This is a genomic window from Methylobacterium sp. E-065 (assembly GCF_022829605.1).
Lineage (GTDB): Bacteria > Pseudomonadota > Alphaproteobacteria > Rhizobiales > Beijerinckiaceae > Methylobacterium.
Map to the genome: position 1 here is coordinate 1 of NZ_JAKSYD010000074.1, position 56,152 is coordinate 56,152.

Genomic DNA, 56,152 nt, shown 5'->3' on the forward strand with positions numbered 1-56,152 from the left:
GCCACCGGCTCGGCGCCGAGGAGCGGCAGCACCGCGTCGCGCACGCACCAATGCGATGTGGCGCGATACCCCCGCAGCAGGCCGGCGGCGCCGAGGATCAGCGATCCGGTGCAGACGCTCGTCACCCAAGCGGCCCGTTCGCCACGATCCCGCAGTAAGGCGAGCAGCCGGGCGTCGCGCATCTGCGCGGGCGTTCCGTCGCCGCCCGGCACGAACAGGACGTCGAGGTCCCGCGGGCAGGTCTCTGAGGTGTGGGTCGCCAACAGCGACAGGCCGGTATCCCTCGCCACCGGGCCGGCGGACTAGGCGGGAAATGGACGGCGTCCGGGCGCCAACCCCGCGGGCAGGTCCTGGGGGCCGACGAGATCGAGCGCGGTGAGGCCCGGGAACAGGAGCATCGCGATCCGGACCGGCCGATCGTCCGGGATCGGCGCCGGAGCGTCGTCGGCTCGGGTTAGGAGCGGCCAAGCGGCAGCCGCCGCAGCCGCGGCGGCGATGAGGTCCCGGCGGTGCAGGCCCGCCGGCCCGGTCACGAAAGGCGCGTCACAGCGGCCAAGCCGCGTCGCGATAGGCGCTGTCCCAGAACATCCATTCGAGGCGCGTGGCCTGGGTGAAGGCGTGGTGCATGCGTGCCCGCTGGCCGGCAGTGACGTCCTCCGCCGCCCGGTCGGTGGCGGCGATCATCGCAGCGACGGCCTCGGCGAAATCCGCGCCCGCATAGGTGTCGATCCAGGCGCGATAGGGGTTGTCGGGTTGGGCGCGGGCGAAGATGTCGTCGCCGACTTCCTTGTAGATCCAGAAGCAGGGCAGCAGGGCAGCGCAGACCACCGGGAACGGCTCGGCATACGCAGTGGCGAGCAGGTAGTTCACGTAATGGTCGCAGGCCGGCGTCAGCGGAGTGGCCGCGAAGGTCTCGGGCCCGATGCCGTAATCGCGAAAGAAGCCGCCGTGCAGGGCGCGCTCCACCACGATGGCCTCCTGGGCGGCGGCCGAAAACTGCACGATCCCGTCCGGATCCGGTGCCTTCGCGGCGGCGAGGCTCAGCGCTCGGCCGAAACCCACAAGGTAATGCGCATCTTGCACGATGTAGTGGCGGAACCTGTCCTGCCGCAGCGTGCCGGCGGCGAGTTCCGCGTTGAACGGCATCGACCGGATCGTCTCGTAGGCGACGGCGTTGCGCGCCCAGGCCTCCCCGGAGAACGGCCCCGGTCCGGAATGCTCGACCATGTCAGCAGCGGCCATGTCAGCCCTGCCGCTGAGCGTGCGTGACGGCGACGTGGATCAGCTCGGCCAGTGTTCGCACGCCGAGCTTCTGGCGCATCTGCGAGCAGGCATTCGTGACGGTTTTGTAGCTCACCGACAGGTCGGTGGCGATCGCGCCGTAGGACCGCCCCTGGGCGAGGCGCGCCAGGATCTGCTGCTCGCGCGGGGTCAGCTGCGATTCCGGCGTGCGCCGGGCGTCCGCCCGCAGCATCGCGACTTCGGTGGCCAGCCGCCGGTCGAGATAGACCTCGCCGATCCGCACCTTGCCGAAGGCCTCGAACAGCTCGGCCGAGGCGTGATCCTTCAGGACGTAGCCGAGCGCCCCGGCCTCCAGGGCGCGGGCGACGATCACCGGATCGTTGTGCATGCTGAACACGAGGATCCGCGTCTGCGGCGCCACCGCGCGGATCCGGCGGATCAGGCCGAGACCGGCCATGCCGCTGCCCTGGAAGGTCAGGTCGCAGATCACCACCGGCGGCCGGAGCCGGTGGAAGATCCGGTAGCCGGCGACCACCGAAGTCGCCTCCGCGATGGTCTCGACGCCGGCATCCTCCAGCACGCGGCGACAGCCCTGCAGGACGATCGGGTGATCGTCGATGACGAGAACCGGCAGGCGCGTGGCGGCGATGTCGATCTGGGAGGCGATGGCGTTCATGCGCTCTGCGCGTTGTTCTCGTCGCCCCGGTCCGGCGGGACCGGGATCATGATCCGGACGATTGCGCCGGGGCCGGCATTGTCAAGGGCGAAGGTGCCGCCCAGGGCCTCGACGCGCTCGCGCATCCCCGAAAGACCCAGCCCGGTGCCGGGCTCGGCCGGGGCGCCAGGGCCTGGAAGCCCGGTGCCGTTGTCGCGGATCGTCACCGTCAGGTGGCTCCCGGTTTCCGTGGCCTCCGCCTCGACCCGGGTGGCGGCGCCATGCCGCACGGCGTTGGTGGCGCTCTCCTGCACGCAGCGGAACACGGTGAGATCCACGAGGTCGCCGTAGCCGCGCGCCAACCCATCGAACCGGCCGACGAAGTCGAGGCCGGGATGGCGCTGGGCGAAGCCGCGCAGGAGCAGATCGAGGCAGGTGGCGAGCGGCGCCTGCCCGAGACCGTGCGGCCGCAGACGGTTCAGCAACTCCCTGTTGACGGTCTGGACCTGCCCGACGATGGCGCTGATCTCGGCCGCCCGCGCGGTAAGCTTCTCACGGCTCGGTTCGGTCGGACCCGAGGCGATCCGGGCGATCGAGGCGGCATTCGCCTCCAGCGCGAACAGGCACGGGCCGAACTCGTCGTGGAGTTCCAGGGCGGTGCGGCGGCGCTCGTCGTCCTGCGCGGTTAGCAATTGCCGGTTGAGGCGCCCGTTGGCGGCGCGAACCTCGCCCAAAGCCGCCGCCACCTTGTTGAACCGCTCGGCGATGACCGCGAGTTCCTGGGCGCCGGGGGGCGCGAGGCGGGCGGTGTAATCGTGGTGCTCCAGCTGGGTCAGGCCGACGCCGAGCCGCCGCAGCGGCGCCAGGATGCGGCCGAGAGCGACGTAGAGCGCCATCAGCATGGCGACGTTGATCGCCGCCGTGGTCAGCGAGAGCGCCCGCGCGTAGCCCCAGATCTCGTCGATCTCGTCGAGGGGCTGGGTGGTGATCTGCGCCGAGCCGAGTTGCTGCCCCTTCGCCGTGATCGGAAGGGTGTGGCGCTCGATCGGCGGCATGATCAGGTCGGCGAACCAGCCCGGTGCTTCCCGTACGGTCCGATGGGTCGGGACCGCGCTGCCGACGCGCGCACCGGCATCGTCGAGGACCGCGACGCGGACGTGCCGCAGCACCTTGAAGCGCAGGTCGAGGGTCTGGAGCAGGCTTTCGGGTGGGGTCGTCTCGGAGAGGCGGATCGTGTCGGCGACCAGCGATTCCACGGTCGCGAGCGAGGCCCGGGTCTCCACCCGCACCGCCGTCCGGGCGTTGAGCACGATCACGCCACACGAGATCAGGGCCGCCAGGGCGTCGATGAACAGCACCACGGCGATGAGCCGCGCCCGGGTCGACCACGTCGACCAGGGCCAGCGCCCGGCCCGGCTTGCGGCAGCGGCGGCCATCGGGAGATTTGTCGGTCGTGCATCCACGCCGAGACCCATAGCGGGCACGCGGGCGAAGTCCATGCGGCGGCGGTCGATCCGGGCGTCTTCAATGTGCCGGTCGATCACGGATCGTTAAGCCGTAGCTGCATATCTTGTGGATAGACGTGGATCGACTGGCCCCGCCCAGAATTCGGACCGACATCTTTGCGCCGTATTGCGGCTCCTCTACTGGCAGCCGAGTTGAACCGCCTCCGGCTCGCCGGAGGAAGGCGATCGGTCATGGGGGGGCTGGTCGCGCGCGTCGTGCCTCGTGTCAGAGACCCCGGACCATGATCGACCTCGCTCTGGACCCCTCAGACACCCGAGACAATCGGAATCCGGCAGCGCCACCGCGCCGTGCGCTCGACCTGCGCATCGTCCTGTTCGGGCTGGCCGGGATCGGCGTGCTCGGCGGCTTCGGGGTCGCCGCCTCGACGCTGATGGCCGGGCTCGCATCGCCCCCCCCGATGAAGTTCACCGCCGCGCCAGGTCGGGCCCAGGACTGGCCCGACCTGAAGGACGGGCTTCCGGCCCTTGCCGGAACCGTCGCGTCGGCGCCCCCTGAAGCGAAGCCGGCCGAACCGGTCGCTCAGGCCCCGCGCATGGCATCCTTGCCCGACACGTCTACCCCTGCGGCAGCGCCCAGCAAGGCGCCGGTTGCGCCCCCCGCCAAAGCCGCCGACGCATCCGTTCCCCCGACCCGGCGCATCCCGACCCCGACACCGGTCTCGCCGCTCGCCGCGAGCCGTCAGGTCGTGCCGCTTCCGCCGAGCCGCACGGCTGCGCTCCAGACGCCGCGCGCATCCGAGACGGTACGCGCCCGCGTGCTGACCGAGCCGGCCCCGAAGCCGGTCGCGGCGTCCGCACCGGCGGAGAAGGCCGCGAAACCGACGCCCAAGGTCGTCGCCACGAAGCCGACACCGCCGACGAAGACCGCCGAGAAGGCCAAGCGTACGGCTCCCACCGCCGTTGCACAGGCGGAGCCCGCGGAAGCGGAAGAAACGGAAGTGCTCGGGATCAAGCTGCCGTCGCTGGCGCCTGCCGGACGCAAGCTGAAGGAAAGCGTCGACGCCATCGGCGACGCGGTGAAGAGCGTATTCTGAACGGCCGGACAGCCCGCGCGCGCTCCCTAAAAATTCACTGCGGGCGACGAAGTCCACACAATGGCGCCGACACGCTCTCCTCCTCCTTGCGGGGAGGAGTTGGAGGTGGGGGTGGCGCAGGAGGCACCATTGCGCCTCATCCTGAACCACCCCTACCCCTGGCCCCTCCCCAAAAGGGGGAGGGAAAAGCGCTTTCTCTTGAGAGCCTTGAGCCTGGAGCGAGATGTGTGAACCCACAAGCCCGCGCCAGCGAGCGCTTCGGCCTCAGCCGCGGCCCGTATTGCGGCCTGGCTTGTGCTCGGGACGCGGGCCGGACTGTTCGGCCTTGCGCTGATGCTTGCCGGCACGGGGGCTGGCGTAGCCCTTCGGGCCGCTGGGACCAGCCGAACGGCCCTGACGCTCGGTCGGTGCGGCATCCCCCGCGATCGCCTCGATCTGGATCTCCGGTGAGCCATTCCGGGCGAAGGCTTCGGCGAAGCGTGCCGCCGCGTTGCCGCGCACCTCGAACTTGGTCTCGCGATCGAAGATCCGGATCGCCCCGATCTCCTGGCGGTCGATGCCGCCCCGGCGGGTCAGCATCGGCAGCAGGCGGCGCGGATCGGCATTGTCGCGGCGGCCGAGGTTGAGCCGGAACCAGACCGCAGGCCCCATGGAGGCGATCCGCTCAGGGTCCATCGGATCGTAGGGCGGACGCTCGCCCCGGGGGGCCCGACCCTCACCGGGGTCGCTGACCTCCTCGGGAGCCGGCAGGCGGGTGCGGTAGACGCGGGCCAGCAACGCCGCCAGTTCCTCCGGGCTCTTGCCGGCGAGCAGCGTCTCGGCCAGCGCGATGTCCTCCTCGGCGGGGGGCTCGGCGAAGAGCGGGTCTTCGAGCATGCGCTCGCCGTCGAGACGCCGGATCTCGTCGGCCGAGGGCGGCCCCGACCATTCGGGGCTCACCTTGGCCATGGCGAACATCTGCTCGGCCCGGCGCCGCCGGGAATTCGGGATCAACAGCACCGAGGTGCCCTTGCGCCCGGCGCGGCCGGTGCGGCCGCTGCGGTGCTGCAGAACTTCGGCGTCGTGCGGCAGATCCGCGTGGATCACGAGGCTGAGCGACGGCAGGTCGATGCCGCGCGCGGCGACGTCGGTGGCAACGCAGACCCGGGCGCGACCGTCGCGCAGGGCCTGGAGCGCCGCGTTGCGCTCGCCCTGGCCGAGTTCGCCCGAGAGCGCCACCACCGAGAAGCCGCGCTCGGTCAGGTTCGCCTGGAGATGGCGAACGGCGTTGCGGGTGTTGCAGAACACGATCGCGGTCGCGGCATCCGCCTCGCGCAGGAGGTTGAGCACCACGTGCTCGGTCTCCCGCGGCATGATCCGCACGGCCCGGTAGGCGATGTCGGCGTGGCCCCGGGTCTCGCTCTTGATCGCGAGCCGCAGGGCGCCGCGCTGGTAGCGCTCGGCCAGCGTTTCGATCGCCTTCGGCAGCGTCGCGGAGAACAGGTAGGTCGCCCGCTCCGGCGGGGTCGCCGAAAGGATGAACTCGATATCCTCCCGGAAGCCGAGATCGAGCATCTCGTCGGCCTCGTCCAGGACCACGGCGCGCAGAGCGGTCGGATCGAGGTTGCGCCGCTCCAGATGATCGCGCAGGCGCCCCGGCGTGCCGACCACGATGTGGGTGCCGTCGGCGAGCATCCGGCTCTCCCGCCGGGGATCCATCCCGCCCACGCAGGCGGTGATCCGGCCACCGGCCGGGCCGTAGAGCCACAAGAGTTCGCGTTGCACCTGGAGCGCGAGCTCCCGGGTCGGAGCGATCACCAGGGCGAGCGGGGCCGCCGCAGGCGGGAGGGCCTCGGCGTCGCCCATGAGCATGCCGGCCATGGCGAGGCCGTACGCCACGGTCTTGCCGGAGCCGGTCTGAGCCGAGACGAGGAGGTCGCGTGCGCCGGCTGCCGCCTCCAGCACCGCGGCCTGGACCGGGGTGGGATCGGCGTAGCCGCGTTCGGATAGGGCCCGCGCGAGGGGGGCGGGCAAGGTCGGGAAAGGCAAGTTTTAGAAACTCTCAACGGCCGCGCCGCACTCGGCTGCGCGCCATCGCGCGGCGAAGAGTTCTGGCACCGGACTTTATTCGGGTCGCCTTAAGGTAACGCCAACCGGGCGCGCTGACCACTCCCGCCGCAGCATGGGGCGGTTGCACCGGCTCAATCCAGGGTGCGAAGGTCGGTTTGGCTGAAATCCTGGCCTACAAAGAGCAGCGGGCAATCCTGTTCCTTCGCGAGGTGATACGCGAAGCAGTCGCCGAAGTTCAGGCCGGCCGGTTGAGACCCTTTCCCCCAGCGCCGATCGATTCCGGCGATGCGGCGCGCCGCGGCGGCGGTCACCGGCACGATCTCGATGGCGAGCGCTTCGATGAGGGTGCTCATCTCGTCGTTGATGTTCCGACGGGCAGAGACGATCAGGGCCTCGGCCAACGTGGCCGCCGACATGAGAAGCCGCTCTTCGCGCTGGATGATGGCACTACACCGCTCCGCCTCCGGTTCTCTCAGGAGAATCGCCATCAGCGCCGATGTATCGATGACGATCATCCTGGCAGGCCGTCGTCGCCGTAAAGGCATTCCTGGCTCCAGGCTGCACCGGGCCCCGGTACGAGCTTGACGGCAGCGGCAGCTTGCAGGGCCGCGATGATGTCGCCGCGTGCCGCGAGATCAGGCTTCGGCACGATGGTGGTGAGGCGAACCACAGGCTGGCCGTGCCGGGTCAGAATCACTTCGTCGCCGGCCTCTGCGCGCCGGACCAAGTCGGTGAGTTGTGCCTTGGCGTCGGTCACGGATACCCGCATCGCATCCTCCCGGATCGCCTCTGGTCGCGTCATGCAAATGGACTATGACATGGTCTAACATTGGAAGCCGCAGCGTCAATGCGGCAGGTCAGGAGAGCGGCACGGACATGATCGGACTCCTGCGGGTGGCGGTGGCCTGGGCGACGGTTCTCGCCTTCGCGTGGTTCGGCAAGGGCTGGCTTGCCGACCTGTCGCAGCCGCTCGTCGCCGGAGCGCTGTTCGCGTGGCTGCTGGCGGTGATCGTCTGGGCGGCCTTCGGCGTCGTGCACGAGGCGGAGGCGATCGCCCACCGGCTGGGCGAGCCGCTCGGCACCCTGGTGCTGACGCTCGCCATCGTGATCATCGAGGTGGCGCTGATCTCGGCCGTGATGCTCTCGGCGAAGGACGCACCGACGCTCGGCCGCGACACGATGTTCGCCGTGCTGATGATCGTGCTGAACGGCGTGGTCGGGCTCGGGCTGCTGGTCGGCGGCCTGCGCCATCACCAGCAGCGCTACAACCTGCAGGGGGCATCCGCCTTCATGGCGGTGATCATCCCGCTCACCACGATCGCACTCGTCATCCCCAACTTCACCAGCTCGACCAGCGACGGCACGCTGACGACCCTCCAGGCCGTGGCCTTCTCGGTGTTCACCCTGGCGCTCTATGGGGTGTTCCTGTTGATCCAGACCGGCCGGCACAGCGAGTTCTTCATCGACGCGGAGGCCCGGGATGCGGAGCCACCGGCCGACGCCGCCTCCGAGTCGGGCGGCAGCATCGCCAAGTCGATCGGCCTGCTTCTGGCCAACGTCGTGCCGATCGTGATCCTGGCCAAGAGCCTCGCGGTGATCCTCGACCATGGGATCGCGGCGCTGGGTGCCCCCTCGGCGCTCGGCGGCGTGCTGATCGCCGCCATCGTGTTCACCCCGGAGGGAATCTCGGCGCTCAAGGCGGTGGCCCGCAACGAGTTGCAGCGGGCGATCAATCTGTGCCTGGGCGCGGCGACCTCCACGGTCGGCCTGACCGTGCCGGCGGTCCTGGCCATCGGGCTGCTCACCGGCCAGACCGTGGTGCTCGGCCTCAAGCCCACCGAGATGACCCTGCTCGCCGTGACGCTGATCCTCAGCGCCCAGACGTTTTCCGGCACCCGCACCACGGTGCTGGAGGGCGCGGTGCACCTCGTGCTGTTCTTCGTCTACCTTGTGCTGATCTTCAGCCCGTGATCGACGGCCTCACGCCCCGAACCGCTCGGTGCGGATGATTCCCGGTGCTACGCCGGCCGCCACGATCAGGTCGGAGGCCGCCGCGACGAAGCGGTTCGAGCCGCAGAGGAACACCTTCCCGGGCGGCCCGGTCCGGCGCAGCGCTTCTGCGACGAGGGCGGCATCGATGCGCTTGCCCCCCGGTTCCCGGGTCGTCGCGAGGTGGAGCGAGACGCCGGGATCCTCGGCCGCCAGCCGCTCCAGCTCAGGGAGCGCGATCGCGTCGGCCCGGGTCCGGACCGAGTAGATCAAAGCCGCCGGAATCGCCCGCCAGCCCTGCGCCCGCCGCCGCAGCATCGCCAGCAGGGGAACCACGCCGGATCCACCGCCGCCGAGGAGCAACGGGCCGCCATCGGGACCGTCCCAGGAGAACGAGCCGCCGATCGGCCCACGCAGCTCGACCTGATCGCCCACCTGGGCGATTTCGGTGAACCAGCCCGAGACCTCGCCGTCCGGCAGGCCCTCGATCATCAGTTCCAGGGTGCTGCTGCCATCCGGCGCCGAGGCGATCGAGTAGCTGCGCTGGGCCTGATACCCGTCCTCGGCGGTGAGCCGGACGTCGACATGCTGGCCGGCGCGATAGGTGTCCGCCAGCGGACAGCGCAGCCGGACGCTCGTCACGTGGGGCGTGACCGGCGCGATCGCCGTGATCGCGGCCCGGTGCCAGCGGAAGACGATCGCCTCAGTCACCGGTGTAGCGCTGCTCACGCCAGGGATCCCCGTACATGTGATAGCCGCGCAGCTCCCAGAAGCCGGCGGTGTCGGTCTTGGTGAAGCGCAGGCCCTTCACCCATTTGGCGCTCTTCCAGAAGTAGAGATGCGGCACGAACAGCCGCGCCGGGCCGCCGTGATCCGGGTGGATCGGCTGGCCGGCGTAGCGCGTCGCCACCAGGGCCTGCCCGCCGACGAGATCGGCCACCGGCACATTGGTGGTGTAGTCGTCATAGGATTCCGCCAGCAGGAACGGCGTCGGCGCCGCGATCCCGGCGTCCGTCAGCAGGTCGTCGAAGCTCACGCCCTCCCAGGCGGTGTCGAACTTCGTCCATTTGGTGACGCAGTGGATGTCCCCGTTCCACGTAGTCCGGGGCAGCGCCTCGAACGCCTCCCAGCTCCACGTCTTGATCGGGCGAGAGCCGTCGCGCAGCGTGAACTGCCACGTGGCGCGATCGACCGTCGGGTTCGGGCCGATCTGCAGGATCGGAAAGTCGTCAGTCAGATACTGGCCCGGCGGCAGGCGTGCACCGGTCTCGGGCGGCTGCCTGCGCCCGACGAAACCCCGTGTCACCATGCCGGCCTCCGTTGCGCACCCGATCGAGCGGGTGTGGTGCGGCGGAACACCCCACGTCAAGCCGGCCGGTCCGGCCGTGTGCGGCCGAACAAACGCCCCAAAGCTCAGGCGTGCTAGCCGGACTGTGCCGATGTTCGGCACGAATCGCCTGCTTCCAGGGGGATGTCATGAAGTACCTACTCGCGACGAGCCTCGTCGTCGGGAGCCTCGCCACGCTGGCGCCGGCCGCTCAGGCCCGCGACGGCATCGGGGCCGGCGGCGCGGCTGCGCTCGGCGTGCTCGGCGGCCTCGCGGTCGGCGGCGCCATCGCGTCGTCCAACAACGGCTATTACCCGGGCCGCCCGGTCTACCGCGCCCCGCCGCCGGTCTACGTCGAAGAAGATTACGGCCCGGTCTGCCATTTCGAGCGCCGCCGGACGGTCGATCCCTACGGCGACGTCTACATCCGCCGCGTCCGCGTCTGCGAGTAAGTGGCCTCCGGCGCGGGCTCGACGGCCCGCCCCGGCTTCAGCCGCTCGGCACAGGCGATGCCGCCGAGCACCAGCGCCAGGGCGATCCCTTCCGTCGCCCCGAACGGCTCGCCGACCAGCAGGACGGCGAGGATCGCGCCGAAGATCGGCACGAGGTTGACGAACAAGCCGGCCCGGTTCGGGCCGATCAACTCGACCCCGCGCATGAAGAACAGCTGCGCGAGGAGCGAGGGCCCGAGGCCAACGAAGGCCACCATCGCCCATCCCTCCGGGCCCGGCCAGACGGCGTGCCCCGTTGCCCATTCCACCGCCAGCGGCGGCAGCGAGGTCAGCAGGGCGGCGACCGCCATGGCGGCGAAGAAGGCCAGCCCCGGGACCTTCGGCCGGGTCGGCAGGAAGATCGTGTAGCCCGCGTAGAGCAGACAGGCGCCGAACACGAGCACGTCGCCGCGGTTGAAGGCGAGGTGCGTGAGCACGGCCAGGTCGCCATGGGTCGCGGCCAAGCCTGCGCCGATCAGGGTGAGAACCACGCCCGCCATCTGACCGGCCGTGACCGGGACCCGGTAGGCCACGCGGTTCAGGAGGATCACCAGCACCGGGATCGCCCCCTGGAACAGGGCGAGGTTGATCGCCCCGGTATAGGCGCCGGCGGCGTAGAACAGGCAATTGAAGGCCGTATAGCCGAGGCCGCCCATCAGCAGGATGCGCAGCCAGTGCGGGCGAAGCAGGGGCCAAGCCGCGGCGAGCTTGCGCCCCGCGAAGGGCACCAGCACCGTACAGGCCACGGCCCAGCGCAACGTCGTGATGACCTGGGGCGAGATATGCCCGGGCGCCCAGCGGCTCGTGACGGCGTTGCCGGCCCAGAGCAGCGCCGTGAGTGTGAGCAGGCCGTAAGCGGGTGCGGCCGCGTGGGCCGCCCGCTCCGAACTCAACGGCGGCGGAACTGGCCGCCACGCACCTGCGGCCGCGGGCCGGAGGAGCGCTCGTCCTTGTGGCGGAACACGAGGCGGCCCTTCTCGAGATCGTAGGGCGACATCTCGACGGTCACCCGGTCACCCGCCAGTGTCTTGATGCGGTTTTTCTTCATCTTGCCGGCCGTGTAAGCCACGATCTCGTGGCCCTGGTCGAGCTGCACGCGGTAGCGCGCATCCGGCAGGATCTCGACGACGAGACCGTCGAACTGCATCAATTCTTCTTTTGCCATGCACCTTCTCCAGTCGGACCGTCCGGCAGCAGGCGTTCCGGCAATACGTCTCGGTTTATGATCGAGCTCGGGAAACGCCGCAGGGCGCGGATCCGATCCGACGGACCGCCCGCGCCAGCTCAGCAGCACACTCGCATGTAGTCGCCGCGGGAACCGGCCGCAAGTCGCGGCGCGGCCTAAGGGATCCGTCATCGACATGATTTGCCGGCTTTCACGGCTCGGCGGTGTCGTGTCCGGCATAGTCGAGGCGGCCATCCGGCATCCGCCGCCACACACGCAGGGTGACGGCGCCGCCGGTCCGATCGCCCCTCGCGTCAAAACCGACCGACCCGAGGATCGTGCGGGCGGGTGGGCCGCTACGCAGGGCCTCAGCCACCTTGCGAACATCCGCGATCCGGCCGGTCTTCGGATCGGCCGCACGGGCACGGTCGACCGCCTGATAGAGCAGTTCCACCGCCGCGTAGGCGCCGGCCGCCACGCTGTCCGCATCCGGGCCGCGCGGGACCGGCTTGCCGCTTCGGGGATCGGGTAATCGCGGCGGATCGGGCGCGAGCGTCATGACGGTGCCCTCGCCAGCCGTGCCGGCCATCGTCGTGAAGCCGGGATCGAGGATCCCGTCGCTCGCCACCAGGGTGGCACCGAGCCCGGCCTGCCGCATCGCATGCAACAGGGTCGCGGCCTCGGGGGCGAGCCCGCCGAAATAGACCGCCTCGACCCGCGCCGCCTTCAGCCGGGCGACGAGATCCGCGAGATCGCGGGTACCGCGGGGGAAACTGTCGAACAGCACCTCCGGCGCACCGGCCTCCTTCAGCTGCGCCGCCACCGCGTCGGCGAGGCCACGGCCGAAGGTCGAGCGATCGTTGAGGATGCCGACCCAGCGACCGGCGAAGGTTTTGGCGAGGTAAGCCCCGGCGGCCCGGCCCTGCTGCGCGTCGCTGGGACCCAGCCGGAATGTGTTCCAGAAGCCGCGGCCGGTGAGCGGCGAATAGCTCGCGCCCGTCGTGACCAGCACGGCGCCGGCATCCTCGTAGACGGGCGAGGCGGCGGCGACCGCGCCGGATTCGAACGGCCCGACCACGAGACGCACCCCGTCGGCCATGAATTTCCGGGCTACGGAGACGGCCTGCCGGGCGTCCCCGGCATCGTCGGTGGGCACCAGCACCAGCCGGGGGCGCCCGCCGGCTGCCCGGTTGATGTCGGCCACCGCCTGCTCGGCCCCCTGCCGGAGGCCCTGGCCGAAGGCGGCGTCCGGGCCTGAGAGCGGCGCCGAGAGGCCGATCCGCACCGGCGCCTGCGCGGTGGCCGGCGTCGCGGCCGTGGCGATGAGGCCGGCGAGGGCCAAGGCGAGGTGTCGGATCATGGCGGCACCCTACGGCCCGGCACAGGGTTTCCGGAAGAGGCGCTTCCACGTACGGACGAGCCTGTCCGGCCGGCAATGGGCCATGCACCCTGTGAGCGTATCGGCATACAGATTCGCACGGAAGCGCTGGCGGGCGGGCGCGATGTGCGGAATAAGGGCGTCACCCCGGCTTGACGCCGGGCCTGCTGGCGCGCCGACGCGCCGCCGACCAAGACCCTCTGGGACGATTGACGATCATGACCTCGCTGTTCGCCGGCATCCAGGACGCGCCGCTCGATCCGATCATGCGCCTGTTCGAGGCCTTCAACGCCGACCCGAGCCTGAAGAAGCTCAACCTCGTGGTCGGCGTCTACACCGATGCGGACGGCAAGGTGCCACGCCTGCGCGCCGTGCAGACCGCCGAAAAGCGCTGGATCGAGAAGGGCCTGCCGAAGACCTACCGGCCGATCGAGGGCACCAAGCCGTTCCGCGACGCGGTCCAGGAGCTGCTCTTCGGCAAGGGCGCGCCGATCCTGTCGCAGAACCGCACCGCGACGCTCCAGAGCATCGGCGGCACTGGCGCGCTGAAGACCGGCGCGGACGTGCTGGCCAAGCTCTATCCGAACGCCCAGGTGGCGGTCAGCAACCCGAGCTGGGAGAACCACAAGGCCCTGTTCACCCAGGCCGGCTTCACCGTGGTCGATTACCCCTATTTCTCGGCCGAGACCGGCGGCGCCGACTATCCGGCCATGAAGGCCTATCTCCAGGATCTGGCGAAGGGCTCGATCGTGGTGCTGCACGCCTGCTGCCACAACCCGACCGGGGCCGATCTCAGCCTCGATGAGTGGCGCGACCTCGTGCCCCTGATGGCCGAGCGCGGCCTGATCCCGTTCCTCGACATCGCCTACCAGGGCTTCGGCAACGGCCTCGACGCCGATGCCGAGCCGGTGCGCCTGTTCGCCGAATCGGGTCAGGAGTTCCTGGTCGCCTCCTCGTTCTCGAAGTCGTTCTCGCTCTACGGCGAGCGCGTCGGCGCGCTCACCATCGTGGCCGAGAACCCGGCCGCGCGGGCCAAGGCCGAGTCCTTCGCCAAGCGGCTGGTGCGGGCGAGCTACTCGAACCCGCACACCCACGGCGCGGCGATCGTCGAGATCGTGCTGACCGATCCCGAGCTGCGGGCTGACTGGGAACGCGAACTCGGCGAGATGCGCGACCGGATCCGCACCATGCGCGAGCGGATGGCCGACAGCCTGCAGCAGCGCCACCCCGAGCGCGGCTTCGACGCGATCAAGACGCAGAAGGGCATGTTCTCCTACACGGGCCTGAGCCCCGCCGAGGCCACCCGCCTGCGCGAGGAGCACGAGGTTTACGCTCTGGAGACCGGCCGGATCTGCGTGGCCGCGGTCAACACCCATAACATCGACCACGTCATCGATGCGATCGACGCGGTGGTGAAGGGCTGACCCTGTGGCGGCCCCCAAGCGCGTCTGCCGGTTCAACGTCTGGATCAACCCGGTCTTCGACGAACTGCTGAGGGCCGAGCCCGATATCGACCTGCAGGTCGGCGATCTGCAGGGACCGGAGGACGCGCTGCTGGCGCTTTTGCGCGAGGCCCACGTCTTCCACGTCTCGCCCGCACGTGACGAGCTGCCGCGCCGGTGGCACGTCACCGACGCGCTGCTGGCCGAGTGCCCGAACCTGCTGGCCGTTTCGTCGGGCGGCGCGGGCTTCGACACGGTCGACGCCGCCGCCTGCACCCGGGCCGGCGTCGCGGTGGTCAATCAGGCCGGCGGCAACGCCCGGTCGGTGGCGGAGCTGGCGATCGGCCTGATGCTCGCGGTCTCGCGCAAGATCTGTATTTCCGACCGTCTGCTCCGGACCGCGCGGGGCTTCTCGCGGGAATCGCTGATGGGCCACGAGATCGGCGGCTCGACGCTGGGGCTCGTCGGGATCGGGCATACCGGCCGCGCGGTGGCCAAGCTCGCCCGCGGCTTCGACATGCGGGTCCTGGCCTACGATCCGCTCCTGTCGGCTGACGAGATCCGGGCCCGCGGGGCGGAGCCGGTGGAGCGGGCGCAGTTGCTCGCCGAGTCCGACATCGTGTCCCTGCATTGCCCGCTCGACGAGACGACCCGCGGCAGCTTCGATGCCGAGACATTCGCGGCCATGAAGCCGGGGGCGCTGTTCATCACCACCGCCCGCGGCGGCATCCACGACGAGGCTGCGCTCGCGGAGGCGCTGGCTTCCGGACAACTGGCCGGCGCAGGCCTGGACGTCTGGGCACCGGAGCCGCCGACGCTGGGCTCGGCGCTGCTCCAGCTCGACACGGTGGTGGCGACCTACCACACGGCCGGCGTCACGCATGAGGCGCGCCGCAATGTCGCTGCCTGGGGCGCCGAGCAGATCATCGGCATCCTGAATGGCGAGACCCCACCAAGGCTGGTCAACCCGGAGGTGTGGCCGGCGGTGCTGGAGCGGCGGGCGCGGCTGCTGGGCTGAGCTCCAGGCGGCAACCGCTATAAGGCGCTGATCCACCCCTCCACCTCATCTGAGGTGCCCGCGTCAGCGGGCCTCGAAGGAGGGCTTCACGGATCGCAGTGCTATCTGGAGGGCTCCTTCGAGGCCTCCGCTGCGCTCCGGCGCCTCAGGATGCGGGTGAAATTCGGATTTCCCAGATCTGGCGGCCCGCTATGGCGCAGCCCCCATCCACCCAAACCCCGCCTCGGTCCCGGCCGCAGGGTGATACTCGCAGCCGACGAAGCCAGCATATCCGACCTCTTCCAGCGCCGCGAAGATCGGGTCGAACGCGATCGTGCCGGTCCCGGGCTCGTGCCGGCCGGGATCGTCGGCGATCTGGACGTGGGCGATGAGCGGCGCGTGGGCGCGAATCAAAGCCGCCGGATCGTGGCCTAGACAGACGCAGTGATAAGCGTCGAACAGCAGCTTGACGTTGTCGCGCCCGATCGCCCGGATTGCATCCACCGCCACCAGCGGATCGTCGATCACGTAATTGGCGATCGAGCCTGGGCCGATCGGCTCGACGATCACCGTCATGCCGCGTGCCTTGGCGGCATCGGCCGCGAAGGCGAGGTTTTCAAGATACGTGTCCCAGAGCTTCGCCTGCTCGACCCCCGCGGGTCGGACGCCCGCCATTGGGTGGACCATGCGGCAGCCGAGTTGTTCGACGTAATCCAACGTCGGCGCGATCGTGGAGCGGTAATACTCCACCTTGTCGGGTAGGGCCGCGAACCCCTTCTCGCCCTTGGAGGCGTTGCCCGCCGGGAAGCCGGTCTGAACCAGCGGGACGCCAGCCCGCTCCAACCAGCCCGCCACCTCCCGGGCCGGCGTCGCGAACAGATTCGGATGCTCCACAGCCCGGAACCCGGCCTTCGCGGCAGCCGCGAAGCGTTCGGCGAGCGGCAGCTCCGTGAACAGGAAGCCGCAATGGCCGCTGAGGCGGTTCTTGAAAGCACCGAGCTTCATGGGTCAGGCGCTCCGGCCGGTCTCGAGCATAGCGCGCATCCGGTCCACCGCGGCGTGGGGCGCGGTCAGGACCGGGACGGACACCGCCTTCCGCACCGCCTCGGCGGCCCGGGAGGTGGAGAAATGCGCCAGCATGATCGCGTCGCAATCGTCCAGTTCCGGTGCACGCTCGGCGATCAGGCGATTGTGGGTCTCGGCATCGCCGGCCCGCAGGCGCGCCATGGCGTCGTCCACCAAGATGGTCCGCAACGTGGCCGGGCGCGCCGACTGGCCCACGAACTCCTCGAACTCGTCGGTCATCGTGCCGATGGACGGGCCGAAGGTCGCCAGCATGCCGATGCGCTCGCCCTGCGCGATCGCGGCGCGGAACATCGCCTCGTTGGGCTTGAGCACCGGCACCGGCACCGTCTCGATCAGCCGGTCGATCGCCGGCCCGAAGGCCGAGCAGGTGATCAGGATGCCGTCCGCGCCCATGTCGTGGCCATAGCGACCGAACCGCACGAAGCGCTCGATCATGCCCTCCGAGATGGCGCCGGGCTCCTTCGCCCGGTCGGCCGACAGGCCGTCGTCGAGGAGGTTCACCGCCTCGGCCTCGGGCCACTTCTCGGCGAAGGCGGCCTGGATCGGCGCCATGGCGACCGGCGTCGCGTGCAGGAGGACGATGCGGGGCGCCATTGGATCTTCCAGGTTGAAGGCAGGGGCGATCGACGCGTTGTAAGCGATTTCAGAACGGTGGCACAATAGCGCCGGTCACCCCGCACCGCGCCGGGGCGGCGCCGTGCTGGCGCGCAGGATCAGCTCAGCGTCGATCTCCGTGAGCCGCACCACCGGGCGTCCCTGGATCCGGGCGATCAGGTGGTCGCCGGCGGCATGGCCGATCTCGACGGAGTGGATGCGGATCGTCGTCAGCGGCGGGTCGAGGAAGGGCGCGAAATCGGAATCGTTGTGGCCGATCACCGACAGATCGCCCGGCACCGAGATCCCGCGGGCACGGGCCTCGATCATCGCTCCAAAGGCGATCTGATCCGTGCCGCAGATGATCGCGGTGGGGGGCGGTCCACCCGCCAGCATCTGGCGGAACCCGTCGCGGCCGCCGCCGATCCCGTAGGAGATCTCGATGTCGTGCTCGGGCGCCAGCCGCAGCCCGCGGGCGGCGAGCGCCTGGGCGATGCCGGTCACCCGGGCGCCGCCGCGGTCGTTGTCCTTGCGGAGCCCCGAGATTACCCCGATCCGGCGATGGCCGAGATCCATCAGGTAATTGGCCGCCCGCGCTGCGGAGGCAGCGTTGTCGAACCCCACGCAGGGGTGCTCGCGCGACAGACTGAAGGTCTGCACCATCGGGATGCCCGAGCGGGCGATCCGAGCATGGAGATCCGGGTGGTGGATGTCGCCTACCAGCATCAGCCCATCGATGCCCCGTTCCAGCAGGAAGGTCGCCTCGCGCAGCTCGTCCTCCAGGTCGTAGCCGGCATTGGCGGCGATGAGCGTGTAGTCGGCCTGCCGCAGCCGGTCCTGCACGCTCGACAGCACGCGCACGAACGCTTCGTTCTCGATGTTGGGCACGACCGCGCCGACTGCCATGAAGCGACGGGTCGAGAGCGCCCGGGCGGCGCCGTTGGCGACGAAGCCGAGATCCTGCGCGGCGCGCATCACGGCCTCGCGCTTGTCGGCCCGGACCCCGGCAGAACCGTTCAGCACGCGGGAGACCGTCGCGGTGGAGACGCCGGCGCGGTGGGCCACGTCCCGCGCCACCGGGCTGCGCCCCGGCGGTTCAAGGATGTCGTCCGGCAGATCCAGCACCGATTTCTTCTCCCCCCTGCTCGGGCTCGTCCAGCATTATATTGACACTCCTGCGCGCGGCTGGCTATCTGAAAGCGCTTTCAAAAACCGCTCCACGCGGCGGCCCTGAGGGAGGACCCATGGCGACGCTCGACCACCCGGCCTCCACAACGGGAGTGCCTGAGCGCGAGGCGGCGACCGTCGGCGGGGCCGACGCCGGCGCGCCGGGGATCGCCGCACCACAGGCAATCGTTACCAGCCTCAAGCGCAGCGACGCGGTCACGCCCTACCGGTTCCGCGACCTGCTGGCGCTCGACGATTTCGAGCGGCACGCCAAGCGGCTCCTGCCGCCGATGATCTTCCAGTACGTCTCCGGCGGGGTCGAGACCGGATCGGCGCTGGCGCAGAGCCGCGGCGCCTATGCTGACTACGCTCTCGTACCCCGGCTGATGCGGGACACCTCGGCGCGCGACACCGCCACAACGCTGTTCGGCCACACCTACGCGGCGCCGTTCGGGATCGGCCCGCTCGGCGGGGCCGCCTTCATCGCCTACCGGGGCGACCTCGCGCTTGCCGAGGCGGCGCGGCGGATGAACCTGCCGATGTGCCTCAGCGCCTCCTCGCTGATCAAGCTGGAGGACGTCTTCGCCCAAAACCCGCAGGCCTGGTTCCAGGGCTACCTGCCGGGCGACCAGACTCGGATCGATCGCCTGCTCGATCGGGTCGCCGCCACCGGCTACCGGACCTTCGTGGTCACCGCCGACACGCCGACGCTGGGCAACCGCGAGCACAACACCCGCAGCGGCTTCTCCATGCCGATCAAGGTCACGCCCAAGGTCGCGTGGCAGAGCGCGACCCACCCGCGCTGGCTGATCGGCACTGTCGCCCGGACCTTTCTCAAGCACGGCGCACCGCATTTCGAGAACACGGAGGCCGAGCGCGGGCCGCCGATGATGTCGCAGGGCGCGGTGCGCAACACCATCGCGCGGGACCAGCTTTCCTGGAAGAATCTGGAGGCGATCCGCAAGCGCTGGACCGGCAACCTCCTCGTGAAGGGGCTGCTTGCGCCCGAGGATGTCGAGATCGCCCGGGAATGCGGCGCCGACGGCGTGATCCTCTCCACCCATGGCGGGCGCCAGCTCGACTACGCCGTGGCGCCCCTGGACGTGCTGCCGGAGATCGCGGCCAAGAAGGGCGGACTGAAGATCATCGTCGACAGCGGCATCCGCCGGGGCACCGACGTGATGAAGGCTTTGGCGCTCGGTGCCGACTTCGTCCTGCTCGGCCGGCCCTTCATGTTCGGCGCGGCGCTCGGCGGCGCGGCGGGCGTCGAGCACGCCATGCGGATCCTCAAGGAGGAGCTCAACCGCGACATGGCGCTGATCGGGATCAACCGCCTGTCCGAACTCAATCCCGATTTCCTGCGCCGCGTCCCGCGTCGGACCTGATCCGGAAACCGCCATGCCCGACGCCCCCCTCGGACTCGCCTTCGTCGGCTGCTTCACCACCGAGCGGCGCCGGGCGCGCGGCCAGGGCATCGATGTCTACCGGACCGGGGACGGGCTTGATGGCTGGGCGTATCTTGGCCGGGTCGAAGGCCTGACCAATCCGTCCTTCCTCGTCGCTGACCCTCGGCGCGCCGTGCTCTACACGGTGCAGGGTGACGGCGCGGACGCGAGCGCCTTCGCGGCTGCCCCGGACGGCACCCTGCGGCCCCTCGGCAGTGCCGCGACGGACGGCACCAACAGCGTGCATCAGGCTCTCGACCCGACCGGGCGCTTCCTGATCGTCGCCAACTACGCCAGCGGCTCCGTCGCCCTGTTGCCGGTGCGCGACGACGGCGGTCTGGAGCCGGCTTGCCACGTCCTGCCGTTGCCGGGCGATCCGGGTCCGCACCGAACCGAGCAGGCCTGTGCCCACCCGCACCACGTGGTCCTGGCGCCGGACGGGCGGCACGTGCTCGTGCCCGACAAGGGGCTCGACCGCGTCTTCGTCTTGGCGATCGACGGCGAGCGGCTGGCAATCGTGTCGGAGACCGCGATGCGGCCCGGCGCCGGGCCGCGCCACATCGCATTCCACCCGCGGGCGCCCCTCGCCTTCCTGATCAACGAGCTGGAGTCGAGCATCGCGACCTGCCGCTGGGACGCGGAGGCTGGAACGCTCACGCCGCTGCATCTCACTCCGACCCTGCCGCCGGACTTCTTTGGCGCCAGCACGGCCGCGGCCATCGTGGTCACGCCGGACGGACGGTTCGTCTACGCCTCGAACCGTGGCCAGGACGGCATCGCGCGCTTTCGCGTGGATGCCGAGGCCGGGCGGCTCGATCCCGCCGTCTGGACCCCTTCGGGCGGCCGCGACCCGCGCTTCATGACCCTGGCGCCGGACGGACGACACCTCCTCGTGGCCAACGAGCAGGGCGACAGCCTCGTGGAATTCGCCATCGATGCCGTCAGCGGGGACCTGACCAAGACGGGCACGCGCCCGAGCCTCAGTCCCTGCACGATCGCGTTTTTGTAGGAGGTCCAAGTCTTTGTCCGCAGTCATGATTCCAGCGGACCGCATCCTACGACCCATACCAATCCCACCCGCAACCTCATCCTGAGGTGGAGGGCGGGAATGACCAAGATCAACAAACGACAATAAAAATGACGAAAATCCCGGAGGAAACCCCATGTTTGCCAAGCGCTACAGGTTCCTGATCGCGTTCCTGCTGTTCATAGCCGGGATCATCAACTACATGGACCGCGCCGCGCTCGGCGTGGCGGCGCCGTTCGTCAAGCAGGATCTCAACCTGTCGCCCGCCGAACTCGGGGTGATCTTCTCGACCTTCTTCTTCGGCTACGCCCTGTTCGCCTTCGTGGGTGGCCAGCTCGCCGATCGCTACGGCCCGCGCAGCGTCTACAGCTGGGCCGCCGCCGCCTGGTCGGTCCTGTGCATGCTGACCGGCGCGGTGACCGGCTTCGCCCAGATGTTCGCGGTCCGCGCCCTGTTCGGCTTCGCCGAGGGGCCGATGAACTCCACCACGAACCGTACCCTCACCACGTGGTTCCCCCGCGAGGAGACCGCCCGGACCATCGGCTTCACCTTCTCGGGCCAGACGGTCGGCAGCGCCATCGCGGCGCCCGTGGTCGGCCTGCTGGCGATCCAGTACGGCTGGCGGGTCGCCTTCGTGGCGATCGGCGCGGTCGGCCTGCTCTGGGTCGTGGCGTGGCGCCTCCTGATGACCGATCGGCCGCAGGACAATCCCCGCGTCGGCACGGAGGAGGTCGCGCTGATCGAGCGCAGTCGCGCGGTCACGCACCTCGCGCCGTCGGACCACGCCCGCTCGCTGAGGGAATACCTGTTCCTGCCCAGCACCCTGTCGCTGGGTCTCGGCATGTTCGCGGTGAACTACACCCTCTACATCTTCCTCTCGTGGCTCCCGAGCTACCTGACCGATGCCCTGCACATGCCGGTGCAGCAGATGGCGCTCGTCGCCTCGATTCCCTGGGCCTGCGGCTTCGTCGGCTATGTCGGCGGCGGCATCGTCGCCGACCACCTCTACAAGCGCATGGGCGACAAGCTCGCCGCCCGGAAGATCACCACGATCGTGCCGCTCGCCATCGCGGGTGTCGCGCTGATCGCCGTCAACGCTGCGCCGAATGCCGCGGTGGCGGTCGCGCTCATCGCGCTGGCCGTGCTGATGCTGACGAGTTCCGTGCAATCCTGCTGGGCGACGATCCACGAGCTGGTGCCCGAGGCCCGTGTGGGCGGGGTGAGCGGCTTCATCCACCTCCTGAGCAACATCTCAGGGATCATCGGACCGACCGCCACAGGCCTCGCCGTGCAGTATCTCGGCGGCTACGCCAGCGCCTTCGTGATCGCGGCCCTGATCGCGGCCGCGGGCGTCGTCGCGATGGCGATCTTCGTGCGGCGGCCCCGCCTGCCTGAGCCGGCCGCCTCCCTCGACGTGGCCAAGGCCGTTTGACCCCGGAGCATCCATGAGCGCCGAGACCCTCCCGCAAAGACCCGTCCTGCTGACCGGCGCGTCGGGCGCCCTCGGGCGCGTGCTGACCCGCGCGCTCGGAAAGGCCGGCTGGACGCTCCGGCTCACCGATCGCGTCCCCTTCCCCGATCCGCTGCCGGACGGCGCCCGCTTCCAGCGCGCCGACCTCGAGGACGGCCCCGCGATCCTGCGGCTGGCCGAGGGCTGCGGCACGATCCTGCATTTCGGCGGGATCTCGGTGGAGCACCCGTTCGAGACGGTGATCGGCCCCAACATCCGCGGCCTCTACCACGCCTACGAGGCGGCCCGGCGAGAGGGCGCTCGGATGGTGTTCGCGTCCTCGAACCACGCCATCGGGTTCCACGAGCGGTCCGAGGTTCTGGACGAGACCTGCGCCCTGAAGCCGGACGGCTATTACGGCCTGTCCAAAGCCTACGGCGAGCTGATGGGCGGCCTGTACCGCGACAAGCACGGGGTCGAGAGCGTCTTCCTGCGGATCGGCTCGTGCTTTCCGGAGCCCACAGACGCGCGGATGCTGGCGACGTGGCTGTCCTATGGTGACATGACCCGGCTGGTCATGCGCGCGACCCTGGCGCCGACGCTCGGCCCCGACGGTACGGTCGTGATCTGGGGCGCCTCGAACAACAGCCGCATGACGTGGTGGGGTCGGGACGGGCGCGACACCATTGGCTGGGCGCCGCAGGACAGCGCCGATCCCTACACGCAAGCCCTGGAAGGCAAGACCAGCGGTGATCCGGTTGTGGAGCGCTACCAGGGCGGCGGGTTCACGGGGCTCGATTATTTCCGGGGCGATTTGGGGAAATCCTAATCCCTACTCAACCCGCGCTCCCTCCCTCATAGGTCTACCAGAGCCACACATCCCACCTTGAGTCTAACCCTTGGAAAAAGAGCGCTTTTCCCCTCCCCCTTGTGGGAAGGGGTCATGGGTGGGGGTAGTACAGAAGGCACCGCCGCGCTCAATCCTGCACCACCCCCACCTCCAACTCCTCCCCGCAAGGGGGAGGAGAGAGCCTCACGGCTGACGACGTTTGAGCACCGCAGCCCACGGGGGGATGCGCGGAAGGGCTTTCGAGTTCGACTTGGCGGATCGCCGGATCGACCGGCTCTCCAAAAAAAGATGGATCACGACATGACCGACGATCACGCCGCAACCCGCCTGAAATGCGCCCTGGTGGTGCGCGGCGCCTTCGACGCGCATGTCATCCCGGCCTTCGAGGCGGCAGGCGGCCGGGCGGCGATCCACTGGGCGCCGACCGCCGTCATCATGAAGGTGCTGGAAGCGGGCGAGACCGCCGACGCCGTGCTGGTCCTGTCGGACGCCATGGACCGCCTGATCGCGGACGGCCGTGTCGAACCGGAAACGCGGGTCGATGCGGTGCGCTCGCGCTACGGCCTTGCCGTGAAGGCCGGGACGCCCCATCCGGACATTTCCACCGTCGAGGCCCTGAAGCGCACCCTCACAGCAGCGCGCTCGGTGGCCTATTCGCGCACCGGCGCCAGCGGGATCTACTTCGCCGGCCTGCTGCCGCGGCTCGGGCTCGCAGACGCCGTGAACGCCAAGGCCACCATCATCCCGCAGGGCTTCACGGCAGAGAAGCTGGTTTCGGGCGAGGCCGACATCGCGGTCCAGCAGATCAGCGAATTGATGGTTGTGCCGGGGATCGAGGTGGTCGGGCCCTTCCCCGATCCGGTGCAGGAGGTGACGACCTTCGCGGCGGCGATCCTGCGGGGCGCGACCGACCGGGCGGGCGCCGCCCGCTTCCTCGCCGGGCTGACAACGCCGGAGGCCACCGCGGCCTACCGGGCGAGCGGGCTGGAGCCGGCCTTCTGAGCGGGAGGAGGAGGGACCCCCTTTTGACGACGGGCGCGGCGACCTTCCACGCTTCGCGACCGCAAAAAAGTCCTTATGCTCGTGCTGTCCGGGCGCTCTTCCATCCCGTCGGACCGGATCGCGCCCTCCATGCTGAAGACCGCCTTCGTTGCCGCCCGCGACCGCCAGCGGCTGTCGGAGATCGCGACGATCCTGATCGGCTTCGGCGTCACCCGCGTCGTGGACCGCCTCGGCCTGCGCTATCTGCCCCTGCTGCCCCGCCGACGGCCCCGGGTCGACGTGACCCGCCTGTCGGAGCCGGAGCGGCTGCGTCGGGCGATCGAGGCGCTCGGCCCCACCTTCATCAAGTTCGGGCAGGTTCTGGCGAGCCGGCCCGACCTCCTGTCGCCGGCCTGGACCGAGGAGCTGCAGAAGCTTCACAGCCAGGTCGTGCCGGTCTCCTGGGAACAGATCGGGCCGCAGCTCGAACAGGACCTCGGCGCACCGCCCCAGGAGGTGTTCGCCGAGTTCGACACGAACCCGATCGCCTCGGCGTCGATCGCCCAGGTCTACCGGGCGCGGCTGCACACGGGCGAGGACGTCATCGTCAAGGTGCTCCGCCCGAACCTGCGCAAGATCATCGAGGCGGATCTGCGCCTGATGGCCCACGGCGCCCGCATCGTGGAGAACGAGTGGCCCGACATGGCCCGCTACCAGCCGCGGGAGCAGATGCGCCACCTCGCCGACGGGTTGAACGGCGAGCTCGACCTGCTCAACGAAGCGCGCAACTGCGAATTGCTGGCGCAGATCTTCGAGGACCGCGACGACATCGTCTTCCCGAAGATCCACTGGGAGCACTGCTCCGAGCGGGTGCTGGTGCAGGACTTCATCCACGGCATCCCGCCGAACGACGACGCGGCGCTCCGCGCGGCCGGCCTCGACAAGAAGCTGCTTGCCCAGAAGGGCACCGACGCCTTCCTGCAGATGGCGCTGATCGAGGGGCACTTCCACGCCGATCCGCACCCCGGCAACATGCTGGCGCTGCCGGGCAACAAGATCGGCTTCATCGATTTCGGGATCATCGGCCGCCTGTCGCAGCGCCGCCGGTCGCAGCTGCTGGTGCTGATCGGCGCGATGCTCAAGCAGGATTCCGACGGCCTGATGGCCGTACTGCTCGACTGGACCGGCACCAGCAACCCCGACCTGACCCGTCTCCAGGTCTCGGCCCAGTCCTTCGTGGAGAGTCACTCCTCGATCCCGCTGAACCTCGGGCTGGTGCTGACCGACTTCATGAACATGGCCCGCGAGAACGACCTCGCCATGCCGACCGATCTCGCCATCCTGTTCAAGGGGCTGGTGACCGCCGACGGCGTGATGCGCCACCTCGATCCCGATTTCGATCTGTTCGCGGCGGCTGGCCCCACGGTCAAGGCGAGCATGCAGACGCAGTTCTCGCTCTCTGCCCTCAAGCAGAAGGCCGAGGCGCTCGGCGTCGGCCTGTACGGGGCGGCCTCCGAGCTGCCGACCCTGATTCACCTGATGCTGGTGCGCCTCAAGCAGGGCCGCGTCACGGTCGAGATCGAGGTGAAGGGCCTCGACAAGCTCACCCGCGGCATTGAGCGCGCGGCCGCCCGGGTGGCGGTGGCCCTGGTGGTGGCGGCCTTCGCGACCCAGCTCGCGCCGCGGCTCATCGACCTCGGCACGCCGGTCTTCGTCTCGATCGGCTTGATAATCTTCGTGCTCGGGATCGGCTGGCTCGTGCTGCTGATGCGCAAGAAGTAGCCGACTTCGTTACGGAGGCCGAGCGCGACATAAGTTTTCGCCCCCCAGTTAATACACGTTTCGATTGATTATCCGGGCCGCCATGGTAGCGTGAGGCATCCAACGATTCGCTCGGCGGCGGGCAGGGATCCGGCATCAGAAGCGGCTCAAGCCGTCGATGCCCCCTCCCGATATCGTGTCGCCGCATCTGCGCGTCGGTGGACCTGCTGCGTCGCGCAGAGGCGCGCCGCCGGGTGGACCAGGGGGGCGAACGATGGAAGCAATCATCGTGTTGCCGCGGATCAACGGGGCTGAGCGGCGCCTCGACATGCTCGAGGCGGAGAATGCCCGCCTGCGCGATCTGTTGGCGCAGGCGAGCGCGCTGGCCGATCGGGAGCGGCAGCGCAGCCGCCGCCTCGGTCGAATCATCGAGGCCGCGAGCCGCGTCGAGGCCAGCCGGGTCGCCGCCGAGCGGCCGCGGGCCGCAGCGCCGGAGGCCCGGGCGCCGCTGGCCGGGCTCAAGCCCTCGGCCCAGCCATTCGCCTTCAACGACTACCTCGAACTGCTCGATCACGACGGGTACCTGATCACCGCCTCGGCCGACGGCCCGGCCCTGTCCGGCGTTCAGGACGAGGCGGACGCGATCGGCCGCTCCTGGATCGAGGTATGGACGCGCCAGGAGGATCGCGAGGCCGCAGCCGGGGCCCTCGACCGGGCACGCCTCGGCCGGCCGAGCCGTTTCCAGGCGCGGATCGAAACCGTTCAAGCGATCCGGTGGTGGGACGTGGCCGTGACGCCGATCGGCGCGACGCCCGGCAGCCCCGAGCGGATCCTCACGGTGTCGCGCGACATCAGCGAGTTGAAGCTCGCGGAGGCGCATCAGACGCTGCTGATGCAGGAACTCGCGCACCGGATGAAGAACACGATGGCCATGGTCCAGGCGGTCGCGGCGCAGACCATGCGCAACGCGGTCTCGCTGGAAGCCGCCGGCGAGGCGCTGGCGGCGCGCCTGCTGGCGCTTGCGAAGGCTCACGACGTCCTGCTCCAGGGCTCGTTCGCCCGAGCGTCCCTGGTCGGTCTGGTCGCCGGGGCGATTTCGCTGCACGACGACGGCCTGACCGATCGGTTCCGGGTCGAGGGCGCCGACCTGACCCTGGGACCGCGCCACGGCCTGACGCTGGCGCTGATGCTGCACGAACTCGGGACCAACGCCGCCAAGTACGGCGCCCTCTCGGTTGCCGGCGGCAAGGTCGGCATCACCTGGACGGTGATCGACGCGGAGGGCGGCTCGCGCCTGCGCTTCCGCTGGGAAGAGAGGGGCGGCCCGCCCGTGACGCCGCCGACCCGCAGCGGGTTCGGCACGCGCCTCATCGCCCGCAGCCTCGTCCACGGCTTCGGCGGATCGGCGCAGCTGACCTATCCGCCGGAAGGGGCGGTGCTGACGTTCGAGGCGCCGCTCGAAGCGGTCATCGCCGGCTGACCGTCGCCATGCGTGACGGCGGCCAGGTCCTGCAGGGCCGGGATCGTCCGATCGCGCAGCATCCGCACGGCGGCCAGGGGCTCCGTCAGGTCGTGTCCCGCGGCGGCATTCTCCTCGACCGCCCGGCAGGCCTGGGAAAGCGGATCGCAGCCCAGCATGCCCGACATCGACACGAGCGTGTGTGCCTCGCGCCCGTAATCGGCCGCAGAGCGGTCCCCCTCCGCGAAGGCGGTGGCGAGGCTGAGGCGGAAGCGGTCGACGATGCGGCCGAGCTTCTCCGGTCCGATCACCGCGCTAAGCTCGTCGAGCGCTTGTCGATTCACGAGCGCCTGGGACACGGTCCGTCTCCGTCGGAGCCTGCTGGTGGCGGTCCCGAGCGCATGACGATCGGCAACAGCCCTTAACAAACCGTCCGTACAGCGGGGTCGCTCCGCTGCCTCGCAGTCCTGCTGCACACCTTAGGGCATCTTCGCGGGAATCGGAACTGGCGCGATGCTCTGGACCTCTAGCCTTGTATTATCGCTCCTTGGGCCGGGCGCCGGCATTTGCGAACGATACTCTCGGTGCATGCTGCGAGGCGCACGCTTGCACCGGGTCGCGACCGCCCTGACGGAGCAGATTCCGTTGTTGGCAACCAATTTTTTGGGTGTACGAAAATTCGTGGATATCGAGTTCGACCCAGTCAAGGACCGTGCCAACGTCATCAAGCACGGCATATCCCTGCTGGCGGCGGAGGAGTTCGATTGGGATACGGCGTTGGAGCGTGAAGACGATCGCTTCGATGATGGAGAGGTCCGGTTCGTCGCCCTCGGCATGATCCGGAACCGTCTGCACGTGCTGATTTTCACTGAAGGCTCCCAGGCGGATGTGATCCGGCCCATCAGCTTGCGTCTGGCGGAGAAGCACGAGGTGAGGTTCTATCATGGCCACGTTTGATCCCGAGCGTCACGACGATAATCCGCCGCTGGACGCGGCCTTCATGGCCAGGATTGTGCCGGCCCGGCGCGGGCGGCCGAAAGGGGAATCGCCGAAGGTGGCGGTCAAAATCCGCCTGGATGCCAAGACTGTGGAATACCTGCGCGGAAGTGGCCCCGGGTGGCAGACCCGCGTGAATGCGCTGCTCGGTAAGCTGGTGGCGACCGGTCAGATCTAGACTATTCTCTGCCGGGGACGATACCGGTTCGGCGCAAGAGAGCGCGGCAAGGCGGGGACTCGAAGCCGTGTTCGACCGAGCGCCGCCGTGACGGCCTACAGCTTGCGCGCCCGGCTCCTCGCCCTGTGGATCCTGCTCCTCGCCTCGGCGATCGCGACCGCCTACCTGATGTTCGGCGTCTACGCCCAATCGACCGGCGTCCAGGTGGCCCGGGCGGACATCACCGTCGGACGGGCCTGCCGCGAGATCATCGATCGGTACGCCGCCCGGGTCGGCCTGCGGGGCGACATCGCCGAGTCCGACCTCGCCGGCGTGGTCGAAGCCGCGCTTGCCGGCACACCGGGGATCGAGGGCGGGATCTGGAGCGCCCAGGACGGGTCGATCGCCTACGCCTATCCGACCTACGAGGGGAGCGGTCCGAAGACCGATCTCCCGGTCGCCGAGCGCGACACGATCGCCACCCTGAACGCCCAGGCCCTGCGCGTCGGCCATGCCGTGTCGCTGAACCGGCCAAGCCGCACACAGGTGCTGCTGCTCCAGGCCTGCCCCCTGCGTGGACCGGAGCCCGGGCTGACGGCCTGGGCCATGGGGCGCGCCCACGTCAACGACGGCCCGACCTACACGCGCTTCCTCGCCGGGCTCGGGTTCCTGACCGCCACGGTCCTGGGCTCGGCGGCCTTTCTCGGTTGGTTCCTCTATGGATTCTCCGACCGGATCGCCCGGCTCGAGGCCGCCCTTTCGGCGCCGCGACCGGACGGCGAAGACCTGCCGCGCCTCGATCACACCGGCGAGCGGGAGTTCGACCGCCTGGTCGAGGCCCTCAACGCGGCGGGCGGACGGCTGCGGGACGCGCGCGGCCGGGTCGTGGCCGCCGAGCGCCTGGCCGCCGTCGGCCGGCTCGCGGCGAGCATCGCCCACGAGATCCGCAACCCGATCGCCGCGATGCGGCTGAAGGCCGAGAACGCCCTGGTCAGCGGCGATCCGGACCGGGCGACAGCGGCCCTACGCACGGTGCTCGGCCAGATCGCGCGCGTCGACACGCTGCTGCGCGACCTCCTCAACCTGACGCAGGCGCGCCCGCTGAACCGGGCGCCGACCGCGGTGGCGCCGCTGCTCGTGGAGTGCGCCGGCCTGCACGAGGATCTCGCGAGCGCGCGCGCCGTGCGAATCGTGATCGCGGCGACCGGACTGCCCGAGGGGGACCATCCGCATATCGACCGTGCCCAGATCGCGCGCGCCCTCGACAACCTGCTCCTGAACGCCCTCCAGAACACGCCGCCCGGTGGTCGAGTCGACCTCGGCGCCGAACGGGCCGCGGTCGATGGCGCCCTCCGCCTGCGGCTGCGGGTCAGCGATACCGGCCCCGGCATCGATCCGACGATCCGCGACAACCTGTTCGAGCCCTTCGCCACGGGTCGCGCGGACGGGACCGGCCTCGGGCTCGCGATCGTGCGCGAGATCGCGCTGGCCCATCGCGGCGAGGTCAGGCTGGACGAGAACGCGTCGGAGACCACCTTCCTGCTGGATCTGCCATGGCAACCATCCTGATCGTCGACGACGACCCGGCCCTGCGCGAGGGGCTCGCCGAGACCGTGGCCGACCTCGGACACAGGCCGCTACCGGCGGCGTCCGGCTCGGAGGCGCTGGCACGGCTGCAGGCGGGCCCGGTGGATGCTGTGCTCCTCGACCTGCGCATGCCCGGCGACCTCGACGGCATGTCGGTGCTGGAGCGGATCTGCGCGCTGCCGGACCGGCCGCCCGTGACCGTGCTGACGGCGTTCGCCAGCCCGGCCAACACCATCGAGGCGATGCGCCTGGGCGCGCATGACCACCTGACCAAGCCGATCGGCCGCGCCGACCTCGCGTCCGTCCTCGACGCGATGCTCAAGACGGTCCGGCCGGCGGGCGCCGTCCCGGATGCCGCGGCTGGCCATCCGGGCCTCGTCGGCTCCAGCGAAGGCATGCGGCGGGTCCAGAAAATGATCGGCCTCGTGGCCGACACCGCCTCGACAGTGCTGATCCAGGGCGAGACCGGCACCGGCAAGGAAGAGGTTGCGCGGGCGCTCCACGCCTTCTCCCGGCGGCGGGCGCGCCCCTTCGTCCCGGTGAACTGCGCGGCGATCCCGGGGGACCAGCTGGAGAGCGAGCTGTTCGGGCATGTCCGGGGGGCGTTCGGCGGGGCGACCGGGGACCGGGCCGGCGCCTTCCACCTGGCCGAGGGTGGCACGCTGTTCCTCGATGAAATCGGCGACATGCCGGCCGCCATGCAGGCCAAGATCCTGCGGGTCATTCAGGACTGCGTGGTGACGCCGCTGGGCGGCCGCTCGGCGCGGGTCGATGCCCGCCTCCTGGCCGCCACCCATCGCGACCTCCCGGCGCTCGTCGCCGAGGGCCGGTTCCGCGCCGATCTCTACTACCGCCTCAACGTGGTGCCGCTCGCCCTGCCGCCCCTTCGCGAGCGCCTCGCCGACATCGTGCCGCTGGCCGAGCATTTCCTCGCCCGTTCGAGCAAGCGCCTCGACCGGGGCGCCGCCTCCCGCCTGCTGGCCCACGACTGGCCGGGCAACGTCCGAGAGCTGCGCAACGTCGTCGAGCGCGCGGCGGTGCTGGTCCGCGGCGGCGTGATCGCGGCCGCGGACCTTGACTTACCATCAGACCGGCCCGAACGGCGGAACGGAGATTCTCCGCCGGCCGATTGGCTGTCCGGCGATCTGCCGAGCGCCGTCGCCCGCCTCGAGCGGGCGATGATCGTGGCCGCCCTGCGCGAGACAGACGGCAACCGGGCGGGCGCCGCCCGCCGGCTGGGGATCCAGCGCCAGCTCCTCTACGCCAAGATCGAGCGTTACGGCCTCGGCGCACCGGGCCTCGATCTGTCGGCGGATCCGACATGCGATGTCGGGAATCCTGACGCTTCCAGCAGCCTCGGCCCCGAATAACCCGTTCATCCCGAAGGCAATCGTCCGCGATGCGGTCACGATCACCTTTGTGACGGAACCGAACATCCGCGCGGGCGTCGAGCACCGCGAGCGATGGGCTGTCCGGATCCCGGCGGGCCCTTTGGTGTGATCAGGGCGGATCGGGATGAGCAGAATCGGGACGACCGCGACGTGCGCCGACGCGGAGACCCGCACCGCCTCGACCAAGGCCCTGCGCGGCCTCGATGCGCTCAACTTCTTTCTGGCCGACGTGCGCGACGGGCTCGGCCCCTACCTCGCCATCTACCTGATCGCCGTGCGCGGACCGGACCAGGGCTGGAACGAGGCGACCACCGGTCTCGTCATGACCATCGCGGGTATCCTCGGCCTCGTGGCGCAGACGCCCGCGGGCGCCTTCATCGACGCAACCAACCACAAGCGCGCCGTGGTGATCGGCGGCGCCATTGCGGTGACGGCGAGCTGCCTGGTCCTGCCGTTCATCTCCAACTTCTACGTGGTGACGGCGACCCAATCGATCGCGCATGTCGCCGGCACGATCTTCCCGCCGGCTCTGGCCGCCATCACCCTCGGCCTCGTCGGCCCGAAGATGTTCGCCAAGCGGATCGGCCGCAATGAGGGCTTCAACCATGCCGGCAACGCGGTCTCGGCCGCGGTGGCGGGGGGGCTGGCTTACTTCTTCGGGCCGATCGTCGTGTTTTGGCTCATGGGCATCCTGGCCGCCTGTTCGATCGGCGCCATGCTGATGGTGCCGGCCGACGCCATCGACGACGATCTCGCCCGGGGCATGACCGAGGAAGAGGAAGCCGGGCAGGAAAAACCCTCCGGCCTCGCCACCCTGCTCCAGAACAAGGCCCTGCTCCTGTTCGCGGTGCTGTGCGCGATCTTCCACCTCTCCAACGCCGCCATGCTGACCTCGGTCGGCCAGCTTCTGACGCACCTGTCGGGCAAGGATCACGCGACCTCGCTGATCGCCATCTGCATCGTGGCGGCGCAATGCGTGATGGTGCCGGTGGCGATCTTCGTGGGCGCCAAAGCCGACGTGATCGGCCGCAAGCCGATCTTCCTGGCGGCCTTCGGGGTGCTGGCCCTGCGCGGCGTACTCTATACCCTATCGGACAACCCGTTCTGGCTGGTGGGCGTCCAGCTCCTCGACGGGATCGGCGCGGGCATCTTCGGCGCGCTGTTCCCGATCGTGGTGTCCGATCTGACCCGGGGCGACGGTCGCTTCAACACCGCCCAGGGGGCCGTTGCCACCGCTCAGGGCATCGGCGCCTCGCTCAGCGCCACGCTGGCCGGCGTGATCATCGTGTCGGCCGGTTATTCCACGGCCTTCCTGGCGCTCGCCGCCATCGCGGCCCTGGGCTTCGTGCTGTACCTCGCGCTGATGCCCGAGACCCGCGACGCGGTCGCCGCCGGCAACGAGCCCGAGAGCGGCGGCACGCTCCCGCCGGTCGTTCCCGCGAACGCCTGAGCGGCTGCTTCTCGGGACGACCCCCCGACTCGCTCACACGATGTTGGCTCTGCACCGCCGCTTTCCCGGGCACATGCAGCGCCAAGGAATGCGGCCTGGGAATCAACGAAAGACTGCGCGAAGCGTCGATCCGGATCGATCGGGGCCGCTTGCGCGACGCTTTGCGTGCTGGTTTCCGGATCAGATCCCGCTGTGACTCCGCCCGTCCGGCAAAGGACGGCGCATCCCGAAACCGGTTAGCGCCCTACCCGCCCCGTGCGTCACGAAGCGACAGCGAGGTCCGGTGCAACCGCGAACGCCTGGGTCGCTTCCGGCGGCGCCTTGCGCGAGATGTAGTAGATGTCGACGGCGCGCCAGAAGGCACCCTGCTCCTCTTCTGAGCGACGGGAGAGAGAGCCTTGGAGGATTGCCATCGCGGCCCGGGCGGGCTCGCTCCGCTCCAGTTCGTCGAGCAGGCCGGCGAGATGCTGCATGGGGCGAACCTCCGTTCGGAGAACGACAAGTTCTAACGCTCGAGCTTGCGTAACGATCCAGGCCGGCGTGATCCGCGACGGCCCGCACGATCCTTGCCTGACGAGGCCGCGCGGCTACCATCGCCGCGTCGAGTCCGACTCGTCATCGTTTCAGAGCTAGAGGATCACCGCATGTTTTCCTGCCGAAGCGGCGCGGCCCATTCCCTGCGCGGAGCGGTCTTCGCGCTGGCCCTGGCCAGCCTGTGCGGGGCGAGCCCGCTGAGCGCGCGCGAGATGCCCGAGTCCGGGACGGCCGCCGCGACCCGGAAGCCGAACGTCGTGATCCTCGCCACCGGCGGCACCATCGCGGGCGCCGGCGCGGATGCCGCCAACAGCGCGACCTACACCGCCGCCAAGGTGCCGGTCGACAAGCTGATCGCGGCCGTGCCGCAGATCAGCACCGTCGCCAATGTCCGCGGCGAGCAGGTCTTCCAGATTGCCTCCGAGAGCTTCACGGATGCTCAGCTCGTCCAGCTCGGCAAGCGCGTCTCGCAGCTCCTCAAGCAGGACGACGTCGACGGCGTGGTCGTCACCCACGGCACCGACACCCTGGAAGAGACGGCCTTTTTCCTCGATCTGGTCGTGAAGAGCGACAAGCCGATCGTGGTCGTCGGCTCGATGCGGCCGGGCACGGCGATCTCGGCCGACGGCGCCCTCAACCTCCTCGACGCCGTGACCGTGGCGGGCAGCAAGGAGGCGATCGGCAAGGGCGTCACCGTGACGATGAACGACACCATCCAGTCCGGCCGCGATGTCACCAAGCGGACCAATGTCGTGCCCAGCGCCTTCTTCAGCCAGTGGGGGCCGCTCGGCATGGTCATCGAGGGCAAGACATACTTCTTCCGCTCGCTCTCAAAGCGGCACAATTCCAGCTCCGAGTTCGACATCGACCAGATCGACAGCCTGCCGCTGGTCGGCATCGTCTACGGTTCGGGCAACATGATTCCGGGTGTCTACGACGCGGAGGTCCAGGCGGGCGCGAAGGCGATCGTCAATGCCGGCACCGGCAACGGCTCGGTGGCGGGCTACCTCGTCGACAAGCTCAAGGACATCCGCTCCAAAGGCACGCTCATCATCCGCTCGTCGCGCGTGCCGGACGGGCTCGTGCTGCGCAACGCCGAGCAGCCGGACGACACGTACGACTGGGTGGTCGCCAACGACCTGAACCCCGCCAAGGCCAAGATCCTGGCGGCCGTGGCGCTCACCAAGACGAGCGACACGAAGGAGCTGCAGCGGATCTTCTGGGAATATTGAGGCTCTTCAAGGTGAAGAGCCCCTGCTGAAAAGGCGGAGGCTCCGCGAGTTCCCTCCCCCCTCTGCGGGGGAGGGTGGGCCCTGCGTCAGCAGGGGTCGGGTCGGGACGAAGTCCCGCGAGGGGGGAACCCGGCTTCCGGAAGCAGCGAGACCTTCAAGACGAGTTGGACCCATCCTGCACCGTCGCTCCCCTCTTGCGGGACTTCGCCCGACCCGACCCCCTTCGGGGGCCATCCTCCCCCGCAGTGGGGGGAGGGAGAGCACTTGGCCGCTGGGTTACATCCCACGGCACACAGCTTAAGTACCGGCAACCGACGCGGCCGTGGCGCCGAGTCCGAATCACAGCCTCGACCCCGCCCGTCGGCCCCGAGCCTGGAGAAACCAGCATGACCGAGCTTCATCCCGAGGTCGCGGCGGTCACCGAGCGCGTCGTCACGCGCTCCCGCGAGACCCGACGCGCCTATCTCGACCTGATCGCCCGCGAGCGCGAGGCGGGCGTCCGGCGCGGCAAGCTCGCCTGCGGCAACCTGGCCCACGGCTTCGCGGCGGCTGGCGAGGACAAGGCGGCGATCCGCGACGAGCGGACCACGATGAACATCGGCATCGTCACCGCCTACAACGACATGCTCTCGGCCCATCAGCCGTACGGGCGCTATCCGGAGCAGATCAAGCTGTTCGCCCGCGAGCGCGGCGCGACCGCTCAGGTGGCAGGTGGCACCCCGGCCATGTGTGATGGGGTTACGCAGGGCCAGAGCGGCATGGAACTGTCGCTGTTCTCCCGGGATGCGATCGCGCTCTCGACCGCGGTCGCGCTCAGCCACGGGATGTTCGACGGGGCGGCGCTGCTCGGCATCTGCGACAAGATCGTCCCGGGCCTGCTGATCGGCGCCCTGCGCTTCGGCCACCTGCCGACGATCCTGATCCCGGCCGGGCCGATGCCTTCGGGGCTGGCCAACAAGGAGAAGCAGCGGATCCGCCAGCTCTACGCCGAGGGCAAGGTCGGCCGCGCGGAACTGCTCGAATCCGAGTCCGCCTCTTATCATTCGGCCGGCACTTGCACGTTCTACGGTACGGCGAACTCGAACCAGATGATGATGGACATGATGGGCCTGCACATGCCGGGCGCCTCGTTCATCAATCCCGGCACCAAGCTGCGGCAGGCTGTGACCCGGGCGGCGATCCACCGGCTCGCCGAGATTGGCGGCGGCGGCAACGACTATCGGCCTCTCGGCCTCTGCGTCGACGAGAAGGCGATTGTTAATGCCGCGGTCGGTCTGCTCGCCACGGGCGGCTCGACCAACCACGCCATCCACCTGCCGGCCATCGCGCGTGCGGCCGGCATCGTGATCGACTGGGAGGATATCGACCGGCTGTCCAACGCCGTGCCGCTGATCGCGCGCGTCTATCCGAATGGCGCGGGCGACGTGAACCACTTCCACGCGGCCGGCGGCATGAGCTTCGTGATGGCCGCGCTGCTCGATGCCGGCCTGCTGCACGACGACATCCTCACCGTGGCGGGCCAGTCTTTGCGCGACCACGCCCGCGACCCGAAGCTCGACGGCGAGGAACTGGTCTTCGAGGATGCCGTGTCGGAGAGCCTGGACGATGCCATGCTCCGGCGGCCCGCCACGCCGTTCCAGCCGGATGGCGGCATGCGGCTGGTGAAGGGCAATCTCGGCCGGGCGACGTTCAAGACCAGCGCCGTCGAGGAACAGCGCCGGACCATCGAGGCCCCGGCCCGGGTCTTCTCCGACCAGGACGCGGTGTTGAAGGCGTTCAAGGCCGGCGAGCTGGAGCGGGACGTCGTGGTGGTGGTCCGGTTCCAGGGCCCGAAGGCCAACGGCATGCCGGAATTGCACAAGCTCACCCCGCCGCTCGGTGTGCTGCAGGACCGTGGCTACAAGGTCGCCCTGGTGACGGACGGCCGGATGTCCGGCGCCTCCGGAAAAGTCCCGGCCGCCATCCACCTCAGCCCCGAGGCGCTCGGCGGCGGACCGATCGGCCGGATCCGCGACGGCGACATCGTCCGGCTCAGCGCCGCCGACGGTCTGCTCGAAGTTCTGGTGGACGAAGCCGAGTTCGCCGCCCGTTCCGAAGCCGAAGCACCGCCGCCCAGTCAGGGCACCGGGCGCGAGTTGTTTGCGTTCATGCGCCATGGGGCCGATACGGCGGAGCGCGGTGCCTCCGCGATGCTCGCCGCCGCCGGCCTCTGAATTCAGCACAGGAGTTGCCGACCATGAACGATCTGACCAGCATCGACGCGCTGATGCGCTCAGTGCCCGTCATTCCGGTCCTGGTGATCGACGATGTCGCCCAGGCTCGGCCCATCGCCGAGGCCTTGGTGAAGGGCGGGTTGACCGCCCTGGAGGTCACCCTGCGCACGCCGGCCGCACTCGACGTCATCCGGGAAATGACCCGGGTCGAAGGCGCAGTCGTGGGCGCCGGGACAGTGCTCAACCCCCGCGATCTGGAGAACGCACTGGCGGCGGGGGCCGAGTTCATCGTCTCGCCCGGGCTCACGGAGCCACTGACCGACGCCGCCAAGGCCAATGGCGTGCCCTACCTGCCGGGCGTCGCCACCGCGGCCGACATCATGCGCGGGCTGGATCACGGGCTTGACCGGTTCAAGTTCTTCCCGGCCGAGGCCGCGGGCGGCATCAAGGCGCTGAAGTCCCACGCGGCGGTGTTCGGTGCGGTGCGGTTCTGCCCGACGGGCGGAATCACCGAGGCGACGGCGCCGGATTGGCTGGCGATCCCGTCGGTGCTCTGCGTCGGCGGCAGCTGGGTGGTGAAGCCCGGTACGCCGGATCCGGCGGCGATCGAGCAGGCGGCCCGGGCAGCCGTGCGGTTGCGCAAGGCGGCGTAAGCGCACCACGTCCTGAGCATCTCGAAGGGACCCTCCAGGAAGCTCTGCGATCCCGGAAGCTCTCCTTCGAGGCCCGCCGACCCGGTCACCTCAGGATGAGGTCGCGGGCTGGAGAGCCGTACGTCTGCCAGCTACTCCGCCGGCAGCGGCCGCCTCTGCTCACGCGGAGTGAACACCCCACCCTCCGGCTCGAGCGTGATGCGCCGGTCGTGGAAAGCCTCCAGCGTCGATCGGTGACCGATCGACACGATCGTGGTGCCGGGCAGCCGCTCGCGCAGCATCCGGTAGAGTGCCGCCTCGGAGGGCTCATCGAGGGAGGCGGTTGCCTCGTCGAGGAACAGCCAAGCCGGCTTGGCCAGCACCACCCGCGCGATGGCGAGCCGCTGCTGCTCGCCCCCTGACAGGCGCCGCTCCCAGGTATCGACCTCGTCCAGGCGGTCGGCGAGGTGCGGCAGCTGGGCGGCGACCAGGGCCTCCTTGATGGCGTCGTCGGAGAACTGATCGATGGTGTTCGGGTAGACCACGGCGCCGCGCAGGGTACCGAGCGGGATGTAGGGCCGCTGCGGCAGCAGCAGCGCCGACTGCCCCGCCGGCACGTCGATCCGGCCCTTCCCGAACGGCCAGATCCCGGCGATCGCGCGGAACAGCGTCGACTTGCCCGAGCCGGACGGCCCGGTGACCAGGGTCGCGCTGCCCCGCGGCAGCGTCAGCGCGTCGGCGGTCACGATCTGGCGTCCGTCCGGCAGGGCGAGCACCAGCCCGCGCGCGGTCACGTCGCCGGTCGTGTCGTTGCCCTGGACGAGCCCGTAGCCGGCATTCTCCAGCGCCTCGGCCTTGGTCATGGCCCGGCGGAAGGAACCGAGACGGTTGGTGTTGGCCTTGTAGGCGGCGAGTGTCGTGTAGGAATCCACGAAGAACGAGAGCGAACTCTGGACCTGCCCGAAGGCCTGCGAGGTCTGCTGGAGGGCGCCCAGCGTGATCTTCTTGGCGAAGAAGGACGGCGCTGCCAGCACCATCGGAAAGATCACGCTCGCCTGCCGGTAGCTGAACGTGAAGGCGATGAGCTTGATGCGGCGGAAGATGATGCCGACGTAATTGTCGATGACGCTGTGGAACAGTGTCGAGAGCCGCGAAGCCTCAGCGCGCTCGCCGCGCAAAAGCGCGATCTGCTCGGAATAAATCCGGTTCCGGGCCAGCGCGAAGCGGAAATTCGCCTCGACCTGCTCCTGCCGGAAGTCGAGCCCGATCAGCGGCCGGCCGATCAGGTGGGTCAGCCACGTGCCCACCACCGCGTAGCCGATCACCAGCCAGACCAGGAAGCCCGGGATGACCGTGTCGGTGAACGGCACCACGAAGTCGCGCGACAGGGTCCAGAGAATCACCATGAACGAGACGAGCTGCGCCGCCTGGCTGAGCAGGCGGATCGACAGCGTCGTGGTCTGCACGATGAAGCTGTTGACGTCCGCCTGGATACGCTGATCCGGGTTATCCGCCTCCTCGTCGGTGAACGGGATCCGGTAATGGGTGCCGTTGCCGAGCCAGCGCTCGTAGAGGCTGTGAGTCAGCCACGTGCGCCAGCGGATCAGCAGCGAGGAATCCACGAACAGGTCGAACATGCCGATGGCGATGTTCAAAGTGGCCAGCGGCACGAACACCCAGAGCAGCTGGTACCAGAAGGCGTTCGCGTCGTACTCCTGCAGGGAGTTGTAGATGTCACGGTAGAAGAAATTGAACCGCAGCGTCAGCGCCACGTCGGCGAAGTTCACGAAGATCGAGAGCGCCACAAGGTTGCGGCCGATTCGGCCTTCGGTGGTCCCGAACCAGCGGAACAGGCCGATCTCCTTGGTCGGCTTATCGCGGTTGGCGAAGTACGGGTCTGCGATGTTGGTGATCGCCTGGATCGGCTCGAGATAGGAGATGCCAAGCACAATGGCGGCGAACACCACCGCGCCGGTGGCGGCGAAGGCCGGCGGCAGGAGTGCGGCGATCACGGGCGGCAACAGACCCATCGCGGCGGCCGTCTTCGTACCGGCGAGCAACAGGTAGCCGACGCCGTAGACCGAAACGAACACCTTCAGGTAGGCCGAGATGGTGTTGGACGCGATCAGGATGCCGGCAAGCACGAAGCCCGCGAGGGAGACGTAAAGCGGCGGGCTCGGGATGCCCGGCAGGGCCAGCAGGATCAGCGCGGCGATGGCCGTGAGCACGGCTTGGATCCCGAGCCCGGTCCTGAGTGCTGCCACGCGTCTCTCCCGCCCCACCGCGCCTGAAAGAGGCGCAACCCGGCGGCCTTGGCCCCGGTCGATGGCGAGATAGTGGCCTTTGCCGCACGCTGTCGCGTGAAATTATCGTCACGTTCGCGGGATGCGGCGATTTACGCCGATCGCGCGCCTACCAGTTCCACTCCTCGAAGCCGGGCTCGCGGCACCGATAGCCGATCGGGCATTGCGGATTGTCGCGGGTTGGCGCGAAGCGCAACTCGGCGATCTCAGAGCCGCTGCACTGGGCGGGGCCGCTGACGAAACGCTCCGGCGCCGACCCGGCCGCGATCACGACATCCCGCTCGCCTTTGACCAGCGCCATCGCCTCGGCGCAAGTCATCCGGGCCGTTATCGAGCCGCGTGGCGCCCGGGTTTGCGCAAGCGCCTCCGCCCCGGGCGTGACCGCGACGAGGTGTATACACAGCAGGGCGAAGGCCAGCGGCCTCATCAGACACGGGTCCAGCATGCGCCCAGGACGACTATCCGCGGGCATCAAACTTATCCTGCACGGGCACGCGGCCCGAGACTGTCACCGGAATGCGCCACCGGACGGCTTTCGCCGTCGGACCGCCGCAATCGACAGATTATGAGATTCTCGGACCGCCGCGACGGGTTGCACCATGACGGCCGAGGCCCGACGGGGGCCGAACAGGCGCATCCCTCCGCCCGGACCTCCGGCACGTGCCATCCGCGCCCGGCGTGTCGGCCGATTCGCCCTGGACCCAAGGGATCCCTCGATGTCCGCCCTCTCGATCCTCGACATCTCGGCGGTGCGCGCCGCGCCCCTCTCCCGGGAGCCCTACGCCTTTACGCTGGGCAACAACGTCCTGAATCCCGAGGCGATTGACGAGATCCGCCGCGACTTCCCCGATATTTCCAAGCCCGGCTATCTCACCGTCGACGAAGTCGCCCTCAAGGGGCGCTTCAAGGCGCTGATCGACGAACTAGAGAGCGACGAATTCTCGAAGATCCTCGGCGAGAAGTTCGGCATTGATCTCGTCTCTTGCCCGCGGCTCACCACCATCATGCGGAAGAGCCAGCCAAAATATGGCTCGATCCACACCGACGGGCCGTCGAAGGTCTTGACGCTCCTCGTCTACATGAACGACGCCTGGGAGGCCCCGGCCGCCGGCCGCCTGCGGGTGCTCTACGACGGGAAGAACTACGAGCCCTTCGCGGTGGAGGTGCCGCCGACCATGGGGACGATGTTCGCGTTCCTGCGCGCCGACAATTCCTGGCATGGGCACGAGCCGTTCGAGGGCGAGCGGCGGGTCGTCCAGGTCGCGTGGCTCAAGGACGCCTCGGAGTTGGAGCGCAAGCGCAAGCGTAACCGCACGGCCCAGTTCCTGAAGGGGATTTTCGGTCGCTGAACCGACGACGGAGGGGGACGATGGGAGCGGTGGTGCTGTCGGATCCGGGCGACGAAACCCGTTCCGGGCCCAGGCGTCGCTACGTCTTGCCGGCCCTGCTGATCGCCGGTTGGGTCGGGCTGTTCGCCTATAGTGCCGCCTACCTCACGGAAGACCTGCCGTTCCGGCCCCAACGATCCGAGGCGCCATCCGCGGAGACAGCCGCCGGGCCGCGGGCCGTATCGAGCCGCCTCGCGATGTTCGATCAGACGGAAGCCGGATCGCAGCGCAGGACCGGCGAGACGGCGGCAGCCCCGACGGCAGCTTCTGCGGTACGTCAGGCCGCCCGGCCAATGCAGCCAAGCCCCCTCCCCCGACCGGTGCCGACGGCGCCCGATTATGTCGGGCTCTGGGGGCCGAGCCCGGCGGCGTGCGGGCACCCTTCGCGGCGGCGGGGCTACATCCCGGCGACGATCACGCCGGATCAGGCCCGCGCCGGTCGCACCCTCTGCACCTTCCGTGAGATGCATCGATCCGGAAGCACCTGGCTGACCGCAGCCGAATGCAGCGACCGCGGGCGGCACTGGTCGTCGCAGGTCCGACTGACGGTGGACGAGGATCACCTGACATGGTCGAGCAGCCGCGGGACCGTGTTGTACACGCGCTGCAACCGGCGCAGCGGGTAGCGAGCCAAAGCTCGGACCGATCCCGGGCCTAACCGGACAGCCGCCCCGCAGCCTGCAGGACGATCCGGGCGGCGGCGCGGCTCGGCGTATCCCCATCCGTGAGCCGCATCCGCGCGTCGATCCGCGCGAGCGCCGTGCATTGCGCCGCGCGGGCGCGTCCACCCGCCAGCAGGGGCGCCAGGGCTTCGGCGAGGCGCGCAGGCGTGCAATCGGCCTGGACGAATTCCGGCATGACGTTCTCGGCGAGGATCAGGTTCGGCAACACGATGCTGGGCACCTGGATGAGCCGGCGGGCGATGACCTCCTCGGCGCGCGAGACCTTATAGGCGACCACCATCGGAACGCCCGCCAGCGCGAGTTCCAGCGTGACCGTACCCGAGGCCGCAAGCGCCGCCCGGGCACCGCGGAAGACGGCGTATTTCGGCCCCTCGCCGGTGACGATCCGGACCGGGACCGGCCAAGCCGCCGCGAGACGCTCGATGAGGGCGCGGTGGCGTGTCACCGCCGGCAGGACCGCCTCGACCGGAACGGTGCGGCTTACGCGCTCCAGCGCCTGACCGAAGACCGGCATCAGCCGCTCGATCTCGGACCGGCGCGATCCCGGCAGGATTGCGAGGCTGTAGGGCGCCGTCTCACGGCGCAGGGTCTCGGCGCCGGACGGGCGCAACTCGGCCAAGCGCTCGATCAGCGGATGCCCGACATAGGTGCAGGGCGGCCCCCCGAGGCGCCGATGCGCGTCGGGCTCGAAGGGCAGCAGCGCCAGAACGTGGTCGATGAACGGGCGCATGCCCTTTGCGCGCCACGGTCGCCAGGCCCAGACGCTCGGCGAGACGTAGTCGATGATCGGGATGCCGGGGGCGGCCTTGCGCACCCGCTTCGCCACCGCATGGGTGAAGCCGGGGCTGTCGATGATGACCAGCACATCCGGCCGCGCGCGCCTTGCGGCCTCGGCGGTCTCGCGGATGCGCCGCAGCAGCGTGCGGGCACGGGCGAGCACCGGCAGGTAGCCCATCACCGCAACGTCATCGAGGGGGAACAGGGACGCGAACCCCGCCTCCGCCATCGACTCGCCGCCGACGCCACCGAAGGTCACGTCGGGTGCCGACTCGCGCAGCGCCCGCATCAGCTTGGCGCCGAGCTGGTCGCCGGAATCCTCGCCCGCCACGAGCCAGACGCTGCGAGGTCGGGTCATCGCGACGCGCTTCCATAGCCGACGACGAACAGGCCGAGGCGGTCGGCCTCCGCGGCGGTGGCGGCGCGGTCGATCACCAGGGTTCCGCCGGCTTCGAGGGCGAGGCCGACACAGCCGGCGCGGGCGGCGTTGCGCACCGTGCGCGGGCCGATCGCCGGCAGGTCGATGCGCCAATCCTGTCCGACCTTGGGCGCCTTGACCAGAACGGTCGCGGGGAGCGCCCGTCCCCAGCCGAACGGCCGGCGCCCCAGGGCACGCGCCCGGGCGAGCATCCGGTCGGTCCCCTCCGGTCCCTCGACGGCGAGCGCCCGATCGCCGGCGACAACCACGGCCTGCCCGAGGTCGAACGGCGAGAGCGCCGCCAGCACGCCACGCCCCGCGGCGATCGAGGCCTCAGCCATCGCATCCGGCTGCCGGCGTCCGATCGGCCCCTCCGGGCAGAGGAGATCCGGCGCGGCCTCGTGGACGCCGAGGATGCGATGCCCCTCCTCCTCGACCAGTGCGAGCGCGGCGCGTAGGAGGCGGTCATCGCCCCCGCCCGCCATGGCCCGCAGGGTCTCGCGGTTGCGCAGGGCCGCGCCGGCATTGAGGATCGCGGCCGGGCTCGGACGCGACACGCCCCCGACCGGCACCACGATGGCCGGCCCCCAGCGGCGCAGCAGCTTCAGGGTGGCGGCGAGGTCGAGGAGGTCGACCGTGGCATCGGCGCTGGCGCGCAGCTTCTGCCCCGTGAAGCCGCGCAGGGCGATCACCCGGAACGGCCGCCGCGCCCGGCGCAGGGAGTCGGCGACGAGCTCCGGCAGCCGCCCGGCCCCAGCGATCAGCACGAGGGAGCCCTCGGGGACAGGATCGGCCTTCGCCATGGCTGGGACCGATCAGGCGGCGCCGATCGGGGTCGGGACCTCGCGCGGCGTGCAGATCGAGCGCTTGCCGCCGATGCGGATGAAGTCGAGGATCTCGCGGACCGCGTCGTGGGACTCGAAGGTCGCGGCCACGTCCTCGACTCGCTCCATCAACGTCCCCTCGGGGGCGAAGAGCAGCCGATAGGCCCGCCGCAGGGCGTGGATGTCCTCCCGGGCGAAGCCGCGGCGCTGCAGGCCGATGATGTTGAGGCCCGACAGGTAGGCGCGGTTGCCCAGCACCATCCCGTAGGGAATGCAGTCGTTCTCCAGCCCCGAGAGGCCGCCCACGAAGGCATGTGCCCCGACCCGGGCGAATTGGATCACGGCGGCGCCGCCCCCGAGGATCGCGTAATCGCCTACCACGCAATGGCCGGCCAGCATGACGTTGTTGGAGAAGATCACGTGCGACCCCACCCGGCAATCGTGCCCGACATGGGAATTCGCCAGGAAGGTGCAGTGATCGCCGACCACGGTCTCCAGCCCACCGCCGCTGGTGCCGGGATTCATGGTGACCCCCTCGCGGATCAGGCAGTCGGCGCCGATCGTGAGGGTGGAGGGCTCGCCACGATACTTCAGATCCTGCGGCGGATGTCCGATCGACGCGAAGGGGAAGATCCGGGTGCGGGCGCCGATCGTGGTGCGTCCGGCCAGGACGACGTGGCTGACCAGCTCGCAATCAGCTCCGAGGACGACCTCCGGCCCGACATGGCAGAACGGGCCGATCCGTGCCCCGTCGCCGATCCGGGCGCCGGGCTCAATCACCGCGCTCGCGTGGATGACGGGCGCGCTCACTCCATCACCAGCATGGCGCTGATCTCGGCCTCGGCGACCAGCGTGCCGTCGACCCGGGCCTCGCCGCGGAACCACCACATGGTCCGGCGCTGGTTCAACTTCTTCATATGGAAGCGCACCTGATCGCCAGGCGTGACGGGCTTGCGGAACTTGCATTTGTCGATGGTCATGAAGAACACCTGCTTGGTGCTCCGCCCATCCGCCCTGATGTGGCGACAGCAGATCGCCCCCGCCGTCTGAGCCATGCCCTCGATCAGGAGCACGCCCGGGAAGACCGGCATGCCCGGGAAGTGACCCATGAATTGCGGCTCGTTGGCCGTGACGTTCTTGATGCCGATGCAGGATTCGTCGCGATCGATCTCGACGATCCGGTCCACCAGGAGGAACGGGTAACGGTGCGGCAGCAACTCCAGCAGCGTCTGTATATCGGCTGTGCCCAGCTCGCCGCCGGTCTCGCGCGCCGCCTCACTCATCGGATCCCGCACCTCGACTTGCCGCCCGCGGCGGCCTGACATCCTGCCGCCCTCAGCGGAGGGAGCGCCCTCTTCGGCAGAAATCGCCGGGAGCGCAAGACCTTCCGGCGGAGCGGATCGATCCGGAGCCCCGGTAGATCAGACGATTGGCCCGTCTCGGGCCTCGTCGTCCGCCTGCGCCTTGCCCGAGCGCTCGGCCAAGCGGGCCAGGGTCGTGAGTTCGCGGAACCAGGCTCGGACCGGCTTGGCCGGCGTGCCGCCCCAGCGGCTGCCCGGCGGCACGTCGCGGTTGACGTTGGAGGAGCCGGCGATCTGCGCACCGCGTCCGATGCGCAGATGCCCGACGACGCCGACCTGCCCGCCGAGGACGACGTAATCCTCCAGCGTGGTCGAGCCCGAGATACCGACACCCGATACGATCACGCAGTGGCGCCCGATCACCACGTTGTGGGCGATCTGCACGAGGTTATCGATCTTGGTCCCCTCCCCGATCACCGTGTCGCGCGAGGCGCCCCGGTCGACCGTGGTGTTGGCACCGATCTCCACGTCGTCCTGGACGATCACGCGGCCGATCTGCGGCACCTTGAGATGGGTGACGCCCATGGCGAAGCCGAACCCGTCCTGGCCGAGCCGTACGCCCGGATGAAGGATCACGCGGTTTCCCAGGAGGGCGTGGCTCAGGGTTGTGCCGGCGCCGATGGCGCAATCGCGCCCGATGCGCACGCCGGGCCCGACTACGGCGTTCGGGCCGATCACCGTACCGCTGCCAACCTCCGCGCCGGGGCCGATGACGGCGCCCGGATCCACCGTGACGTCCTCTTCGAGACGAGCCTCGGGATGGATATAGGCCCCGGGCGCGACGCCACGAGCGCCGAACTGCGAGCCGGGGCGCAGGGCATCCGGATGCAGCCGTCCGAGCAGAGTGGCGTAGGCGCGATAGGGGTCCCGGCTGACGAGGGCGACCGTGCCGGATGGGCAGCGGGCCGCGAAGCGCGGCGAGACGAGGCAAGCTCCGGCCCGCGTGGCCGCGAAGGCGTCGCCGTAGCGGGCATTGTCCATGTAGGCGAGGTGCGAGGGCCCGGCGCTTTCGAGGGGCGCGGCCCCGGCAAGCCGAAGGTCCGGATCGGCGCCCTCGGGCAGGCTGGCGCCAGCGACCGTCGCGATCTCCGCGAGGGTCAGGTCCGCCGCAGCGGCGAAGAAGATGGGATCTGACATGCTGGACAACGCGCCGGTCGGGGTAATCCGACCGGCGCGCCTGGAATTTTGATCAGAAGCGCGAACCGCCGGAGAAGCGGAAGGCCTGGGTCTGATCCTTACCGACATGGCCGTACTTGCCGAGGATCGGCACGAAGACCGGGATGCCCTCATCCTTGGTCAGCGCGTAGGCGTAGTCGAAGCGGATCGGGCCGAGCGGCGAGTTCCACAGGATGGAGGCACCGACCGAGGAGCGGATCGTGGCGCTGTCGCGGACGTTCACACATTCCGGCTCGACGCCGATCTTGTAGGCGTTGAAGTTGCAGCGCCCGGTCGCCGGATCCGTACCGTTGATGAAGCTGTCGCCGTTCACGTCGAAGGCGCGCTTGCTGCTGTAGCCGAACAGCGTACCGGCATCGGCGAAGAGCGCACCCTTCAGGCCCAGGTCGCGCGGCACGCCTGGCAGCGGGAACTGAACTTCGAGGGTACCGCCGATATAGGTCGAGCCACCGATCGCGTTCGAGCGGGCGTCGGCGATTCCGACGTCGCGCGGGCCGATGCCGTTCGGAGCGAAGCCGCGGACCAGCGACGGGCCGAGGAAGAACTCGTCGGTCACCCGCAGCGGGTCGTTGTTGAGGGAGCTGATATGGCCGCCCTGGAAGCGGACGAAGCCGATCACGTCCTCGTAGAGCTCCTTGTAGTAGCGCGCGTCGGCGGTGACCCGGAAGAACTTCGAGTCTCCGCCCAGGCCCGCCACGTCGGGCTTCAGCTCGGCGTAGAGGCCGTTATGGGGCGCACCGATCACGTCCAGCGTCGAGTAGGCGAGCGTCAGGCCGGCCAGCGAGGTCAACGTGTTGCCCTGCGAGCCCTTAATGGCGATCGAGGCTTCACCGTCATAGGCACAGTTCGGATAGACCGCCTGACCACCGATGTTGCGACCCGTATTCGGGTCGATCGTGCCCGCCCCGTAGGTGGCGGTGTAGCCCGGGATCGGCACCGAGCAGTCGTTGTACGGCCGCTTGAGGGTGTTCGGCACCTTCAGCTCGGTGTTGTACAGCGAGTAGCGCAGCGTGATGCCGAACTCCTCGGTGATCGGCAGGCCGAGGCGCAGCTGGCCGCCATACACCGTGGTCTCGTAGCGCGAGTACCGGGTCAGGTCGGAGTACTTGTAGAAGGCGTCGAAGCCGGCGGCGAGCCGGTAGCCGAGGAAGTACGGCTCGGTGAACGAGAAATCGACACCGCGCGAGTACTGGCCGCCGGTGCCGGCGAGGCGGACATACTGGCCGCGGCCGAGGAAGTTCGACTCGGAGACCGAGACCTCGCCGATGATGCCGTCCTGGGTGGAGTAGCCGCCGGCCACCGAGAACGAACCCGTGGGCTGATCCTCGACATCGATGTTGATCACCACGCGGTCGGGCGCGGAGCCCGGCTCGTTCGAGAAGCGGACCTTCTTGAAGAAGCCCAGGCCGTTCAGGCGCCGCTCGGCGCGGTCGGTGAGCACGCGGTTGTAGGCATCGCCCTCGGCGATATCGAGCTCGCGTCGGATGACGTAGTCGCGGGTGCGGGTGTTGCCGCGGATGTTAATGCGCTCGACGTAGACGTGCGGGCCGTCCTCGACCACGAAGCCCAGGGAGACCTGATGGCTGCCGGGATCACGCTGACCGGTCGGGCGGACCTGCGCGAACGGGTAGCCCGCGCGGTTCACTTCGCGGGTGACGTTGTTCAGCGTCTTCTCGACGTCGTCGGCGTTGTAGACATCGCCCACCGTCGTCGCGACACCGGTGTTGAGCTGGACCGTGTCGAGGCCGGGCAGGCGGGAATCCACCTGCACCGCGCCGACCTTGTACTGCTCGCCCTCGTTCACCGTGACGGTGATGACGTAGCCCGATGTCTCGCCCTCGACATAGCGCGCGTCGGCGCTGACCACCTGGAAATCGGCATAGCCGTTCTTCAGGTAGTAGCGGCGCACCTGGTCCAGGTCGTTGGTGATGCGGTCGGGATCGTAGACGTCGGAGGTCTTGATGAACGACAGGAAGTTCATCTCCGAGGAGCTCATCAGCCCCTTCAGTGTCCGCTCCGAATAGGCATTGTTGCCGACGAAGTTGATCGAGACGATGCCGGTCTTATCGCCCTCGTCGATCTGGTAGATCACGTCGACGCGGCCGTTCGGCAGGTCGACGGTCCGGTAGGTCACCTTGGCGGTGCCCCGGCCGAAGCGCTTGTAAACGTCGCGGATGCGGGCGAGGTCGGCGTTGATGATCGCCTCGGTGTAGGGCCCGCGGGCCTTCGCCTCGACCACCCCTTCCAGGGTCGCCTTCTCGATCTTCTTGTTGCCCTCGAACACCACCCGGTTGATCAGGTTGTTCTCGCGGACGGTTACCACCGTGCGGCCGCCCGACTGGGCGACCTTCACGTCCGAGAACATGCCGCTTGCGAGCAGGTTACGGCGGGCTTCCTCGGCGGAGCCTGACGCCGTTCCGGTCACGTAGGACCGGACCGTGTCGGCATCGACGCGCTGGTTGCCCTGGACGACGATCTGCTGCGCCTGAGCGGCCCCGGTCAGGACGACGCTCAGACCCGCAGTGACTAGGACGATGGTTCTCCGCACCGACTTACGTCGGGGCTTCCCCGTCAACGACATCATGCAATCGCCCGTTTCTGTTCTGGTCGCGGGGGTTAGCCCGTCTTAGGCGACCGTTGATCGGTCGTCCCGTCACCTGGTCCAAGCGTGGCTTCGGTCCAAGCGTAGCTCTTAGCGGGATTCCACTGCCAAGCAAACGCGCGGGAGGCCATCGTCAGGGGATTTTGGGGGGTCGTGGCCTTCGCGCCACTTAACGATGCGGCCGCGCCTCGGGCAAACCGGCGATCGTGGTGAATGACGCGTAAACGTTTGTGAAAACGTGTCTTTTCCGTCCCACCCGCGCGGCCGTTGACAGCGCATTAACCGGATTTTGACCCCTCGTCGGGGCGCCGATCAGGCCGCTTCACGGCCGGATCGCGGCGGGAATGGGGCACCCTTTTCGGTGGAGGGCGGACAGGATCCCCAACGGCTTCGAGGACAGCTCTCAACCCCTCCGGATCACGTGTTCCGCCAGGACGCGCCGAGGTTGAGGATATCGTTCCAGGCGGCGAACAGCATCAGCATCAGGACCAGGGCGAGTCCGATCCGGAAGCCGATCTCCTGGGCACGCTCGCTGAGCGGACGGCCGCGGACGACCTCGAAGGCGTAGAACAGCAGATGCCCGCCATCGAGCAACGGCACCGGGAACAGGTTCAGGAGGCCGATCGAGACCGAGAGGAGCGCGATCAGGCCGACGAGGCCACCGACGCCGCCGGTCTTGGCGACCTCGCCGGAGACCCGTGCGATTCCGATCGGACCCGAGAGCTGGTCGGCCGACTCACGGCCGGTCATCAGCTTGCCGAGATACGAGAAGGTGCGCTCGACGACGAAGTAGGTCTCCTTCACGCCGAGATCGAGGGAATCGACGGCCCCATAGCGCACGAGGCGCGCCTCGGAGCCCGCAGGCGAGCGAATTCCAAGCCGGCCGATCCGATGGCGGCCGAACGGGGTCTTCTCCTCGAAGGTGGCGGGCGTCGCCTGAATGGTGAGCGGCTGGTCGTTGCGCTCCACCGTGAAGGTCAGGGGCGTCCCGGCACTGCCCGTCACCGTGCGGTACATGGCGTTGAAGTCGCCGATCTTCTCGCCGTCGATGGCGGTGATCACATCGCCCGGCTGGAATCCGGCCTGGGCCGCGACGCTGTTGGGCTCCACCGAGGAGACGCGGGCGGGCAATTCATAGCGGCCGCCGAACCAGATCGCCCCGGCGAACAGCGCGATCGCCAGGATGAAGTTCGCCACCGGTCCGGCGGCGACGATCGCGGCGCGCTTGCCCACGGGCTGAGTCGGGAAACTGATCGCCCGCTCCTGCGGGGTCATGCGGGCCACGGCCTCGGGGTCGGGCATGCTCGCCCCGTTCACGTCGCCGTGGAACTTCACGTAGCCGCCGAGGGGAATGGCGCAGAGCTTCCAGCGCGTGCCGCGGCGGTCGTTGAACCCGACGAGTTCCGGCCCGAAGCCGAGGGAGAAGGCGTGGACGCCGACGCCGCACCAGCGGCCGACCAGGAAGTGGCCCATCTCGTGCACGAACACCACGACGGTGAGCACGAACAGGAACGGGATCAGGGCGCCGAAGAAGCCCCCGGCAGTGCCGCTCATCGCGTTGAGGAAGTCCATAAGCCGATCCCTGGCCGTCGCCGCGCCGGCCCCCCGGACCGGCACATCCCGACATCCTAGCAGATCGGTGGGGCGCACCGCCAACGCAATCCTGTGCGGGCTCGCGCATCGTCGCCGCGGGTGACGGGCCGCCGCGTCAGTGGCCGCCCCCGCCTCCAGCTGCCGCGCGCGGGCGCCGGACCATCGGCACGGCGCAGGCCATCGCCAGGAACAGCACGGTCAGGGCGAGGAACACGTCCTCGAAGGCCATGACGAGTCCCTGGATCCTGACCGTGTTGGTCATGGCTTTCAGCGCCATGCCGGGGGCCGCGCTGCCGAAGGACTCGAAGCCGCGCTGCAGGCCGTCGAGGCGCTCGAGGGCGGCATTGCTCGACCAGCTGAAGCGCTCGTGCAGCCGGGCGAGGTGCAGGTCCCAGCGGTCGTTCAGCACCGTGTTGATCAGGGCGAGGCCGACCGCGCCGCCGAGGTTGCGGGTCAAATTGAACAGGCCGGAGGCGTTCTTCATCCGGGCCGGCGGCAGGGTGCCGAGCGCGATGTTGTTGATCGGGATCATGCACAGCATCAGCGAGCAGCCGCGCAGGATCTGCGGCAGCAGCAGCTCGTAGAAATCCCAATCCTTGGTGAGGCCGGTGACAATCCAGGTGCCGCAGGCGAAGCCCGTGAAGCCAACTCCCATCATCAGGCGTGGATCGACCCGGCCCGAGAGACGCCCGGCGATCGGCGCGGTGATGAACATGAACAGGCCGGAGACGAACATGGTCTCGCCGATCATCAGGGCCGAGTAGCCGCGCACCCGGGCGAGATAGACCGGGTAGATGTAGGTCAGGCCATAGAGGCCGATGCCGAGCACGAAGCTTGCCACGCAGCCGCTGGCGAAGTTGCGGTCCGAGAAGGCGCGCAGATCGACGATCGGTTGCCTCGCCGTGAAGACCCGCCAGAAGAACAGCAGCCCCGAGACCCCGCAGACCAGAGCGCAGGCGAACACCGTCTCGTCCTGCAGCCAGTCGTGGTTCGGCCCCTCCTCCAGCACGTATTCGAGGCAGCCGAGGAAGCCCGCCATGAAGGCGAGCCCTGCCCAGTCGAAGGATTCCAGCAGGCTGTAATTGGGTTGGTCGAAATCGACCAGGATCCAGGTCGAGACCGTCACGAAGATACCCGGCACGACGTTGATCAGGAACAGCCAGTGCCAGGACATCAAGTCGGTGAGGTAGCCGCCGACCGTCGGGCCGATGGTCGGCGCGAGCGTCGCAACGAGGCCGATCATCGGCGACACGATGGTCCGCTTGGAGGGCGGAAAGATCGTGAAGGCCGCGGCGAACACGGTCGGGATCATGCCGCCGCCGATGAAACCCTGCGCGGCGCGCCAGACGATCATCTCGCCGATCGACGAGGAGGTCGCGCACATCAGGCTCATGAGCGTGAAGCCGCCCGCCGAGATCGCGAACATCCAGCGGGTCGAGAGCACCCGCGACAGGGTGCCGGAGAGCGGGATCGAGATCACCTCGGCGATCAGGTAGCTGGTCTGGACCCAGGGGATCTCGTCGCCCGAGGCCGATAGGCCGGCCTGGATCTCGTTCAGGGAGGCCGAGACGATCTGGATGTCCAGGATCGCCATGAACATCCCGAACACCATGCAGACGAACGCCACCATGCGGCGGCGATCGAGCGGCGGCTCGGCGGCGCGGGCCGGCGCGAGGGCGGCGGTGGCGGCCATCGCGGTTCTTACCGGCTCGCGGTGCTGATTGGCCGCTCGCGCGCGGCCCGGTCGAGCACCGAGCGGTCCGCGCCGGCGCGGGTATCGACGCGCACCACCGCCGACAGGCCGGGCCGCAACAGACCCTCGCGGGCGATATCGTCCGGCACCCGCACCCGCACCGGCAGGCGCTGGACGATCTTGGTGAAGTTGCCGGTCGCGTTGTCGGGCGGCAGCAGGCTGAAGACCGAGCCGGAGGCCGGCGAGAACGATTCCACCACGCCCTGAATCTGGCGATCCGGATAGGCGTCGATCGTCACCGTCACTGGCTGGCCGGGGCGCATGCGCTGGACCTGAGTCTCCTTGAAGTTCGCGTCGATCCGCACGCTCTGGAGCGGCACCAGGGCGGCGATCCGGGTGCCGGGCGCCACGTAAGCGCCAGCCTCCACGGCCTTGTTGCCTACCACGCCGTCGAACGGTGCACGGATCACCGCGAAATCCACATCCCGGCGCGCCCGGTCGACGGCGGTGCGCAGCTCCGCCGCGACGCTCTCGGCCTCGCGCTTCTGCGCCGTGAGGACATCGACGTTGGCGCGGGCCGCCAGCAGGCCGGCCTCCATGGCCTTGACCGAAGCCTCGGTCCGGTCGCGATCGGCGCGGGTCTGGTCGATGCGCGACTTCGCGACGTAATCGGCCTGCATCTGCGTCGACCGGGCGAAATCCGCCTGGGCGCGGACCGCGTCGGCGCGGGTCGCATCGAGTTGCGCGGCCGCCTGGGCGACCTGCGCCTGGGCCGCCTCGGCCTGCCGGGCGATCCGCGCGATGGTGCTCTCCTGGGTGGCGAGCTTGTCCTGCGCGGCCTGGAGGGCGAGGCGGTAATCGCCGTCGTCCAATTGGGCGATCACGTCGCCCTTCTTCACCGAGACGCCGTTCACCGCCGGAACCGCAGCGAGGTAGCCCGAGACCTTCGCGGCCAGAACGGAGATGTCGGCCTGGACGTAGGCATCGTCGGTCGAGACGAAGAAGCGTCCGACCGTCCACCATTGCCAGCCCGCATAGGCGCCGCCGCCGAGTAGCCCCGCCAGCACGGTGAGTAGGACGGCACGCCTCAGCGGCCGACGGCGGGGCCGGGACGCTTCGGAAGGGCCGGTCTGGGCGGCTGCCGGGACAGCGTCCGATGCAGGCTGCCGCGGCGCCGGGCCTTCTGCCCGCTCCTCCTCGCTCAGATCGATGGCGGGAGACGGCCGATCAGCGTCGTCGCGAAGGGACATCTCGGAGCCTCAGATCGAATGACCGAACCGTTCGGTCAAAAATCGGACCCGCCTTGACGCGAATCCGGAATGGCTTCAGGTTATGTTGACCGAACGGTTCGGTCAAGCGAAGCGGTGTCTCGGACGCGGAGCGGAATGATGGCGCAGGGCGCGGTGCTGGAGCGGGGACAGGCACCGCACGAGGGCGACAAGCGGCGGCAGATCCTCGACGGCGCCCGCACGGTCTTCCTGTCGGCGGGCTACGATGGCGCGAGCATGGGCGAGATCGCCCGGGCGGCCGGGGTCTCGAAGGGCACGCTCTACGTGTATTTCGACAGCAAGGAGGCGCTGTTCGAAGCCTTGATCGTTCAAGAAAAGGCGAGCCTCGCCGAGACGCTCTTCACCTTCGATCCGAACGATACCGATATCCCGGCCGTCCTGACGCGCCTGGGGATGAGCTTCCTTGCCGAGATGTCCCAGCCGCGGCACATCTCGGTGCACCGCATGGTGATCGGCGTCTGCGAGAAGTTCCCGCACTTCGGGCAGGTCTATTACGAAGCCGGTCCGGCCCGCGGCGTGTCGCGACTCGCGGCCTATCTCGACGTGCAGGTGCAGGCCGGCCGGCTGCGCATCGCCGACACCACCTTGGCGGCCCAGCACTTCCTGCATCTTTGCCTGGCCGGCCTGCTCACGCGCATGCTGTTCGCCGCCGGCGGCGAGGCGAGCGAGGCCCGGATGCAGGTCCAGACCGCAGAGGCGGTGCGGGTGTTTCTGGCCGGGTACGGGCCGGGGCACTAAGGCGCGGACTTATCCGGCGGCGCGCAGCTCCGGCAGCGCTTCCGCGCTCCAGACCCGGACATGGGCGTCGATGGCCAACGCCTCGTCGACATCGGCCGGCGCGGTCCGGTACGGGCCAGCGAAATGCGTGCAGGCGCGTTCGACCAGATCACTGATCCCGTAGAAGCCGATCCGCCCGGCGATGAAGGCCGCGACCGCGATCTCGTTGGCGGCGTTCATCACAGTCGGCGCCGCGCCACCTGCAGCCAGCGCCGCCCGGGCGATCCGCAAGCACGGGAAGCGCTCCTCGTCCGCAGCCTCGAAGGTCAGGGAGCCGAGCTTCACGAGGTCGAGCGGCCGGCCTCGCTCGATGGTCAGCCGGTCGCCGAGCCCAAGGCAGTGCGAAATCGGCACCCGCATGTCGGGCAGCGCCAGCTCGGCGGTCACGGCGCCGTCGAGCCAGTAGACCATCCCGTGGATCACCGATTGCGGATGCACCACGACGTCGAGGCGCTCGGGCTCGATGCCGAACAGGTGGTGCGCCTCGATCAGTTCGAGGCCCTTGTTCATCAGGCTCGCCGAATCGATGTTGATCTTCATGCCCATCGACCAGGTCGGATGGTTGGCAGCCTCCGTGGCGGAGGCGGCGGCGATGCGCTCGCGGGTCCAGGTGCGGAACGGGCCGCCGGAGGCCGTGATCATCATGGTGCGCACGTCGGCGAGCGGGCGGCCGGCGAGCGCCTGGCTCAGCGCGTCGTGCTCGGAATCCATCGGCAGGATCGTGGCGCCGTAGCGCGCGGCGTCGCGCATGAAGGCGTCGCCGGCGCAGACGAGGCTCTCCTTGTTGGCAAGGGCAACCGTGCGCCCGAGGCGGAGCGCCGCGTGGGTGGATTTGAGACCCGCAGCCCCGCTCACCGCCGCCACCACGATATCGGCGTCCCGGGCGACCGCCTCCATGACGGCGCCCTCCCCTACCCCGTTGGGAATGCCGGAGCCCGAAAGGGCCTCGGCGAGCGCAGGCCCAGCGGATTCGTCGGCGAGCGCCGCGAAGGACGCGTTCAGCTCCCGCGCCATCTTAGCCAGGGCGACGGGATCCTTGCCGCCGACCAGGGCCCCGACCCGGAAGCGGTCGGCGTGCTGGGCGAGCAGGTCCGCGGTGGAGCGGCCGATCGAGCCGGTGGCGCCGAAGACGGTGACGATCTGGGTCACGGGTTCAACTCCCTCATCGTCACGCAATCAGACCGACCCCGCGCAGGGCGAGATAGACGGCCGCCAGCACGGCCACCGCAAAAAATCCGTCGAGCCGGTCCATGACGCCGCCATGGCCCGGGATGATCTTCCCGGAGTCTTTCACGCCGTAGCGGCGCTTGAGGCCGGACTCGAGGAGATCGCCAGCTTGGCTCAGGATTGAGGCAACGGCGCTCACACCCGCCACAACCGGGAGGGAAGCGGCACTGGGTAACGTCATCCCTGCGAGGTCGGCCACCACCGGCACCAGGGTCCCGGCCGCGACGCCACCGATCAAGCCACCGATGGCGCCGGACCACGTCTTGTTGGGCGAGACCCGGGGCATCAGCTTCGGGCCACCGATCTTCCGGCCGGCGAAGTAGGCGGCGATGTCGGTGGACCAGACCACCGCGAACATCCAGGCCGGTCCAACGAGCCCGATCGCAGGGTCATCGCGCAGGGCCACCGGCACCGCCGCGACGGCTCCGGCGCCGAGCACGCCGATGAACGCGCGTGTCCGGCCCCATCCGGTCCGCGCCACCGTGGCACAGGCGGCGGCGCCAAGTATCAGAACCGCAAGGCAGGCCGGTGCCGGGGCGCCGCCGCGCTGGCAGAGCAGGAGCGCACCAAGCGTCGCGGCACCGAGCGCGATCAGCACCTCGCGCGGCTCGGTCCGGCTCATGGCCATCCACTCGGCGAAGCCAATGATGCCGGCCGCCAGCCAGATGCCCGCGAAGGGCCAGCCGCCATAGACCAGCCCCGCCAGTACGCCGGCCCCGAGCACGAGGCCCGAG

General features: G+C 69.5%; 52 protein-coding genes and 1 pseudogene (1 of these 53 cut by a window edge). 23 read left to right on the plus strand and 30 right to left on the minus strand.

What is annotated here, in order from left to right:
* The 4 genes and pseudogenes from MKK84_RS06975 to MKK84_RS06990 all read right to left on the minus strand — a co-directional run.
* Positions 1–398 (minus strand): annotated as a pseudogene (locus MKK84_RS06975) (DJ-1/PfpI family protein); the annotation flags it as partial.
* 145 nt (positions 399–543) lie between these two features.
* Positions 544–1,227 carry a thiaminase II gene (gene tenA / locus MKK84_RS06980; RefSeq protein WP_409566460.1) on the minus strand — a complete coding sequence of 228 codons (684 nt, stop codon included), beginning with the start codon at positions 1,225–1,227 and terminating at the stop codon, positions 544–546.
* A gap of 16 nt (positions 1,228–1,243) precedes the next feature.
* On the minus strand, positions 1,244–1,918 hold the full coding sequence (locus MKK84_RS06985; RefSeq protein WP_243917968.1) for a response regulator: 675 nt from the start codon (positions 1,916–1,918) through the stop codon (positions 1,244–1,246).
* Positions 1,915–3,396, minus strand: coding sequence for an ATP-binding protein (locus tag MKK84_RS06990; RefSeq protein WP_409566461.1), 1,482 nt, complete (start codon positions 3,394–3,396; stop codon positions 1,915–1,917). The genes MKK84_RS06985 and MKK84_RS06990 overlap by 4 nt, the downstream gene beginning before the upstream one ends.
* Positions 3,397–3,644: 248 nt before the next feature.
* On the opposite strand from MKK84_RS06990, the gene MKK84_RS06995 reads away from it, so the two are divergent.
* Positions 3,645–4,457, plus strand: a complete 813-nt coding sequence (locus MKK84_RS06995) for a hypothetical protein (protein WP_243917972.1) — start codon at positions 3,645–3,647, stop codon at positions 4,455–4,457.
* A gap of 264 nt (positions 4,458–4,721) precedes the next feature.
* Here MKK84_RS06995 and MKK84_RS07000 read toward each other — a convergent pair whose 3' ends face one another.
* From MKK84_RS07000 to MKK84_RS07010, 3 genes are all read right to left on the minus strand, one after another.
* The gene (locus MKK84_RS07000) at positions 4,722–6,485 is read right to left on the minus strand and encodes a DEAD/DEAH box helicase (protein WP_243917973.1); all 1,764 of its coding nucleotides are present in this window, start codon (positions 6,483–6,485) and stop codon (positions 4,722–4,724) included.
* A gap of 152 nt (positions 6,486–6,637) precedes the next feature.
* Positions 6,638–7,021: a type II toxin-antitoxin system VapC family toxin gene (locus tag MKK84_RS07005; RefSeq protein WP_243917975.1), complete on the minus strand. Its 384-nt coding sequence runs from the start codon at positions 7,019–7,021 to the stop codon at positions 6,638–6,640.
* A complete protein-coding gene (locus MKK84_RS07010; RefSeq protein WP_243917977.1) occupies positions 7,018–7,275 on the minus strand; it encodes a type II toxin-antitoxin system Phd/YefM family antitoxin in 258 nt (85 codons plus the stop codon). The genes MKK84_RS07005 and MKK84_RS07010 overlap by 4 nt, the downstream gene beginning before the upstream one ends.
* 107 nt (positions 7,276–7,382) lie before the next feature.
* Here MKK84_RS07010 and MKK84_RS07015 point away from each other — a divergent pair, with 107 nt between their 5' ends.
* Positions 7,383–8,477 (plus strand): calcium:proton antiporter, encoded by a 1,095-nt coding sequence (locus MKK84_RS07015; RefSeq protein ID WP_243917979.1) that lies wholly within the window; start codon positions 7,383–7,385, stop codon positions 8,475–8,477.
* Positions 8,478–8,486: 9 nt separating this feature from the next.
* Here the strand turns inward: MKK84_RS07015 and MKK84_RS07020 are convergent, their stop codons facing one another.
* Complete coding sequence (locus MKK84_RS07020; protein WP_243917981.1) at positions 8,487–9,224, minus strand: FAD-binding oxidoreductase; 738 nt, start codon at positions 9,222–9,224, stop codon at positions 8,487–8,489.
* Positions 9,199–9,804, minus strand: coding sequence for a sulfite oxidase-like oxidoreductase (locus MKK84_RS07025; RefSeq protein WP_243917983.1), 606 nt, complete (start codon positions 9,802–9,804; stop codon positions 9,199–9,201). The genes MKK84_RS07020 and MKK84_RS07025 overlap by 26 nt, the downstream gene beginning before the upstream one ends.
* A gap of 167 nt (positions 9,805–9,971) precedes the next feature.
* On the opposite strand from MKK84_RS07025, the gene MKK84_RS07030 reads away from it, so the two are divergent.
* Positions 9,972–10,274, plus strand: coding sequence for a hypothetical protein (locus tag MKK84_RS07030; protein WP_010682882.1), 303 nt, complete (start codon positions 9,972–9,974; stop codon positions 10,272–10,274).
* Here the strand turns inward: MKK84_RS07030 and MKK84_RS07035 are convergent.
* The 3 genes from MKK84_RS07035 to MKK84_RS07045 form a co-directional block, all read right to left on the minus strand.
* The gene (locus MKK84_RS07035; RefSeq protein WP_243917985.1) at positions 10,244–11,206 is read right to left on the minus strand and encodes a DMT family transporter; all 963 of its coding nucleotides are present in this window, start codon (positions 11,204–11,206) and stop codon (positions 10,244–10,246) included. The genes MKK84_RS07030 and MKK84_RS07035 overlap by 31 nt on opposite strands.
* Positions 11,203–11,478: a translation initiation factor IF-1 gene (gene infA, locus MKK84_RS07040; RefSeq protein ID WP_243917987.1), complete on the minus strand. Its 276-nt coding sequence runs from the start codon at positions 11,476–11,478 to the stop codon at positions 11,203–11,205. The genes MKK84_RS07035 and infA overlap by 4 nt, the downstream gene beginning before the upstream one ends.
* Positions 11,479–11,689: 211 nt before the next feature.
* On the minus strand, positions 11,690–12,838 hold the full coding sequence (locus MKK84_RS07045; RefSeq protein ID WP_243917989.1) for a branched-chain amino acid ABC transporter substrate-binding protein: 1,149 nt from the start codon (positions 12,836–12,838) through the stop codon (positions 11,690–11,692).
* 236 nt (positions 12,839–13,074) lie between these two features.
* Between MKK84_RS07045 and MKK84_RS07050 the strand changes: the two genes are divergently transcribed.
* The gene (locus tag MKK84_RS07050; protein WP_243917991.1) at positions 13,075–14,280 is read left to right on the plus strand and encodes an amino acid aminotransferase; all 1,206 of its coding nucleotides are present in this window, start codon (positions 13,075–13,077) and stop codon (positions 14,278–14,280) included.
* Positions 14,281–14,284: 4 nt separating this feature from the next.
* Positions 14,285–15,316 carry a hydroxyacid dehydrogenase gene (locus tag MKK84_RS07055; RefSeq protein ID WP_243917993.1) on the plus strand — a complete coding sequence of 344 codons (1,032 nt, stop codon included), beginning with the start codon at positions 14,285–14,287 and terminating at the stop codon, positions 15,314–15,316.
* A 189-nt stretch (positions 15,317–15,505) separates the two neighbouring features.
* On the opposite strand, the gene MKK84_RS07060 is transcribed toward MKK84_RS07055, so the two are convergent.
* The 3 genes from MKK84_RS07060 to MKK84_RS07070 all read right to left on the minus strand — a co-directional run bounded on the left by MKK84_RS07060 (position 15,506) and on the right by MKK84_RS07070 (position 18,100).
* Complete coding sequence (locus MKK84_RS07060; RefSeq protein ID WP_243917994.1) at positions 15,506–16,300, minus strand: hydroxypyruvate isomerase family protein; 795 nt, start codon at positions 16,298–16,300, stop codon at positions 15,506–15,508.
* Positions 16,301–16,303: 3 nt separating this feature from the next.
* Complete coding sequence (locus MKK84_RS07065; RefSeq protein ID WP_243917996.1) at positions 16,304–16,975, minus strand: aspartate/glutamate racemase family protein; 672 nt, start codon at positions 16,973–16,975, stop codon at positions 16,304–16,306.
* A gap of 75 nt (positions 16,976–17,050) precedes the next feature.
* Complete coding sequence (locus MKK84_RS07070) at positions 17,051–18,100, minus strand: LacI family DNA-binding transcriptional regulator (RefSeq protein ID WP_243917997.1); 1,050 nt, start codon at positions 18,098–18,100, stop codon at positions 17,051–17,053.
* A gap of 119 nt (positions 18,101–18,219) precedes the next feature.
* On the opposite strand from MKK84_RS07070, the gene MKK84_RS07075 reads away from it, so the two are divergent.
* The 7 genes from MKK84_RS07075 (at position 18,220) to MKK84_RS07105 (ending at position 27,136) form a co-directional block, all read left to right on the plus strand.
* Positions 18,220–19,527, plus strand: coding sequence for an alpha-hydroxy acid oxidase (locus MKK84_RS07075; RefSeq protein WP_243917998.1), 1,308 nt, complete (start codon positions 18,220–18,222; stop codon positions 19,525–19,527).
* A 13-nt stretch (positions 19,528–19,540) separates the two neighbouring features.
* Entirely contained in the window at positions 19,541–20,596 is a 1,056-nt protein-coding gene (locus MKK84_RS07080; RefSeq protein WP_243917999.1) for a lactonase family protein, read from the plus strand.
* Positions 20,597–20,750: 154 nt separating this feature from the next.
* Positions 20,751–22,046: an MFS transporter gene (locus MKK84_RS07085; protein ID WP_243918000.1), complete on the plus strand. Its 1,296-nt coding sequence runs from the start codon at positions 20,751–20,753 to the stop codon at positions 22,044–22,046.
* 13 nt (positions 22,047–22,059) lie between these two features.
* Positions 22,060–22,893: an NAD-dependent epimerase/dehydratase family protein gene (locus MKK84_RS07090; protein ID WP_243918001.1), complete on the plus strand. Its 834-nt coding sequence runs from the start codon at positions 22,060–22,062 to the stop codon at positions 22,891–22,893.
* Between the two features lie 321 nt (positions 22,894–23,214).
* Positions 23,215–23,916: a molybdate ABC transporter substrate-binding protein gene (locus MKK84_RS07095; RefSeq protein ID WP_243918002.1), complete on the plus strand. Its 702-nt coding sequence runs from the start codon at positions 23,215–23,217 to the stop codon at positions 23,914–23,916.
* Positions 23,917–24,045: 129 nt separating this feature from the next.
* Positions 24,046–25,677 carry an ABC1 kinase family protein gene (locus MKK84_RS07100; RefSeq protein ID WP_243918010.1) on the plus strand — a complete coding sequence of 544 codons (1,632 nt, stop codon included), beginning with the start codon at positions 24,046–24,048 and terminating at the stop codon, positions 25,675–25,677.
* Positions 25,678–25,930: 253 nt separating this feature from the next.
* Positions 25,931–27,136, plus strand: a complete 1,206-nt coding sequence (locus MKK84_RS07105) for a sensor histidine kinase (protein WP_243918018.1) — start codon at positions 25,931–25,933, stop codon at positions 27,134–27,136.
* On the opposite strand, the gene MKK84_RS07110 is transcribed toward MKK84_RS07105, so the two are convergent.
* Complete coding sequence (locus tag MKK84_RS07110; RefSeq protein WP_243918020.1) at positions 27,073–27,474, minus strand: Hpt domain-containing protein; 402 nt, start codon at positions 27,472–27,474, stop codon at positions 27,073–27,075. The two genes, MKK84_RS07105 and MKK84_RS07110, sit on opposite strands and share 64 nt — an antisense overlap.
* Before the next feature lie 229 nt (positions 27,475–27,703).
* On the opposite strand from MKK84_RS07110, the gene MKK84_RS07115 reads away from it, so the two are divergent.
* The 5 genes from MKK84_RS07115 to MKK84_RS07135 all read left to right on the plus strand — a co-directional run bounded on the left by MKK84_RS07115 (position 27,704) and on the right by MKK84_RS07135 (position 32,696).
* Entirely contained in the window at positions 27,704–28,072 is a 369-nt protein-coding gene (locus MKK84_RS07115; protein ID WP_243918022.1) for a BrnT family toxin, read from the plus strand.
* Positions 28,059–28,289, plus strand: a complete 231-nt coding sequence (locus tag MKK84_RS07120) for a BrnA antitoxin family protein (protein WP_243918024.1) — start codon at positions 28,059–28,061, stop codon at positions 28,287–28,289. Before MKK84_RS07115 ends, MKK84_RS07120 begins: the two co-directional genes overlap by 14 nt.
* 87 nt (positions 28,290–28,376) lie before the next feature.
* Positions 28,377–29,837, plus strand: coding sequence for a sensor histidine kinase (locus MKK84_RS07125; RefSeq protein WP_243918026.1), 1,461 nt, complete (start codon positions 28,377–28,379; stop codon positions 29,835–29,837).
* Complete coding sequence (locus tag MKK84_RS07130; RefSeq protein ID WP_243918028.1) at positions 29,822–31,225, plus strand: sigma-54-dependent transcriptional regulator; 1,404 nt, start codon at positions 29,822–29,824, stop codon at positions 31,223–31,225. The genes MKK84_RS07125 and MKK84_RS07130 overlap by 16 nt, the downstream gene beginning before the upstream one ends.
* A 145-nt stretch (positions 31,226–31,370) precedes the next feature.
* On the plus strand, positions 31,371–32,696 hold the full coding sequence (locus tag MKK84_RS07135; protein ID WP_243918030.1) for an MFS transporter: 1,326 nt from the start codon (positions 31,371–31,373) through the stop codon (positions 32,694–32,696).
* A gap of 260 nt (positions 32,697–32,956) precedes the next feature.
* Here MKK84_RS07135 and MKK84_RS07140 read toward each other — a convergent pair whose 3' ends face one another.
* Positions 32,957–33,169 (minus strand): hypothetical protein, encoded by a 213-nt coding sequence (locus MKK84_RS07140; RefSeq protein ID WP_243918032.1) that lies wholly within the window; start codon positions 33,167–33,169, stop codon positions 32,957–32,959.
* 171 nt (positions 33,170–33,340) lie between these two features.
* Here MKK84_RS07140 and MKK84_RS07145 point away from each other — a divergent pair, with 171 nt between their 5' ends.
* From MKK84_RS07145 to eda, 3 genes are all read left to right on the plus strand, one after another.
* Complete coding sequence (locus MKK84_RS07145) at positions 33,341–34,462, plus strand: asparaginase (RefSeq protein WP_243918034.1); 1,122 nt, start codon at positions 33,341–33,343, stop codon at positions 34,460–34,462.
* Between the two features lie 386 nt (positions 34,463–34,848).
* Positions 34,849–36,675, plus strand: coding sequence for a phosphogluconate dehydratase (edd, locus tag MKK84_RS07150; RefSeq protein WP_243918036.1), 1,827 nt, complete (start codon positions 34,849–34,851; stop codon positions 36,673–36,675).
* A 23-nt stretch (positions 36,676–36,698) separates the two neighbouring features.
* Positions 36,699–37,328: a bifunctional 4-hydroxy-2-oxoglutarate aldolase/2-dehydro-3-deoxy-phosphogluconate aldolase gene (gene eda / locus MKK84_RS07155; protein ID WP_243918037.1), complete on the plus strand. Its 630-nt coding sequence runs from the start codon at positions 36,699–36,701 to the stop codon at positions 37,326–37,328.
* Between the two features lie 131 nt (positions 37,329–37,459).
* On the opposite strand, the gene MKK84_RS07160 is transcribed toward eda, so the two are convergent.
* Positions 37,460–39,571 carry an ABC transporter ATP-binding protein/permease gene (locus MKK84_RS07160; protein WP_243918039.1) on the minus strand — a complete coding sequence of 704 codons (2,112 nt, stop codon included), beginning with the start codon at positions 39,569–39,571 and terminating at the stop codon, positions 37,460–37,462.
* 148 nt (positions 39,572–39,719) lie between these two features.
* On the minus strand, positions 39,720–40,037 hold the full coding sequence (locus MKK84_RS07165; protein ID WP_243918041.1) for a hypothetical protein: 318 nt from the start codon (positions 40,035–40,037) through the stop codon (positions 39,720–39,722).
* A gap of 289 nt (positions 40,038–40,326) precedes the next feature.
* Here MKK84_RS07165 and MKK84_RS07170 point away from each other — a divergent pair, with 289 nt between their 5' ends.
* Complete coding sequence (locus MKK84_RS07170; protein WP_243918043.1) at positions 40,327–40,959, plus strand: 2OG-Fe(II) oxygenase; 633 nt, start codon at positions 40,327–40,329, stop codon at positions 40,957–40,959.
* Positions 40,960–40,979: 20 nt separating this feature from the next.
* Entirely contained in the window at positions 40,980–41,624 is a 645-nt protein-coding gene (locus MKK84_RS07175) for a peptidase inhibitor family I36 protein (protein ID WP_243918046.1), read from the plus strand.
* Between the two features lie 28 nt (positions 41,625–41,652).
* Here the strand turns inward: MKK84_RS07175 and lpxB are convergent, their stop codons facing one another.
* The 9 genes from lpxB to MKK84_RS07220 form a co-directional block, all read right to left on the minus strand.
* A complete protein-coding gene (gene lpxB / locus MKK84_RS07180) occupies positions 41,653–42,816 on the minus strand; it encodes a lipid-A-disaccharide synthase (RefSeq protein ID WP_243918047.1) in 1,164 nt (387 codons plus the stop codon).
* Positions 42,813–43,679, minus strand: coding sequence for an LpxI family protein (locus MKK84_RS07185; RefSeq protein ID WP_243918049.1), 867 nt, complete (start codon positions 43,677–43,679; stop codon positions 42,813–42,815). Before MKK84_RS07185 ends, lpxB begins: the two co-directional genes overlap by 4 nt.
* Positions 43,680–43,691: 12 nt before the next feature.
* Positions 43,692–44,510, minus strand: a complete 819-nt coding sequence (lpxA, locus tag MKK84_RS07190; protein ID WP_243918051.1) for an acyl-ACP--UDP-N-acetylglucosamine O-acyltransferase — start codon at positions 44,508–44,510, stop codon at positions 43,692–43,694.
* Positions 44,507–44,983 (minus strand): 3-hydroxyacyl-ACP dehydratase FabZ, encoded by a 477-nt coding sequence (gene fabZ, locus MKK84_RS07195; RefSeq protein WP_243918053.1) that lies wholly within the window; start codon positions 44,981–44,983, stop codon positions 44,507–44,509. Before fabZ ends, lpxA begins: the two co-directional genes overlap by 4 nt.
* Positions 44,984–45,121: 138 nt before the next feature.
* On the minus strand, positions 45,122–46,198 hold the full coding sequence (lpxD, locus tag MKK84_RS07200) for a UDP-3-O-(3-hydroxymyristoyl)glucosamine N-acyltransferase (protein WP_243918055.1): 1,077 nt from the start codon (positions 46,196–46,198) through the stop codon (positions 45,122–45,124).
* A 52-nt stretch (positions 46,199–46,250) separates the two neighbouring features.
* Entirely contained in the window at positions 46,251–48,821 is a 2,571-nt protein-coding gene (bamA, locus tag MKK84_RS07205; RefSeq protein WP_243918057.1) for an outer membrane protein assembly factor BamA, read from the minus strand.
* Between the two features lie 435 nt (positions 48,822–49,256).
* Entirely contained in the window at positions 49,257–50,411 is a 1,155-nt protein-coding gene (rseP, locus tag MKK84_RS07210; protein WP_243918059.1) for an RIP metalloprotease RseP, read from the minus strand.
* A gap of 136 nt (positions 50,412–50,547) precedes the next feature.
* The gene (locus MKK84_RS07215) at positions 50,548–52,125 is read right to left on the minus strand and encodes a DHA2 family efflux MFS transporter permease subunit (protein ID WP_243918061.1); all 1,578 of its coding nucleotides are present in this window, start codon (positions 52,123–52,125) and stop codon (positions 50,548–50,550) included.
* Between the two features lie 8 nt (positions 52,126–52,133).
* A complete protein-coding gene (locus MKK84_RS07220; protein WP_243918063.1) occupies positions 52,134–53,375 on the minus strand; it encodes an HlyD family secretion protein in 1,242 nt (413 codons plus the stop codon).
* A 138-nt stretch (positions 53,376–53,513) separates the two neighbouring features.
* On the opposite strand from MKK84_RS07220, the gene MKK84_RS07225 reads away from it, so the two are divergent.
* Complete coding sequence (locus MKK84_RS07225; RefSeq protein WP_243918351.1) at positions 53,514–54,152, plus strand: TetR/AcrR family transcriptional regulator; 639 nt, start codon at positions 53,514–53,516, stop codon at positions 54,150–54,152.
* 9 nt (positions 54,153–54,161) lie between these two features.
* Here MKK84_RS07225 and dxr read toward each other — a convergent pair whose 3' ends face one another.
* Together dxr and MKK84_RS07235 are read right to left on the minus strand one after the other, a co-directional pair.
* Positions 54,162–55,340: a 1-deoxy-D-xylulose-5-phosphate reductoisomerase gene (dxr, locus tag MKK84_RS07230; protein ID WP_243918065.1), complete on the minus strand. Its 1,179-nt coding sequence runs from the start codon at positions 55,338–55,340 to the stop codon at positions 54,162–54,164.
* Positions 55,341–55,359: 19 nt separating this feature from the next.
* Positions 55,360–56,152, minus strand: partial view of a phosphatidate cytidylyltransferase gene (locus MKK84_RS07235; RefSeq protein ID WP_243918067.1) — the 3' portion only. The gene runs 77 nt beyond the window's last position; the window shows 793 of its 870 coding nt (coding positions 78–870); the start codon falls outside the window, past its right edge; its stop codon occupies positions 55,360–55,362.

What these genes read in the sequence shown, in the direction of transcription:
- tenA (WP_409566460.1), bottom strand. Translation starts at nt 1,227, where the DNA reads ATGGTCGAGCATTCCGGACCGGGGCCGTTCTCCGGGGAGGCCTGGGCG.
- MKK84_RS06985 (WP_243917968.1), bottom strand. Translation starts at nt 1,918, where the DNA reads ATGAACGCCATCGCCTCCCAGATCGACATCGCCGCCACGCGCCTGCCG.
- MKK84_RS06990 (WP_409566461.1), bottom strand. Translation starts at nt 3,396, where the DNA reads ATGGACTTCGCCCGCGTGCCCGCTATGGGTCTCGGCGTGGATGCACGA.
- MKK84_RS06995 (WP_243917972.1), top strand. Translation starts at nt 3,645, where the DNA reads ATGATCGACCTCGCTCTGGACCCCTCAGACACCCGAGACAATCGGAAT.
- MKK84_RS07005 (WP_243917975.1), bottom strand. Translation starts at nt 7,021, where the DNA reads ATGATCGTCATCGATACATCGGCGCTGATGGCGATTCTCCTGAGAGAA.
- MKK84_RS07010 (WP_243917977.1), bottom strand. Translation starts at nt 7,275, where the DNA reads ATGCGGGTATCCGTGACCGACGCCAAGGCACAACTCACCGACTTGGTC.
- MKK84_RS07015 (WP_243917979.1), top strand. Translation starts at nt 7,383, where the DNA reads ATGATCGGACTCCTGCGGGTGGCGGTGGCCTGGGCGACGGTTCTCGCC.
- MKK84_RS07025 (WP_243917983.1), bottom strand. Translation starts at nt 9,804, where the DNA reads ATGGTGACACGGGGTTTCGTCGGGCGCAGGCAGCCGCCCGAGACCGGT.
- MKK84_RS07030 (WP_010682882.1), top strand. Translation starts at nt 9,972, where the DNA reads ATGAAGTACCTACTCGCGACGAGCCTCGTCGTCGGGAGCCTCGCCACG.
- infA (WP_243917987.1), bottom strand. Translation starts at nt 11,478, where the DNA reads ATGGCAAAAGAAGAATTGATGCAGTTCGACGGTCTCGTCGTCGAGATC.
- MKK84_RS07045 (WP_243917989.1), bottom strand. Translation starts at nt 12,838, where the DNA reads ATGATCCGACACCTCGCCTTGGCCCTCGCCGGCCTCATCGCCACGGCC.
- MKK84_RS07050 (WP_243917991.1), top strand. Translation starts at nt 13,075, where the DNA reads ATGACCTCGCTGTTCGCCGGCATCCAGGACGCGCCGCTCGATCCGATC.
- MKK84_RS07060 (WP_243917994.1), bottom strand. Translation starts at nt 16,300, where the DNA reads ATGAAGCTCGGTGCTTTCAAGAACCGCCTCAGCGGCCATTGCGGCTTC.
- MKK84_RS07065 (WP_243917996.1), bottom strand. Translation starts at nt 16,975, where the DNA reads ATGGCGCCCCGCATCGTCCTCCTGCACGCGACGCCGGTCGCCATGGCG.
- MKK84_RS07075 (WP_243917998.1), top strand. Translation starts at nt 18,220, where the DNA reads ATGGCGACGCTCGACCACCCGGCCTCCACAACGGGAGTGCCTGAGCGC.
- MKK84_RS07080 (WP_243917999.1), top strand. Translation starts at nt 19,541, where the DNA reads ATGCCCGACGCCCCCCTCGGACTCGCCTTCGTCGGCTGCTTCACCACC.
- MKK84_RS07085 (WP_243918000.1), top strand. Translation starts at nt 20,751, where the DNA reads ATGTTTGCCAAGCGCTACAGGTTCCTGATCGCGTTCCTGCTGTTCATA.
- MKK84_RS07090 (WP_243918001.1), top strand. Translation starts at nt 22,060, where the DNA reads ATGAGCGCCGAGACCCTCCCGCAAAGACCCGTCCTGCTGACCGGCGCG.
- MKK84_RS07095 (WP_243918002.1), top strand. Translation starts at nt 23,215, where the DNA reads ATGACCGACGATCACGCCGCAACCCGCCTGAAATGCGCCCTGGTGGTG.
- MKK84_RS07100 (WP_243918010.1), top strand. Translation starts at nt 24,046, where the DNA reads ATGCTGAAGACCGCCTTCGTTGCCGCCCGCGACCGCCAGCGGCTGTCG.
- MKK84_RS07105 (WP_243918018.1), top strand. Translation starts at nt 25,931, where the DNA reads ATGGAAGCAATCATCGTGTTGCCGCGGATCAACGGGGCTGAGCGGCGC.
- MKK84_RS07115 (WP_243918022.1), top strand. Translation starts at nt 27,704, where the DNA reads ATGCTGCGAGGCGCACGCTTGCACCGGGTCGCGACCGCCCTGACGGAG.
- MKK84_RS07120 (WP_243918024.1), top strand. Translation starts at nt 28,059, where the DNA reads ATGGCCACGTTTGATCCCGAGCGTCACGACGATAATCCGCCGCTGGAC.
- MKK84_RS07130 (WP_243918028.1), top strand. Translation starts at nt 29,822, where the DNA reads ATGGCAACCATCCTGATCGTCGACGACGACCCGGCCCTGCGCGAGGGG.
- MKK84_RS07135 (WP_243918030.1), top strand. Translation starts at nt 31,371, where the DNA reads ATGAGCAGAATCGGGACGACCGCGACGTGCGCCGACGCGGAGACCCGC.
- MKK84_RS07140 (WP_243918032.1), bottom strand. Translation starts at nt 33,169, where the DNA reads ATGCAGCATCTCGCCGGCCTGCTCGACGAACTGGAGCGGAGCGAGCCC.
- MKK84_RS07145 (WP_243918034.1), top strand. Translation starts at nt 33,341, where the DNA reads ATGTTTTCCTGCCGAAGCGGCGCGGCCCATTCCCTGCGCGGAGCGGTC.
- edd (WP_243918036.1), top strand. Translation starts at nt 34,849, where the DNA reads ATGACCGAGCTTCATCCCGAGGTCGCGGCGGTCACCGAGCGCGTCGTC.
- eda (WP_243918037.1), top strand. Translation starts at nt 36,699, where the DNA reads ATGAACGATCTGACCAGCATCGACGCGCTGATGCGCTCAGTGCCCGTC.
- MKK84_RS07165 (WP_243918041.1), bottom strand. Translation starts at nt 40,037, where the DNA reads ATGAGGCCGCTGGCCTTCGCCCTGCTGTGTATACACCTCGTCGCGGTC.
- MKK84_RS07170 (WP_243918043.1), top strand. Translation starts at nt 40,327, where the DNA reads ATGTCCGCCCTCTCGATCCTCGACATCTCGGCGGTGCGCGCCGCGCCC.
- MKK84_RS07175 (WP_243918046.1), top strand. Translation starts at nt 40,980, where the DNA reads ATGGGAGCGGTGGTGCTGTCGGATCCGGGCGACGAAACCCGTTCCGGG.
- lpxB (WP_243918047.1), bottom strand. Translation starts at nt 42,816, where the DNA reads ATGACCCGACCTCGCAGCGTCTGGCTCGTGGCGGGCGAGGATTCCGGC.
- MKK84_RS07185 (WP_243918049.1), bottom strand. Translation starts at nt 43,679, where the DNA reads ATGGCGAAGGCCGATCCTGTCCCCGAGGGCTCCCTCGTGCTGATCGCT.
- fabZ (WP_243918053.1), bottom strand. Translation starts at nt 44,983, where the DNA reads ATGAGTGAGGCGGCGCGCGAGACCGGCGGCGAGCTGGGCACAGCCGAT.
- lpxD (WP_243918055.1), bottom strand. Translation starts at nt 46,198, where the DNA reads ATGTCAGATCCCATCTTCTTCGCCGCTGCGGCGGACCTGACCCTCGCG.
- bamA (WP_243918057.1), bottom strand. Translation starts at nt 48,821, where the DNA reads ATGATGTCGTTGACGGGGAAGCCCCGACGTAAGTCGGTGCGGAGAACC.
- rseP (WP_243918059.1), bottom strand. Translation starts at nt 50,411, where the DNA reads ATGGACTTCCTCAACGCGATGAGCGGCACTGCCGGGGGCTTCTTCGGC.
- MKK84_RS07215 (WP_243918061.1), bottom strand. Translation starts at nt 52,125, where the DNA reads ATGGCCGCCACCGCCGCCCTCGCGCCGGCCCGCGCCGCCGAGCCGCCG.
- MKK84_RS07220 (WP_243918063.1), bottom strand. Translation starts at nt 53,375, where the DNA reads ATGTCCCTTCGCGACGACGCTGATCGGCCGTCTCCCGCCATCGATCTG.
- MKK84_RS07225 (WP_243918351.1), top strand. Translation starts at nt 53,514, where the DNA reads ATGGCGCAGGGCGCGGTGCTGGAGCGGGGACAGGCACCGCACGAGGGC.